This window comes from Aminobacter sp. MET-1 (assembly GCF_026521175.1).
Lineage (GTDB): Bacteria > Pseudomonadota > Alphaproteobacteria > Rhizobiales > Rhizobiaceae > Aminobacter.
The window spans coordinates 55,622-112,103 of sequence record NZ_JAMSHL010000015.1 but is presented as its reverse complement, the minus strand read 5'-3'; the positions used below and the strand labels follow the sequence as shown (position 1 = coordinate 112,103).

Annotated in this window: 53 protein-coding genes and 1 other RNA gene (2 of these 54 cut by a window edge); 20 read left to right on the top strand and 34 right to left on the bottom strand. The window is 64.6% G+C overall.

The features are described from left to right. Positions 1-2,555 carry the 3' portion of an ABC transporter permease gene (locus tag NDO48_RS20195; RefSeq protein WP_267322232.1) on the top strand. It extends 94 nt beyond the left edge of the window, so only the last 2,555 of its 2,649 coding nucleotides appear in the window; its start codon lies beyond the left edge, outside the window; its stop codon occupies positions 2,553-2,555. A 469-nt stretch (positions 2,556-3,024) separates the two neighbouring features. On the opposite strand, the gene NDO48_RS20190 is transcribed toward NDO48_RS20195, so the two are convergent. Then, positions 3,025-3,819, bottom strand: coding sequence for a thymidylate synthase (locus tag NDO48_RS20190; protein ID WP_267322231.1), 795 nt, complete (start codon positions 3,817-3,819; stop codon positions 3,025-3,027). A gap of 238 nt (positions 3,820-4,057) precedes the next feature. Continuing rightward, positions 4,058-4,369 carry a DUF2853 family protein gene (locus tag NDO48_RS20185; RefSeq protein ID WP_018428542.1) on the bottom strand — a complete coding sequence of 104 codons (312 nt, stop codon included), beginning with the start codon at positions 4,367-4,369 and terminating at the stop codon, positions 4,058-4,060. 184 nt (positions 4,370-4,553) lie between these two features. On the opposite strand from NDO48_RS20185, the gene ssrA reads away from it, so the two are divergent. Next, positions 4,554-4,915: a transfer-messenger RNA gene (gene ssrA, locus NDO48_RS20180) on the top strand. A gap of 149 nt (positions 4,916-5,064) precedes the next feature. Next, complete coding sequence (locus NDO48_RS20175; protein WP_267322230.1) at positions 5,065-5,613, top strand: AAA family ATPase; 549 nt, start codon at positions 5,065-5,067, stop codon at positions 5,611-5,613. An 82-nt stretch (positions 5,614-5,695) separates the two neighbouring features. On the opposite strand, the gene NDO48_RS20170 is transcribed toward NDO48_RS20175, so the two are convergent. Both NDO48_RS20170 and NDO48_RS20165 read right to left on the bottom strand, forming a co-directional pair. After that, on the bottom strand, positions 5,696-6,841 hold the full coding sequence (locus NDO48_RS20170; protein WP_267322229.1) for a sensor domain-containing diguanylate cyclase: 1,146 nt from the start codon (positions 6,839-6,841) through the stop codon (positions 5,696-5,698). 185 nt (positions 6,842-7,026) lie between these two features. Beyond that, entirely contained in the window at positions 7,027-8,232 is a 1,206-nt protein-coding gene (locus NDO48_RS20165; RefSeq protein ID WP_018428546.1) for a multidrug effflux MFS transporter, read from the bottom strand. A 158-nt stretch (positions 8,233-8,390) separates the two neighbouring features. On the opposite strand from NDO48_RS20165, the gene NDO48_RS20160 reads away from it, so the two are divergent. The 4 genes from NDO48_RS20160 to NDO48_RS20145 all read left to right on the top strand — a co-directional run bounded on the left by NDO48_RS20160 (position 8,391) and on the right by NDO48_RS20145 (position 10,163). Next, complete coding sequence (locus tag NDO48_RS20160; RefSeq protein WP_026227306.1) at positions 8,391-9,050, top strand: TetR/AcrR family transcriptional regulator; 660 nt, start codon at positions 8,391-8,393, stop codon at positions 9,048-9,050. Positions 9,051-9,141: 91 nt separating this feature from the next. Continuing rightward, positions 9,142-9,675, top strand: coding sequence for an SspB family protein (locus NDO48_RS20155; RefSeq protein WP_018428548.1), 534 nt, complete (start codon positions 9,142-9,144; stop codon positions 9,673-9,675). Positions 9,676-9,690: 15 nt separating this feature from the next. Continuing rightward, a complete protein-coding gene (locus tag NDO48_RS20150) occupies positions 9,691-9,918 on the top strand; it encodes a DUF4169 family protein (protein ID WP_018428549.1) in 228 nt (75 codons plus the stop codon). Then, positions 9,915-10,163 carry a ribbon-helix-helix domain-containing protein gene (locus tag NDO48_RS20145; protein ID WP_018428550.1) on the top strand — a complete coding sequence of 83 codons (249 nt, stop codon included), beginning with the start codon at positions 9,915-9,917 and terminating at the stop codon, positions 10,161-10,163. The genes NDO48_RS20150 and NDO48_RS20145 overlap by 4 nt, the downstream gene beginning before the upstream one ends. A 68-nt stretch (positions 10,164-10,231) precedes the next feature. Here NDO48_RS20145 and NDO48_RS20140 read toward each other — a convergent pair whose 3' ends face one another. From NDO48_RS20140 to NDO48_RS20125, 4 genes are all read right to left on the bottom strand, one after another. Continuing rightward, a complete protein-coding gene (locus tag NDO48_RS20140) occupies positions 10,232-14,227 on the bottom strand; it encodes an AsmA family protein (protein WP_018428551.1) in 3,996 nt (1,331 codons plus the stop codon). 282 nt (positions 14,228-14,509) lie between these two features. Continuing rightward, complete coding sequence (locus NDO48_RS20135) at positions 14,510-15,031, bottom strand: hypothetical protein (RefSeq protein ID WP_018428552.1); 522 nt, start codon at positions 15,029-15,031, stop codon at positions 14,510-14,512. A gap of 90 nt (positions 15,032-15,121) precedes the next feature. Continuing rightward, positions 15,122-15,574: a GNAT family N-acetyltransferase gene (locus NDO48_RS20130; protein WP_018428553.1), complete on the bottom strand. Its 453-nt coding sequence runs from the start codon at positions 15,572-15,574 to the stop codon at positions 15,122-15,124. Between the two features lie 165 nt (positions 15,575-15,739). Further along, positions 15,740-17,155 (bottom strand): FAD-binding oxidoreductase, encoded by a 1,416-nt coding sequence (locus NDO48_RS20125; protein ID WP_026227307.1) that lies wholly within the window; start codon positions 17,153-17,155, stop codon positions 15,740-15,742. A 116-nt stretch (positions 17,156-17,271) separates the two neighbouring features. On the opposite strand from NDO48_RS20125, the gene NDO48_RS20120 reads away from it, so the two are divergent. The 4 genes from NDO48_RS20120 (at position 17,272) to NDO48_RS20105 (ending at position 19,488) form a co-directional block, all read left to right on the top strand. After that, on the top strand, positions 17,272-17,751 hold the full coding sequence (locus NDO48_RS20120) for a thioesterase family protein (protein WP_026227308.1): 480 nt from the start codon (positions 17,272-17,274) through the stop codon (positions 17,749-17,751). Positions 17,752-17,908: 157 nt separating this feature from the next. Continuing rightward, complete coding sequence (locus NDO48_RS20115) at positions 17,909-18,106, top strand: hypothetical protein (protein ID WP_018428556.1); 198 nt, start codon at positions 17,909-17,911, stop codon at positions 18,104-18,106. A 243-nt stretch (positions 18,107-18,349) separates the two neighbouring features. Then, complete coding sequence (locus tag NDO48_RS20110; RefSeq protein WP_157632745.1) at positions 18,350-19,048, top strand: hypothetical protein; 699 nt, start codon at positions 18,350-18,352, stop codon at positions 19,046-19,048. An 11-nt stretch (positions 19,049-19,059) separates the two neighbouring features. Continuing rightward, complete coding sequence (locus NDO48_RS20105; RefSeq protein ID WP_018428558.1) at positions 19,060-19,488, top strand: DUF2780 domain-containing protein; 429 nt, start codon at positions 19,060-19,062, stop codon at positions 19,486-19,488. An 80-nt stretch (positions 19,489-19,568) separates the two neighbouring features. On the opposite strand, the gene NDO48_RS20100 is transcribed toward NDO48_RS20105, so the two are convergent. Together NDO48_RS20100 and NDO48_RS20095 are read right to left on the bottom strand one after the other, a co-directional pair. Further along, positions 19,569-20,447 (bottom strand): dienelactone hydrolase family protein, encoded by an 879-nt coding sequence (locus tag NDO48_RS20100; RefSeq protein WP_267322228.1) that lies wholly within the window; start codon positions 20,445-20,447, stop codon positions 19,569-19,571. Between the two features lie 138 nt (positions 20,448-20,585). Continuing rightward, positions 20,586-21,128, bottom strand: coding sequence for a glyoxalase superfamily protein (locus tag NDO48_RS20095; RefSeq protein WP_267322227.1), 543 nt, complete (start codon positions 21,126-21,128; stop codon positions 20,586-20,588). A 265-nt stretch (positions 21,129-21,393) separates the two neighbouring features. Here NDO48_RS20095 and NDO48_RS20090 point away from each other — a divergent pair, with 265 nt between their 5' ends. The 5 genes from NDO48_RS20090 (at position 21,394) to NDO48_RS20070 (ending at position 27,723) form a co-directional block, all read left to right on the top strand. After that, positions 21,394-23,892: an ATP-dependent helicase gene (locus tag NDO48_RS20090; protein ID WP_267322226.1), complete on the top strand. Its 2,499-nt coding sequence runs from the start codon at positions 21,394-21,396 to the stop codon at positions 23,890-23,892. Positions 23,893-24,177: 285 nt separating this feature from the next. Then, a complete protein-coding gene (locus NDO48_RS20085) occupies positions 24,178-25,686 on the top strand; it encodes a DUF4173 domain-containing protein (RefSeq protein ID WP_267322225.1) in 1,509 nt (502 codons plus the stop codon). Between the two features lie 5 nt (positions 25,687-25,691). After that, positions 25,692-26,384 (top strand): response regulator transcription factor, encoded by a 693-nt coding sequence (locus NDO48_RS20080; RefSeq protein WP_267322224.1) that lies wholly within the window; start codon positions 25,692-25,694, stop codon positions 26,382-26,384. Then, positions 26,381-27,385, top strand: a complete 1,005-nt coding sequence (locus tag NDO48_RS20075) for a HAMP domain-containing sensor histidine kinase (RefSeq protein WP_267322223.1) — start codon at positions 26,381-26,383, stop codon at positions 27,383-27,385. Before NDO48_RS20080 ends, NDO48_RS20075 begins: the two co-directional genes overlap by 4 nt. A 140-nt stretch (positions 27,386-27,525) precedes the next feature. After that, the gene (locus tag NDO48_RS20070; protein WP_018428566.1) at positions 27,526-27,723 is read left to right on the top strand and encodes a DUF1059 domain-containing protein; all 198 of its coding nucleotides are present in this window, start codon (positions 27,526-27,528) and stop codon (positions 27,721-27,723) included. Positions 27,724-27,870: 147 nt separating this feature from the next. Here the strand turns inward: NDO48_RS20070 and NDO48_RS20065 are convergent, their stop codons facing one another. The 5 genes from NDO48_RS20065 to NDO48_RS20045 all read right to left on the bottom strand — a co-directional run bounded on the left by NDO48_RS20065 (position 27,871) and on the right by NDO48_RS20045 (position 30,246). Next, positions 27,871-28,176 carry a hypothetical protein gene (locus NDO48_RS20065; RefSeq protein WP_267322266.1) on the bottom strand — a complete coding sequence of 102 codons (306 nt, stop codon included), beginning with the start codon at positions 28,174-28,176 and terminating at the stop codon, positions 27,871-27,873. A gap of 82 nt (positions 28,177-28,258) precedes the next feature. After that, positions 28,259-28,630 (bottom strand): low affinity iron permease family protein, encoded by a 372-nt coding sequence (locus tag NDO48_RS20060; RefSeq protein ID WP_267322222.1) that lies wholly within the window; start codon positions 28,628-28,630, stop codon positions 28,259-28,261. A gap of 67 nt (positions 28,631-28,697) precedes the next feature. Next, positions 28,698-29,048 carry a DUF488 domain-containing protein gene (locus tag NDO48_RS20055; RefSeq protein ID WP_267322221.1) on the bottom strand — a complete coding sequence of 117 codons (351 nt, stop codon included), beginning with the start codon at positions 29,046-29,048 and terminating at the stop codon, positions 28,698-28,700. A gap of 43 nt (positions 29,049-29,091) precedes the next feature. Beyond that, the gene (locus tag NDO48_RS20050; RefSeq protein ID WP_267322220.1) at positions 29,092-29,721 is read right to left on the bottom strand and encodes a DapH/DapD/GlmU-related protein; all 630 of its coding nucleotides are present in this window, start codon (positions 29,719-29,721) and stop codon (positions 29,092-29,094) included. Positions 29,722-29,757: 36 nt separating this feature from the next. Next, complete coding sequence (locus NDO48_RS20045) at positions 29,758-30,246, bottom strand: CreA family protein (protein ID WP_267322219.1); 489 nt, start codon at positions 30,244-30,246, stop codon at positions 29,758-29,760. 160 nt (positions 30,247-30,406) lie between these two features. Between NDO48_RS20045 and NDO48_RS20040 the strand changes: the two genes are divergently transcribed. The 4 genes from NDO48_RS20040 (at position 30,407) to NDO48_RS20025 (ending at position 34,018) form a co-directional block, all read left to right on the top strand. Continuing rightward, positions 30,407-30,568: a hypothetical protein gene (locus NDO48_RS20040; protein ID WP_018428572.1), complete on the top strand. Its 162-nt coding sequence runs from the start codon at positions 30,407-30,409 to the stop codon at positions 30,566-30,568. A 37-nt stretch (positions 30,569-30,605) separates the two neighbouring features. After that, positions 30,606-31,184, top strand: coding sequence for an SCO family protein (locus NDO48_RS20035; RefSeq protein ID WP_267322218.1), 579 nt, complete (start codon positions 30,606-30,608; stop codon positions 31,182-31,184). Positions 31,185-31,201: 17 nt separating this feature from the next. Continuing rightward, positions 31,202-32,074, top strand: coding sequence for a 50S ribosomal protein L11 methyltransferase (locus NDO48_RS20030; protein WP_267322217.1), 873 nt, complete (start codon positions 31,202-31,204; stop codon positions 32,072-32,074). Between the two features lie 114 nt (positions 32,075-32,188). Beyond that, entirely contained in the window at positions 32,189-34,018 is a 1,830-nt protein-coding gene (locus tag NDO48_RS20025) for an aminopeptidase P family protein (RefSeq protein ID WP_267322216.1), read from the top strand. 80 nt (positions 34,019-34,098) lie between these two features. On the opposite strand, the gene NDO48_RS20020 is transcribed toward NDO48_RS20025, so the two are convergent. The 19 genes from NDO48_RS20020 to NDO48_RS19930 all read right to left on the bottom strand — a co-directional run. Beyond that, the gene (locus NDO48_RS20020; RefSeq protein ID WP_018428576.1) at positions 34,099-34,395 is read right to left on the bottom strand and encodes an AzlD family protein; all 297 of its coding nucleotides are present in this window, start codon (positions 34,393-34,395) and stop codon (positions 34,099-34,101) included. Further along, entirely contained in the window at positions 34,392-35,054 is a 663-nt protein-coding gene (locus NDO48_RS20015; RefSeq protein ID WP_018428577.1) for an AzlC family ABC transporter permease, read from the bottom strand. The genes NDO48_RS20020 and NDO48_RS20015 overlap by 4 nt, the downstream gene beginning before the upstream one ends. A gap of 127 nt (positions 35,055-35,181) precedes the next feature. Continuing rightward, positions 35,182-35,793, bottom strand: coding sequence for a 3'-5' exonuclease (locus NDO48_RS20010; RefSeq protein ID WP_267322265.1), 612 nt, complete (start codon positions 35,791-35,793; stop codon positions 35,182-35,184). Between the two features lie 8 nt (positions 35,794-35,801). Next, on the bottom strand, positions 35,802-37,955 hold the full coding sequence (ligA, locus tag NDO48_RS20005) for an NAD-dependent DNA ligase LigA (RefSeq protein ID WP_267322215.1): 2,154 nt from the start codon (positions 37,953-37,955) through the stop codon (positions 35,802-35,804). 239 nt (positions 37,956-38,194) lie between these two features. Next, the gene (recN, locus tag NDO48_RS20000; RefSeq protein ID WP_267322214.1) at positions 38,195-39,871 is read right to left on the bottom strand and encodes a DNA repair protein RecN; all 1,677 of its coding nucleotides are present in this window, start codon (positions 39,869-39,871) and stop codon (positions 38,195-38,197) included. Positions 39,872-39,881: 10 nt separating this feature from the next. Further along, a complete protein-coding gene (locus tag NDO48_RS19995; protein WP_026227314.1) occupies positions 39,882-40,751 on the bottom strand; it encodes an outer membrane protein assembly factor BamD in 870 nt (289 codons plus the stop codon). A gap of 182 nt (positions 40,752-40,933) precedes the next feature. After that, positions 40,934-41,869 (bottom strand): UDP-3-O-acyl-N-acetylglucosamine deacetylase, encoded by a 936-nt coding sequence (gene lpxC, locus NDO48_RS19990; RefSeq protein WP_018428582.1) that lies wholly within the window; start codon positions 41,867-41,869, stop codon positions 40,934-40,936. Positions 41,870-42,253: 384 nt separating this feature from the next. Next, complete coding sequence (gene ftsZ, locus NDO48_RS19985; RefSeq protein ID WP_267322213.1) at positions 42,254-43,948, bottom strand: cell division protein FtsZ; 1,695 nt, start codon at positions 43,946-43,948, stop codon at positions 42,254-42,256. A 70-nt stretch (positions 43,949-44,018) separates the two neighbouring features. After that, entirely contained in the window at positions 44,019-45,329 is a 1,311-nt protein-coding gene (gene ftsA / locus NDO48_RS19980) for a cell division protein FtsA (protein WP_018428584.1), read from the bottom strand. After that, the gene (locus NDO48_RS19975; RefSeq protein ID WP_018428585.1) at positions 45,326-46,267 is read right to left on the bottom strand and encodes a cell division protein FtsQ/DivIB; all 942 of its coding nucleotides are present in this window, start codon (positions 46,265-46,267) and stop codon (positions 45,326-45,328) included. The genes ftsA and NDO48_RS19975 overlap by 4 nt, the downstream gene beginning before the upstream one ends. Then, positions 46,255-47,181, bottom strand: a complete 927-nt coding sequence (locus tag NDO48_RS19970; protein WP_267322212.1) for a D-alanine--D-alanine ligase — start codon at positions 47,179-47,181, stop codon at positions 46,255-46,257. Before NDO48_RS19970 ends, NDO48_RS19975 begins: the two co-directional genes overlap by 13 nt. 321 nt (positions 47,182-47,502) lie before the next feature. Continuing rightward, positions 47,503-48,471, bottom strand: a complete 969-nt coding sequence (murB, locus tag NDO48_RS19965) for a UDP-N-acetylmuramate dehydrogenase (RefSeq protein ID WP_267322211.1) — start codon at positions 48,469-48,471, stop codon at positions 47,503-47,505. Further along, positions 48,468-49,874, bottom strand: coding sequence for a UDP-N-acetylmuramate--L-alanine ligase (gene murC / locus NDO48_RS19960; protein WP_267322210.1), 1,407 nt, complete (start codon positions 49,872-49,874; stop codon positions 48,468-48,470). Before murC ends, murB begins: the two co-directional genes overlap by 4 nt. Continuing rightward, positions 49,871-50,998 (bottom strand): undecaprenyldiphospho-muramoylpentapeptide beta-N-acetylglucosaminyltransferase, encoded by a 1,128-nt coding sequence (gene murG / locus NDO48_RS19955; RefSeq protein WP_018428589.1) that lies wholly within the window; start codon positions 50,996-50,998, stop codon positions 49,871-49,873. Before murG ends, murC begins: the two co-directional genes overlap by 4 nt. 3 nt (positions 50,999-51,001) lie before the next feature. Further along, positions 51,002-52,156: a putative lipid II flippase FtsW gene (gene ftsW, locus NDO48_RS19950; protein WP_018428590.1), complete on the bottom strand. Its 1,155-nt coding sequence runs from the start codon at positions 52,154-52,156 to the stop codon at positions 51,002-51,004. Further along, positions 52,156-53,556 carry a UDP-N-acetylmuramoyl-L-alanine--D-glutamate ligase gene (murD, locus tag NDO48_RS19945; protein ID WP_018428591.1) on the bottom strand — a complete coding sequence of 467 codons (1,401 nt, stop codon included), beginning with the start codon at positions 53,554-53,556 and terminating at the stop codon, positions 52,156-52,158. Before murD ends, ftsW begins: the two co-directional genes overlap by 1 nt. A gap of 8 nt (positions 53,557-53,564) precedes the next feature. Then, positions 53,565-54,647 (bottom strand): phospho-N-acetylmuramoyl-pentapeptide-transferase, encoded by a 1,083-nt coding sequence (gene mraY / locus NDO48_RS19940; protein WP_026227315.1) that lies wholly within the window; start codon positions 54,645-54,647, stop codon positions 53,565-53,567. Between the two features lie 24 nt (positions 54,648-54,671). Beyond that, positions 54,672-56,105, bottom strand: coding sequence for a UDP-N-acetylmuramoylalanyl-D-glutamyl-2,6-diaminopimelate--D-alanyl-D-alanine ligase (locus NDO48_RS19935; RefSeq protein ID WP_018428593.1), 1,434 nt, complete (start codon positions 56,103-56,105; stop codon positions 54,672-54,674). After that, positions 56,102-56,482, bottom strand: the end of a protein-coding gene (locus tag NDO48_RS19930) for a UDP-N-acetylmuramoyl-L-alanyl-D-glutamate--2,6-diaminopimelate ligase (protein WP_018428594.1). 1,071 nt of this gene lie beyond the right edge of the window; the window shows 381 of its 1,452 coding nt (coding positions 1,072-1,452); its start codon lies beyond the right edge, outside the window; its stop codon occupies positions 56,102-56,104. Before NDO48_RS19930 ends, NDO48_RS19935 begins: the two co-directional genes overlap by 4 nt.

The window sequence follows — 56,482 nt, the reverse complement described above, 5'->3', positions numbered from 1 at the left end:
CATCGCTTGCGGCCTTCCTTGCCGACAGCAGCAGTTCGATGACGCGTCGCGCTGTCTCCGCCGTGCCTGTCGACTGGCAGGTCCAGATGGCGCCGGACGCAGATTCCGCAGTCGTTCGCAACGCGATCACCGCGTCGGCCGGCACCACTGCCGTCCGGCAGGTGTCCTTTGCGAATGTCGACGGGTTGGAGGCCAGCGCCGGCGGCACGGTACAGACCACCGGCCCCGGCAAGGCGATCGCCTTCGACGAAAATTATCTCAAAGACTTTCCTGAAGAAGTGCGGCTGCTGGCCGGCCGCCTCGACGGCGTGCTGGCCGCGCAGCAGACCGCAGCCAACCTGCATGTTACGCCGGGCGACATCGTCACCATCAAGCGCGTGGCCCTGCCCCCTGTCGACGTGAAGATCGATGGCATCATCGAGCTGCCGGACGCCGATGCCCTGTTCCAAAGCGTCGGCCTGCCGCCCCAGGCCGCCCCGCAGGCGCCACCCGACAACGTGCTCGTCCTGCCATCAGATCAGTGGCAGCGGGTGTTCGGTCCGCAGCAGACCGCTCGACCGGACACGACGCGCACCCAGTTGCATGTGCGGCTCGACCGGACGACGCTGCCGGCGCGACCGAGCGACGCCTGGACGATCGTCACGGGTGCGGCACGCAATCTCGAAGCCCGGGTCGCGGGACAGGCGCTGGTCGCCAACAATCTTGGCGCCCGGCTCGACGCCGTCAGGGGCGATTCGCTCTATGCCGCGGTGCTGTTCCTGTTCCTCGGCATTCCCGGCATCGCCCTGGCCTGCCTGCTCACGATAGCAGTCAGTTCAGCCGGTGCGGACCGGCGCCGGGCCGAGCAGGCACTGCTTAGGGTTCGCGGCGCGAGCCTGCGCCGCATCCTCGTGCTCGCCTCGGCCGAAGCGTTGCTCGTCGGCGGTATCGGCATTGCACTCGGGCTCGGGATGGCGTTGCTTTTCGCGAAGTTGCGGCTCGGCGGCGATGCCGGGTTCGGCATGGTGGCGATGGGCCTGTCCATCCTCACGGGCATGCTGCTTGCGCTGGCAACCTTCCTCTACCCTGCCTGGCGCGACAGCCGCACGCAGAGCATAAGCGCATCGCGCCGCGTTATCGGCCGCACCACCCGGCCCCTGTGGGCACGGCTCTGGCTCGACGTGCTGCTGCTGTGCGCGGCACTTGTGCTGTTCTGGCAGTCGGCGAGCACCGGATACCAGGTGGTGCTCGCGCCCGAGGGCGTCGCCGCCACCGCGGTCGACTACAAAGCTTTCATCGCGCCGGCTTTGTTCTGGATCGGCTCGGCGCTGCTCGCCATCCGCGTCTCGGCCCGTATCATCGCCGCCAATGGCATGCTGCTGAAGACCCTGGTCAGGCCAGCGGCCGGCAAGCTCTCGACCATCGTGGCCGCGGCCCTGTCGCATCAGGCGGCGCGCATCACCGCGGGCATTGCCATGACCGCGCTCGCTGTCTCCTTCGCCGTCTCGACGGCTGTTTTCAACACCACCTACAATGCTCAATCGCGGGTCGATGCGGAGCTCACCAACGGCGCCGACGTCACCGTGTTCGGGACCGAGGCGCATCCGGCAGGAGCCAGGCTGGACCAGCTCGCCGCCCTGCCCTCGGCCGACGCGGTCCAGCCGATGCAGCACCGCTTTGCCTATGTCGGCAACGACCTGCAGGATCTCTATGGCATCGACCCGGTGTCGATCGACGACGCCACCGATTTTCCAGACGCCTATTTTGCCGGCGGCAAGGCCGCCAACATCCTCGCGCGCCTCGCCGAGACGCCGAATGGCGTGCTGGTGTCGGAAGAAACCGTGCAGGACTTCCAGCTTTCGGTCGGCGACACCATCAATCTCCGCCTCCTTAACGCTTCCGACCATCAGTACCATCAGGTGCCGTTCACCTTCATCGGCGTGGTTCGCGAATTCCCGACCGCGCCGAGGGACTCATTCCTGGTCGCCAACGCTGCCTATGTCGCGGAACTGACCGGTTCGGACGCCAGCGAATATGTGCTGATGCGCGCCAGGGGCGACCCGGCGGAGCTGGCCAGCGAAGCTGCGGCAGCGCTGGCTGGCGACCCCGCCCTCAAGGTCAAGGATGTGGGCTCCGCCGCCCATCTCATCAGCTCCAGCCTGACGGCCGTGGACCTTTCGAGCCTGACGACGATCGAACTCAGCTTCGCGCTTGCCCTGGCAGTCGCTGCCGCTGGCCTTATGCTCGGCCTCGGCTTCCTCGACAGGCGGCGCAGCTTCGCCATTCTTTCGGCGATCGGCGCCAAGCCCCACCAGCTCGCGGCGTTCCTGTGGGGCGAAGGGTTGCTGGTGGCCCTCGGCGGGCTGGTCTTCGGACTGGCGTCGGGACTGACCATCGCCTGGATGCTGGTCAAGCTCCTGACCGGCGTGTTCGATCCTCCGCCGGAGGCGCTTTCAATCCCCTTCGCCTATCTGGCCCTGGTCCTGCTGCTGCTGGTGGCGTCCATTGTGCTGGCGATTCAACTGACGCGCGCGATAGGCAACGCCGACGCGCCGCAACGGCTGAGGGAGCTTTAGAGCGCCGTGCGCCGGAAAAGCGGCAGCGTATTGCCACGTTCTCGCCGGGACGTGAACGGGCGTTGTGTCCGCTCCCCTGATGGTACTTGTCGGCGATGCCAAGACACCATCCGTAAGATACCAAAGGCTTTCCACGAGTTGATCATCTGGTTGGACGACGCCTTGTTCGGGGCTTCTCCAGCCCCACGGTTACGACGAGGGGCATGCTCGCAGATACCGAACGTTCGGCGTATATTTTCGGCCAATTGGCAACGTCATTTGCGCAAATTGCTGCATCAACTTTGCCAATCAGCTTGAACAGGCCCGCAAGGTCGTCGAGCCATAGCGGCTGCTGACCCGATCCCGCAAGGCATGCGCCTGACGGTTCAGGCCGATCACATCCTTCGCGGTGAGGCCCGATCGGCGCCTGCGCCTGCCGGCCAGCCCCCGGTGCTGGAAGGAAGGCAGACGGCGTACAGTCCGCTCTTGTCTAAACCGCGATCGGCGCGCGGATGGAGGCGTCGGCGACGTAGTTTTCCAGCCTGAAATCCTCGAAGCGGAAGGCGAACAGGTCAGTGACCTCGGGATTGATCCACATCGTCGGCAGCGCCTTTGGCGTGCGCCCAAGCTGCTCACGGGCCTGCTCGAAGTGATTGTGGTAGATGTGGGCGTCGCCGAGCGTATGGACGAAATCGCCCGGCTTCAGCCCCGTCACCTGCGCCACCATCATCGTCAGCAGCGCGTAGGACGCGATGTTGAACGGCACGCCAAGGAAGATATCGGCCGAACGCTGATAGAGCTGGCACGAAAGCCTGCCGTCGGAGACGTAGAACTGGAACAGGCAGTGGCATGGCGGCAGCGCCATCGCGTCCACTTCTTCCGGGTTCCAGGCCGAGACGATCAGCCGACGCGAGTTCGGGTTCTTCCTGATCTGCACCAGCAGGTTGGCGATCTGGTCGATCTCGCCGCCGTCGCGCGTCGGCCACGAGCGCCACTGCTTGCCATAGACCGGGCCGAGGTCGCCGTTCTCGTCGGCCCACTCGTCCCAGATCGAAACGCCGTTGTCCTTGAGATACTTGATGTTGGTGTCGCCGGCCAGAAACCACAGCAATTCGTGGATAATCGACTTCAGGTGCAGCTTCTTGGTGGTGAGGACGGGAAAGCCTTTTCCCAGATCGAAACGCATCTGGTAGCCGAACACCGAGCGCGTACCGGTACCGGTCCGATCACCGCGGTCGGAACCGTTTTCCATGACATGGCTGAGTAGGTCGAGATACTGGCGCATCGGTCGGGCTCGATTCGTCGTTTGCCAGATCATAGCGGAGTGGGCCCGCTCTGGAAACGAATGCGCTTCCTGTCCCCAGGCGCATTGACGCGGGCGTCCATGCGTCAAAGCTACGCTCGGACGGCCCAGCGTTCGACAATGCCACAGGCAATTCAGGCAGCGCACGCGCCGCCCGGCCTGAACCACCCGAAACCGGACCGAAATCCGGCCCGGTTTTCAGGATTCGATCGGTAAGGGATCAGATCGCGCCGAGTTTGCCGAGTTCCTTGGCGACCAGGTAGTAGAAAGTGACGCGGTTCTTGGTGTGGTCGGCCGACATGGCCTTGCAGACCTTCTCCAGCGCGCCATCGGCCTTCTTGGCGTCCTCGACGCCGAGCTTCTTGGCAATCCAGCCGGCTTTCACCCGGTCGAGCTCCTTGGGGTCGGTGCAGGAGACCAGCGAGGAATCGCGGTTGCGCAGTGCGATGCCGAGATGCTTGACGATCTTGCTGACCGCCTCTTCCTTGGCGCCGGCATCGTACTTCTTCACGTCTGCAAGATAGTCGCTCATGAGTATTCCCCTCGTCGACAGATTGACGTCATCTCCCGCGGGGACTGCCGGCCTTGACCGGTTCATGCGCAATGCAAGCTTTCCCCAGCGTGGCGAGCTTCTGTTCGCGCAAGGCGCGAGTCAACCCTCGGAGTTCGCGTGGCATCATAAATCTGTTGCGGATGGAGAGGTTAGGCGGCTTTCCGCCCTTCCCTTTTGAGCGCCGCATCCTTATATTCGCACCGTCAGCTTGACTGACTATGGCGATAAACTGCCGATGAAATAAGCCATTCGGACCCGGGGGCGGTACCCGGCGCCTCCACCAAAAGTCGTCGTGCAATAGAGCGACGGTTTTTGCTGGGGGCGAAATAGGATCGACGAGGGTGTAAAGATCGGACTTTTGCTCGGCATTGTACCACCGTTATCGGGCTAAACTTATAGTTGCCAACGACAACTATGCGGAAGCACGTCTCGCTGCTTAATGCGGTGCGATAGCTTCAAATTAAGTCCTAGCGGTTCGCACTTCTAGGCGGGGTTCGGAGGTACCTGGCAACAGAAACCTCCACTTCTCCCCCCTCACTACCTCTGGGCTTCGACCCCGCCGGACCTTCCGGTCATTTTGCCTGCCGCGCGCGTGCGATTGCCGCGCAGGCCGGTTCACGTCCGTGCACGCGCACCGCAGTCGACGCCCCCTCACCTCATCTCTGGAGACAAAAATGCATCGCGACTGCGACCGCTTCTTCGTGCTTTCAGGTGGCCCCGGCTCGGGCAAGACCACGCTGATCGAGGCCCTCGGCCGCCGGGGCTTCGCCACGACGGCCGAGGCCGGCCGGGCCATTATCCGGGACCAGACAGCGATTGGCGGGCCAGCCACCCACCAGAACGACCCTGCCCTGTTCGCCGAAATAATGCTCGCCTTCGACATGCAGTCCTACCGCCTGGCGCTGGACAAGGAGGGGCCGGTTTTCTTTGACCGCGGCGTGACGGAACTTGCCGGATACCACCGGATGATGGGCATGCCGGCGCCGGCACATTTCAGGACCGCAGCAGAACGCTTCCGCTACAACCCCAAGGTCTTCATCGCGCCGCCATGGCCGGAGATCTTTGCCAATGACGGCGAAAGGAAGCAGTCATTCGGGGAAGCGGTCACCACCCATGATGCGTCGGTGCGGATCTACGCCGAGTTCGGCTATGAGATCGTAGCGCTGCCCAAGGCATCGGTCGAAGAACGGCTGCGCTTTGTCCTTGCCGAAGCGGGCCTGTGAAGGCACCGCCGGAAAACAGCACATGGACGGGCCCAGGCCGTAGCGGATGCCTGCGCTTCCTGCTGGAACGCCCGCCGCCTGGCTAGGCTGCGCTCGGCAGTTGCACGCCCTCGGCAAAGGTGCGGTTGCGGCCGGCGCGCTTGGCCGCATAGAGGATCTTGTCGGCACGGGCGATGGCGTCCCAAAGGTCTTCGCCCGGATGGAATTGCGCGATGCCGAAGCTGCAGGTGACGCGGAAATCGTCGGGCAATTCGGAAAAGCTCAAGCTGGCGATCTCGCGCCGCAACCGCTCGGTCAAGGCGAATGCGTCGTCGACGGTTCTGTCCTTCAGCACCATGACGAACTCCTCGCCACCGGTGCGCGCCGCCACGTCGCCCTTGCCCAGGCTGCGCCTGATGATGCCGCCAAAGCCTGTCAGCACCACATCGCCGGCAGCGTGGCCGAAGCGGTCGTTGATGCCCTTGAAGCGATCGATGTCGCAGGCAACGACGCTGAGCGGCTTGTGGCCACCGACAGGGTGCAGGCGCGCCTCCCGCCCCTGCAGGCCGCGGCGGTTCAGCAGCCCGGTCAGCGGGTCGGTGTCGCGCTCGGCCTTCAGCGCCAGCACGATGTCGGCGCAGACCACCACCAGCAGGCCGAGCCCGCTGGCCGCACCGAGCACGGACATGCTGAACTGCGCCCAGATCCAGAACTCGGATTCGAAGAACGCGCCGATGTCGTCGGAAGGGATCGAGCTCTTGTCGAGCAGCACGCGCACGAAGAAGGTGACCCCGAGCCCAAACAGCAGCCAGACCATGGCCTGGTCGATCACATTGCCGCGCACTAGGTCACGCAACTTCCAGGCGCCGCTCAGGACAATGCAGCCCATGCCGATATTGAGGGCATAGACGCGGATCTGGAGATTGTTGTCGACATAGTAGAAATAGCACAGCACGCCGACGATCGCGGCAAACCAGGCCGCGTGCAGGGCCAGCGGCATCGACCTGCCGGAGCGCGCAAGCACGCCCTCCACCAGAAGCAGCGGGCCTGCGGCATAAAGCATGGCGGAGACGATGGTGTTGTAGCCGATATCGGGCGGCCACAGGGCGAACTGCACGATGGTGCCGCCCCCGACCGCCGCGAATGCAAGCGCGAAAAACAGCAGGTGCCGCCGGCGGCGCTCCAGCAGCCATACGCAGAAGAACGTCGCTGCAAACAGCAGCAGCAGGGCCGAAGGGATGAATTTCAAGATTTTCCGCAGGCCTCTGGCGTCGTCGCTACTTCCGGTGGTCTTGCGGAGACTTACCGGCCCATAGGTAAACAAGACGATATCGAGGCTGGGTGAAGTCGGCCAAGAATGGTTGGGCCAGCAGCGCATGTAACGAGCCTGCTGTCCGGTGACTTGGGGCCGGGCATGCGCCCGGCCCCAAAAGCTCATTCGGCCGGCATCTCGGCGACGTTGCGGCCACGGCCGAGCGTCACCTGGGCGAGCGCAAACGCGATGACGGCGGAGATCGTGATTCCTGCGACCATCGGCAGCGGCGTGCCGTCGAAGAACAGCCCGGCCACCGCCATGGCGGCCGCGCCGATGGCGAAATGCAGCGTGCCCATCAGGGCCGAGGCCGTTCCGGCGATCTCGCCATGCTCTTCCATTGCCAGCACCGACGTCGTCGGAATGACGAGGCCGAGGAAGCCGTAGCCGACGAATAGAAGCGCGGCGAGAACGTCGAGGCGATCGACGCCCGAGGCGAAGACGGCAAGCAGCACCACCATCATCGTGGCGTAGCCGACGACAGCCACCCGCACCACGCGCTTCAACCCGAACCGCTCGGTCAGCCAGCCCGTCAGCTGCGACATGCCGATGAAGGCGACCGCATTGATCGAGAAGAACACGCTGTAGATCGACGGCGACAGCCCGTAGTGATCGATCAGGATAAAGGACGAGTTGGCGAGATAGACGAAGAAGCTGGCGATGCCGAAACCGCCGATCGCGGTCAGCCCGAGGAAATTGCGGTCGCCGAGCAGGAAGCGGTAGCCGACGAGCGCGCTGCGGATCGAGCTTTCGGCACGATGATCGGCCGGACGCGTTTCCTTGAGCGACGTTGCCAGAAGGACGACCGCCAGCACCGCAGCACCCGTCACCGTCCAGAACACGGCACGCCAGCCGAGACTTTCGATGATCAGGCTGCCGGTCAGCGGCGCAAGAATAGGCGACACGCTGAAGACGAGCATGAGCAGCGACATCAGGCGCGCTGCCTCGGTTCCGGTGTGCAGGTCACGCACGATTGCGCGCGGCACCACCATGCCGGCCGAGGCACCGAGGCCCTGCAGGAAACGGAAGGCGATCAGCCACTCGATGTTGGGGGCCACCGCCGCGCCGACGGCGCCGATGGCGAACAGCACGAGACCTATATAGAGCGGCGCCTTGCGGCCGATCATGTCGGAGATCGGGCCGACGACGATCTGCGCCAACCCCATGGACAGGAAGAACACCAGGAGGCTCATCTGAACGGCCGCGGTGCCTGCGTTGAGGTCGGCGCCGATGGTCGGCAGCGCTGGGAGATACATGTCGATGGCGAATGGGCCGATGGCCGACAAAAGGCCGAGCACGACCGCTACGCGGAGGAATTGGGGTGTCATGGCGTGATTCTTTCAGTCTGGTTTCGGTCGCAGTCGCGACACGCAATCCAAGGACGTTCGGCAATGCGAGTTTGCGACTCCTCCCGACCCGAAACTCGATTACGTCCAGATTTTTAGACATGCTTGTCCAAATCGTCAATCAGCTGTATATAAAAATGATGACACAAGCGACTGCTCCTGACATTTCCATCCTGCGCAGCCATTCTGCCAAGCGGCTCTCGATCCTCGACGCCGCGGCCCGCGTCTTTTGTCGGGAAGGCTTTGCCGGCGCCAATATCGACCTGATCGCAGCCGAAGCCGGCGTGTCCCGGCAGACCGTCTACAATCACCACGGCGACAAGGAGAACCTGCTGGTTGCGGTGGTTCGCGAGATCACCGAGCGCATCAATGTCGGCGTCTTCGACACGCTTGCCACCTTCCCCGACAAGCCTGTCGACCTCGAAGCCGAGCTCGTCGCCTTTGCGGTCAGGCTCAACCAGAACTGCCTGTGCAACCGCGACGGCAAGTTCCTGCGCAAGCTGTTGCAGACCGAGGGCGAGCGTTATCCCGAACTGTTCGCCGGCTGGCGTGACCAGGGTCCGGCCAAGACCTGGGCAGCACTGGCCGCCCGTTTCGCACGCCTGACGCTTGCCGGCTGGCTCGATCTCGACGATCCCGACGTCGCCGCGCGCCAGTTCCTGGCACTCGTCAATGCCGATCTGCAGATGGCATTGATCTTCGGCGACACCGTCTCCGAGGAGCAGCTCGAGGCAGCCGCGACCAATGCCGTGCGCTGCTTCCTGCGCGCCTATGGCAAGCGTCGCCCGATCGCGACATGACCAAGCTTCAATACGGCGCTATATCCGGTTTACGCCGGCCTCAAGCTTGATTACAGGTAAGGGAACGATTCAATCGGACCCGTACTGTCCTATGGCCGAAGACCAGATCCGCTATGACATTCTTGCCCAGGAGGCACTGCGCGGCGTTATGCGCAAGGTCCTGGCGGAAGTCGCGCGAACAGGATTGCCGGGCAACCATCATTTCTTCATCACCTTCATGACCGGCGCGCCGGGCGTGCGCATCTCCAGCCGCCTGCGCGAGCGCTATCCGGAGCAGATGACCATCGTCATCCAGTTCCAGTACTGGGACCTCAAGGTCACCGACACCGGCTTCGAAGTGGGCCTCTCCTTCTCCGATATCCCCGAGAAGCTCGAAATCCCCTTCTCGGCGGTGCGCGGCTTCTACGATCCTTCGGTCAATTTCGAGCTCGAGTTCGAGGTCAAGACCGACACTGCCGAAGTCGAGCCGACCCCAGTCGAGCCGGTGGCCGTCGTCAAGCCGGCCGAGCGCAAGGAATCGAAGAAAAAGGCCGCGGCCGCAGAGGAAAGCAAGGAAGCCCAGGACGAAGCTGCACCCGGCAAGGGCGCCGAAGTCGTCTCGCTCGACGCCTTCCGCAAGAAGTAACCCCGGACGGTCGCCATGGCCGATATCGTCAATCTCCGCCAGTTCAAGAAGCAGAAGGCGCGCGGCGATCGCGAGGCCCAGGCCGAACAGAATCGCGCGCTCCACGGCCGCACCAAGGCCGAAAAGCAGCGTGACAGGCTCACCATCGAGCAGGCCGAGAAATTCGTCGAGGCCCATCGCCGCGACCGCAGGTCCAAAGACGGCGAGCCCCGGGACGACAACCCTCAAGACCGCAAACCATGAGCCTTGTCGCCAAGCGTTCGGTGAGCATCCATGGCCACCGCACCAGCTACTCGCTTGAAAAACCGTTCTACGACGATCTTTTGGCCATCGCGGCGATGCGTAAGATGACGCTCGCCGGCCTCGTCGCCGAAGTCGACGCCAACCGCCCGCGCGACGCCAATCTGTCCTCCGCCCTTCGGCTCTTTGTGCTCCAACAGGCGAAATTGGGGACGTTGGGCGGGATCGATGAGGTCGAGACCGCCTAGACGTCGACGCCGACAGCCATGGCATCAACAGGTGCTGCCCTGGCGCTCAGATGACGCCACAGCCTGCCCTACTGTGGCTCCAGCGACTTCAGGAATTCGTCGAGACTGAGCGGTTCGATCTTCTTTTTCACTGGTGCCGGATCCGGTGCTGTTATCGGCTCGGCAGGCGCAACCGGCATGTCCAGCGGCCGAGCCTCGGGCAGTGGCGCGCGTTCAATCTCCGACGCGGGCTCGGGCTTGGCAGGCTCGGGCTTGGCAGCCTCGGCATCGCGCCTCGCCTTCTCCTCTTCGGCCTGCCTGGCCTTCCGTTCGGCCTCCAGCTTGGCCTCGGCGTCTCGCTTGGCCGCTGCCTCGGCTTCCTGCTTCGCCCGGGCCTCGGCCTCGTGGCGCGCCGCCTCCTCTGCGGCAAGCCGCGCCTTCTCGGCTGCGGCGTCCGCCTCGGCCTTGGCCTTGGCCGCCGCTTCGGCCGCACGGGCTTCTTCTTCGGCCTGCAGGCGGGCCGCTTCGGCCGCGGCCTTCGCCTCCTGCTCCGCCTTGATGCGCGCCTCCTCGGCGAGACGCGCCTCTTCGGCAATGCGCTCGCGCTCGGCCTGCTGGGCTGCGAAATAGCGAGCCTCGCGCCGCAGCCGTTGCTTTTCCAGCAGAACCGCCTGCATCGCCTCGACGCGGGCCTGCTCCTTCTCCAGCGCCCGCTGGGTCAGGAATTGCGCCAGCGGCGCGCTGTCGAAGGTAAGGTTCGTCGCACCGGGGCTGCCTTCGAGCTGGAAGTTGAGCGTGGGTTCCGAGCCGGTGACCTCTTCCTCGCCGGATGCGTAGGCGATGCCGCCAGTGCCCGCCACGGTGCCGGAATTGAGATCGGCACGCAGGTCCGCTGTCAGCGTGGCCGAAGGATTCTTGAGTGTGAGAGGCGGCGCCCGCAGGATGCCGGCGGCCACGGTAAAGGCGACATCGGCCCGATCTGCGCTGAAACTGCCATCGCCCGCTATCGCCGGGGCGAATCCCACCACCCGCGCCGCATTGACATCCCGTCCCAACGCATCGGCCTTGGCAATCAGCGACCCGAAGGCGTCAGGGTTGAAGCCCGGCACGACAAGACCGTCGACGACAGCCGTTCCCGAACCTGACAGCGACGCCACCAGCCCCTCGACCGACTTGCCGCTGCCGGACAGGCTGGCCGAAAAACCGCCCTTGCCGCCAAGGCCGGCCGCAACAGGAATGGCCGAGACGTCGGCGCCGTCGAGCTTGAGCTGGCCGGTCAGAAGTCCCGTGCCGTCATTGTTCTTGAGTTCGGCCAGCCCCTCGAGGCTGCCGCCGAAGATCTTGCCCCTGATGTTGGACAGCCGGAGCGACTGCCCGTCGATCTTGAGGCCCAGCGACGCGTCGTTCACCACCGCCAGCGGCTCGGCTGCCAGCGTGTCGGCAACGATGTCCAGTTCGGCATTGAACGGCACCGCCGACTTCGAGGCAAAGGCTGTTTTTGGCCAGCCGCGCCCCTCGACCGCAAGCGCGTTGGCGCCAAGCAGCATCTCGGCGAATGGCCTCAGGTCGAGTTCGTCGACCTTGAGCGAACCGGCAAGAGACGGCACGCCCTCGACCAGCGTCGCCTTGAGATCGCCCGCAAACGCGCGTTCGTTGAGGGTGCCCGTAAGCTTGCCGAGCGCCAGCTGCCCTTGGGACAGATCGGCGTCGGCGACAAGCTCCACCGCGGTGCCCGTGCCCATGCCGGGAACCGAAACGCCCGTCGTCATCAGCCAGGGTTCGATATCGGCTGCCTGCAGCGTCACCCTGCCGCGCAGGCTCGCCACATCGTCGCGCAGGGTCGTCGTTCCGGTAAAACCGGCCGATGCGTCCTCGCCGGCCATGCTGGCGGTGACGTCAAGGCCGTTCCGCGCCGCGCCAGTCGCTGCGATTTCGAGTTCGCCCTGCCCCGTCATGCCCAGCGGCAGGACAGGCAGGCCAGCCAGGGCGAGAAGCGCCGTGGCGTCATTGTTGCGCGCCGAGAGGTTGAGCTTGATATCGGTTGCTTCCGGCACACCGGAATAGGCGGGTGCCGACAACGTCGCCAGAAGATCGGAACCGCCCGCCTCGCCCTTGGCGCTGAGTGCCAGGCCGGCCGATCCGTCACTGTTTTCGGCAGCACTGGCAACGAAGTCGATGCGGGCATCGGTCAGAAGATCGGGATATGCGGCGGAACGCGCGGCGAGCCCGCTCAGCACGCGATTGTCGGGCCATTGCCGGGCGGCAAGCGACACCAGCGGTGCAAGGTCCACGGCAACGATGGATGCGTCGAGATTGCCGGTCGGCGCTTTGGGAAAGTCCTTGATCCTGCCGGTTGCACTCAGCGACGCCCCGGCAAGCCCACCCACAGACAGCCTGTCGATCTCCAGCACGCCTTCCCGCAGCCTGAGCGCGGTATCGAGCGTGTCGGCGCTCAGCCCGGCAAAGTTCACCGGTCCCGCCTTCACCGCGAGGTCGAGGTCCGTGTCGGCGAAGCGGTTGGCGCCTTGGTCGGTGACGAAAAGCGAAGCAAAGGCGCGCATGCCTTCCAGGTCGAGCTCGCTGCCATCGAGCTTCATCGTCACCGAAGCACGGGCATCACCGGGCTGCAAACTATCGAGTTCGCCGGTAAACCTGGCCTTGCCGAGGATCAGCTCGATGTCGTCGAGGCGCTGCTGCTCGCGCGTCAGCGCAACCTTGGCCTTGAAGCCCGCTGCCGGCAGCCGGCGCACCGCCTCGTCGATGTCCTTCGCCACCCAGGCGGCAAAACCGGACGGCTGTCCCACCGCCAGAAGCAGCTGCCCGTCAAAGCCGAGCGCATCCTTGGTATGCAGGAAGCCCTCCGCCTCCAGCCGCGCCCGGCCCGGCAAGGTTGCTGCCAGCGACTTGAGCTCCCAGCCATCATCCGACGGCTCGGCCTTGAGCCTGACGTCGCGAACCGTCGTGTCGCCGGCAACGATCGCCGGCAGGTCGACGTCGACGGTGCCGGGTATCGTCGGCCGGGGAAGTGCCACCAGCGTCTTTTCCAGCGCCGTCAGACGCTCGGAAACCGACAACCCCGCTCCACCGGTCTCGCCCCCCACGGCCTCGTCAAAACGCACCTGCGCGCCCTTGGTCGAGACGGAAAAACGCGGCGAGGCGCCGAGGTCGATCTCGGCTGTGCCATCGGCGGTGTAGGGATCCTCGAGCGGGCCTGTCTCGAAACGGAATTCCTCGATGCCGAGCCTTGCATTGTCGAGCGCGAACCTGCCCTTCACGCGGAAGCCGGGGTCGACGGGTTTTGCCGGCGCCTTCGTGGCATCGGCGGCAGGCTGTCCCTGCGGCGCCGCACGGTTTTCCAGCAGCGTGAAGCTGCCGGAATAGAGCCCTCGCCCCTTGTCCATGCTGACATTGCCGTCGCTGTCGAGCACGACGCCGAAACGCTCCGGCGTTGCGCGCACCCTCAGCCGCATCTGGCCGGTCGGCTCAAGCGCGCCCGTCGACGCCGACAGCTGCGTTGGCATGCCGTCGACCTTCACCGTGCCGTCGATCCGCCACGGCCCCGTCAGCGCCTTGGCGGAGACGGCCATGTCGATGCCGGAAAGCACATGCTCGCGCCCGCTCACTTCGTGGCGCAGCGTGACCTGGCCGTCGCTGATCGTCAGCTTCTCGATCGATATCTGCCGTGCATCGAAGGGCGTCGAGGGGCGTATCGCCCAGTCGACGGTGCCGTCGGCGGCGACATCGATGGTGGCGACCGGCCGGACCAGCCGCATGTCGAAGATCAGGAACTCGCCGCGCAGGAACGGCGCCAGTTCGGAATCCATGGAGAAGGTCTCCACGGTCATCGCCGGCTCGCCGTTCGTGCCGCCGCCCACGGCGACGTCGGAGAAGGTCACCGACGGAAACGGCAGGATTCGCGCCGTCACATCGCCCTGCACCGTCACCTTGCGGCCGAGGATGACGCTGGCCTCGCGTTCGAAGTCGGCCTTGTAGCCCGACCAGTCGATAAAATACGGCCCCACCAGCGCCGCACAAAGCGCCAGCACGAACAGGCCACCAAAAATCACGAACAGGCGAGCGAGCATTGCCTCGGGGCAAACAGGTTAGTGTCCCAGGCTTTTAACCGCAGGAGCGTGGTCATTTGGTGACATGTTGGGCTGTGCGCTCCGGCACGTCAACGCCGCGCGACACCTGTACAGAGAAATGCGACCCCGTTCAGCACGTCAGCCTGCGAGATGCGCGAGATTCAGGTCAGGCCGAGCTGAAAATGCTGGCTTCCGAGAACCGGAACGGAGCGTACATTTAGGTACGTGAGTACCGGAAGCGGAGGAAGCCTGCATTTGCAAGCCGGCCTCACCTGAATATCTCTAGCGCGCGTCGCGCTTGGCCTGTGCCACCGCCGCCGCCTTGCGCAGGCGCCCGCGCTCCATCGGCCTGACGAGGCTCTTTGCCTTGGTGTTCTCCACCGCCCGCATGCCCTCATGCGCGTGCCGGGTGTTGAAATCGTCGGCCTTCGCCGTCTTTTTCTCCTTCAGCGCCAGCGCGTGGCGGGCATTCTCGACCAGCGCGATGCGCGCGCCCAGCTGGCGCCTGCGCTCCTGCTCGCCGTTCAGGCGCCGCATGCCCATGGCCAGCACGCTGAGCTTGGCCTTGGTGCCGTGATCCTTGGTCACCGGCTGCGCGCCCTTGGGAGCCGCCTTGCCGCGCATCTCGCGGCGCATGCGATGCGCGTCCGACTGGACCTTGTCGCGCCGCTCGCGCAACAGCTTGGTCACGTCGCGCAGTTCCTTGTCCGAAAGCTCCTGCACCCCTGGGTGGCGCGACTTCTGCACCAGTTCCAGTTCGTCCTTCGTCAGCAGCCGTTGTTCCTGCTTTTGCGAAACCGCCATGTCGATGTCCTCGCCTTGATCATCCGGGCCTTGACCATCCGGTTGCCTCGCAGGGAGGCAACCGGACTGTCCGCCCGAACTATGGCGCGGTCAAGCCGGCCGGTGCATGCGGACCACTTCGAGCGCCCGCCCCTCATCATCCTGGGCATGCCTCAACGTCTCGGCAAAACCGAGGCGCCGGTAAAAGCCGAGCGCCGCATCATTGTCGGCATAGACCTCGACGTCGAGCGCGCCCTTGAGTCCCGCCACCTGCAGCACCAGCGCCTTGCCCAGCCCGAGACCATGCGCCGAAGGGTCGATGAACAGGCCGCCGATGAAGTCGTCGATCAGGCCGATGAAGCCCGCCGGCTTGCCGTCCAGTTCGACCACCCAGTTCTCGGCCTGCGGCAGGTAGATGTCCCTGACCTTGACCTGCTGGTCCAGCAAGTCAGCTTCCGACAGGAAAGGATGGCCGACGCGCGATGCCTCGAGCCAGATGTCGGCCAGGCGATCGCAATCGGTTGGGGAATAGGCGCGGATCGTCGCGCCGTGAGCGTGTTTCATGGATTTGTCCTTGGAATATGCAGTTCAGAGATGGGTGCGAGCACCCGTTCGGCTGTGAGGCCGTCATCGGCATGTGCCGACGCTTCAGCGATTGAAGTCTCTGCGCATAAGATTCCTTGTTGGACGCCGCCGCACTAGCAAGCCGGCGTCAACGGGTCAACGCCCCTACCGAGCCGCAGGCAGTATCTTGCCCGGGTTCATGATGTCGAGCGGGTCGAGCGCCCTCTTGATCGCCCGCATCACCTCGACGCCATGGCCGTGCTCACGCTCCATCAGCCCCATCTTGCCCTGGCCGATGCCATGCTCTCCGGTCGAGGTGCCGTCCATCGATATGGCCCGTTCGGCCAGCCGCTTCACGAACTCCTCGGCCTTGCCGATGTCGGCCGCGTCGTTGGGGTCCATCAGCACCAGCGTGTGGAAATTGCCGTCACCGACATGGCCGACGATGGGTGCGATAAGACCCAACCGCTCGATATCGGCCTCGGTCTCGGCAATGCATTCGGCCAGCCTGGAGATCGGCACGCAGGCATCTGTCGACAGCGCCCGCGCCCCGGGACGCAGCGTCTGCGACGCCCAGTAGGCGTCGTGCCGCGCCTTCCACAGCTTGGCGCGTTCCTCGGCGACCTTGGTCCACAGGAACGGCCCGCCGCCGAACTCTGCCGCGATCTCGCCGAACGTTTCCGCCTGCTCGGCCACCCCGGTATCCGAGCCATGGAATTCGAGGAAAAGGCAGGGGCTCTCGGGATAATCGAGCTTGGAGTAGGTCTTCATTGCCCGCATCTGAAGCGCATTGACCAGTTCGATGCGCGCCACAGGAATGCCCATCTGGATGGTCGCGATGACAGCCTGGCACGCCGCCTCGACAGACGGGAACGGGCAGACACCGCCCGAAATCGCCTGCGGAATGCCCTGCAGCTTGAGCGTCACCTCGGTGATGATGCCGAGCGTGCCTTCCGACCCCACCAAAAGCCGTGTCAGGTCGTAACCGGCCGAACTCTTCCGGGCACGATGCGAGGTCGTAACCTCGCTGCCGTCGGCCATGACGGCCCTGAGCGACAGCACGTTCTCGCGCATCGTGCCGTAGCGCACCGCGTTTGTGCCCGATGCCCGTGTCGCAGCCATGCCGCCGAGGCTGGCATTGGCACCAGGATCGATGGGGAAGAACAGGCCGGTGGCGCGCAGATGCGTGTTCAGCGCCTCGCGCGTCACCCCCGCCTCGACCGTACAGTCGAGGTCTTCGGCATTGACGGACAGGATCTTGTCCATTCGCGACGTATCAACCGAGATGCCGCCGGCCGGCGCGTTGACATGACCTTCCAGCGACGTGCCCGTGCCGAAGGCAATCACCGGCACACGATGTTGCGCGCAGACGCGCACCACGTCCTGCACATCTGCGGTGCTTTCGGCAAACATCACGCCATCGGGCATCTGGTTGGGCAGGTAGGTGGTGGTGTGGCCGTGCTGCTCGCGGATCGACTGGCCGGTCTGGAAGCGCTCGCCGAATTTCTGCTTGAGGATGCCGAGCGCCGTGGCAATGCCCTCCTCGTTCCGGACCATCGCCCTCAGGTCGCTCAGAGCCATGTTTTCCTCCGCGATTGGAACAGCCTGGCGCCTTGCCGGCATCTTATGCTCCGGTAATCTGCCAGCATCGGTGGTTTGTCCAGCGCCACCAAAGGCCAAGTCGAAGAGGATCGTCCATGCCAGTGCCATTCGTCTCAAGCGTCATGGAGATCGAGAAAGGCTGGATCGACTATAACGGCCATCTCAACATGGCCTACTACAACGTGCTGTTCGACCGCTGCAGCGACGAGGCGCTCGATGCGCTCGGCATGGGCGCAGCTTACGTCCGCGACAGGAAACTCACCATCTACACGGCGGAAGTCCATGTCTGCTACGTGCAGGAGCTGCATCTCGAGCATCTGGTCACCGCGACCTTCCAACTGCTCGACCATGACGACAAGCGCCTGCGCGTCTATCAGGAGCTGCGCCATGTCGATGGCTGGCTGGCGGCGACATCGGAATATCTCGCGCTGCATGTCGACATGACCGGCCCCAAGGTCGCCCCCTTCCCTGGGGATATCATGGCCAATCTCGATGCCATGCGCGCCGCCCATGCGGCCCTGCCCATGCCCGAACGGGCCGGCCGCTCGATCGGCATCAAGCGCAAGCCGGCATAGTGGCCTGACGGCCACATCAGGCTGCCAGGATTAACGTTACCTGTTCATAAACATGCTTTGCAGCCGTCGGTTCGTTGCCTGGACCGCGCCCCGCTCCGACACTTCCACACAGGCGAAGTTGAGTCGCGGCGGGCACCGGACGTCTCTGAGGCAAGGCATGCACACTGACATCGAAGCGACTGCCAGCAAGCTCGCCTGCGATCCGCGCATCAGCGACTACGACTTCTGGCGTTCGCTCCGCAACCTCAACAACGAGATCTTCGAGATCGCCAACAACAACGAGCCGATCCCGATCGAGATGCTGCGCTGGCGGGTCATCCTGCGCCAGGCGCGGTCCAAGCGCGGCGTCGCCTGAATTCGCGCCCGCGCAGGGCCTAACCTTTCCGAAATATTAAATTTTTGTCATGTGCCGCGGCCCCGAGAGTGCCGCCACAATCGAGGCGAAGCATGGCTGCGCTGGCTTCGCCATGCACGCAGCGTCTTCGCCCATTCTCCGGCGATCCACTGGCGCATTCCGATGCCTCCATGAGCTCGTTTCTGGTCGGGACGGATGGTTCGTCCCGGGGGGCGCAGCTTTGTCCGCAAGGAGGACGAGACAATGAGCTTTTCCAGGCTTGTAACTTCATGTGCGTTCGGCCTGACGGGGGTGGCCTTCGTGGCGCTCGCCACGCCAGGCTTCGCCGCCAACCCGTCGGCGGCGCAATCGACCACCAAGGCCTGCAGCCAGCAATACCAGGCCGCCAAGAAGGCCAACACCCTGAATGGCGAGAAATGGCCTGAGTTCCTGTCCAAGTGCAGCGCAGCGATGAACACAAACGCAGCGCCCGCAACCGCCCCCGCCAAGAAGCAGACCAATGCCATGGCGCCGGCAAACACCAACACCAGCACCACCAAGTCAGCAATCACCAAGTCCGCATCGGCCGCCTCAGGCAACACAGCCGGCCATCAGACCACCCAGCAGATCTGCAGCCAGCAATATCAGGCGGCCAAGACGGCCGGCACGCTCGGCAGCCAGAAGTGGCCCGACTTCCTGTCAAGCTGCAGCGCCAGCATCAAGAACGACAAATCCGATGCCACGATGCCGGCCGAACCCACCGTCGCTTCGGCCAAGCAGGCCATGCCCGCCACCTCGGCCAACGGCAAGCCGCTGTCGCCGGGTGAAGTCGCCTTCCGTCAGCGCATCCATGAATGCTCGACCGAATGGCAGAGCGAAAAGTCCGCGGGCACGCTGCCTGCAGGCGCCAAGTGGCCGCAATTCTGGAGCCAGTGCAACGCCAAGCTGAAGGCCCAGGGCTAAGGAGGCAAGGCATGAATGCTCAGGACATCGTCGATTCCGTAGCGACCCAGATCGGCGTCGATCCGGCGATAGCCGAGAAGGCTGTCGGCATGCTGCTTTCGGTGATCGAACATGAGTCCGGCGGGGTGGCCAGTGCCGGGATCTTCTCGAAGATACCCGGCGCCGACGACCTCGCCCACAACAACGACGTCATGGCTGCTTCCGGCGGCCAGGGCGGCCTGTTCGGCAGCTTGAGCTCGGCGCTTGGCGGCCTGCTCGGCGAAAAAGCCGGCGCCATGGTCAACGGCTTCTCGCAGCTGCAATCGCTCGGTCTCGACACGAGCCAGATCGAGCAGGCAGGCGAGACCCTGATCAGCCAGGCCAAGACTGCCGCCGGCCCCACCGCCGTCAACGGCCTCGTCGAGGCGGTGCCCGCACTCAAGGGGCATTTCGGGCTCTGACTTCAAGCCAGACGAAAAAGCCCGCGCCATGTGCGCGGGCTTTTCCGTGGACGGGATTCAGGATCGAAGCGGAAAACGCCCTATCCCAGCTTGTCCTTCAGGAACGCGACCGTCCGCCCCCAGGCGAGATCGGCCGCCGCCTTGTCGTAGCGTGCTTCCGACGTGTCGTTGTTGAAGGCATGCTGCGCGCCATCGTAGACGAAGACCTGAAACTCCTTGCCGGCTTTCTCCAGAGCCGCCTTGTAGGCATCGATGCCCGCGTTGATGCGCTCATCCTTGCCGGCATAATGCAGCATCAGCGCCGCCTTGATCCTGGCAATGTCAGCCTCGTCCTTGGGTTGGGCGCCGTAATAGGCGACGCCGGCCGAAAGCTCCGGCGCATTGACCGCCAGCGTGTTGACCAGGCCGCCGCCCCAGCAGAATCCGACCGCGCCGACCTTGCCGTTGGACAGCTCATTGGCCTTGAGGAAGGCCACCGTCGCCACGCCATTTGCGGTTGTCTGCGCCGCGTCCATCTTGCCGAACATCTCACGCGCCTTGTCCTCATCGGCAGGTGTTCCGCCCTGCGGCGACAGGAAGTCGGGAGCCAGCGCGACGAAGCCTTCGAGCGCAAAGCGCCGCGCCACGTCGCGAATATGCGGGTTCAGGCCGCGATTCTCGTGGATGACGATAACCGCCGGCAGCTTGCCCGACTGGTCGGCGGGATGGACCAGATAGCCCTTCATTTCGCCTGTGGCGCCCGGATAGGCGATATCCTCGGCCTTCAAGCGCTTGTCGTCGTCGGCGACGATTGCCGCGCGCGCCTGGTTGGCCGCAAGCATGGGCACGATGACGGCCGCTGCGGCCCCCGAACCGGCCAGCCTGGTCAGCTTCTCCATGAAGCCGCGCCGGTCGAGCGTCAGATGGGTGTATTCGTCATAGGCATCGATCATTGCCTGGGTGATGGCAGGTCCTGTCATGTCTCGCTCCCTGTCTTCGACTTCAGGCGGCGAGTGTAGCGTATGCAATTGTAGTTGGTGTCACGGTTGCGTGAAGTTCCGCGCGCCCGCGCCGAAGCAGCGCAGGCGCGTTTCGAAAGCTGCCCGGTCAAAAGCTGCCTAGTCCTGGCTTTCCATGAAGCGGATGCGATTGCCGAACGGGTCGATCACCTCGCACTCCAGCCCCCACTCCTGCTTCTCCAGGCCAGGCCGGTTGTATTTGTAGTTCTTGGCGATCAGCCCTTTCTGGAAGGCTTCGACGCCCTTCATGTAGCAGACGGCCGTCGCACCGGGGCTGGCGTCGCCGGAATGCTCCGACAGGTGCAGCCTCAAGCCTCCGCGCGACACCTGGCAGTAGAGCGGCGCGCCGGGATGGAAGCGATGCTCCCAGTCGATCGTGCAGTCGAGAAAGCCTTCATAAAAGCCCCTCGCTTTGTCCTCGTCGAAGATGCGGAAGATCGGCACCGGCTGGGTGAAACTCACAACGCCGGCCGTGGGCTCTTCCGCCTTGTCCAGCTTGCTCGACAGGATGTTCCAGGTGTCGACGCCGAATTGGCGGGCGACGATTTCCAGCGCCTCGCTGTGGCTGACATCGAGGTTCTTTTGGGCAAGCGCCTCGCGCATGGCTTTCGCCATCGCCTTTGCGTCACGATAGGTTCGCATGATCTTCCGATCCTCTGGATGTGGCGAGAAATCCCATCAGTGCCCGCATTGCCGATGCTCTCACCATCCCACGGGATCAGTGACGGAAGCGTCCGATGTGTTCGCCATACCCTTGTCGGGGCGCGGACTGCCGGCCACATCAAGCCTTGTGGCAAGCTAGCAAGGCGGCAGCGGCGGGGTCAATGCCGTCGCTTTTCCCGGCAAAACCAGAACAAAACAGAGACGCGGCTGGCCTTTCCGCCCCGAATCACTACATTCGGGGCAAATGTCAGACTTTCCGGACGACATGCCCTTTTTCGACGAGCCCGGCGGGATGCCGCCCCGGGCTGCCAGCACGCCTGCGCCCAGCGGTATCGCCGCGCGCGCCATGGCCGCACGGCAGGCCCCATCGGCGCCCGATTACCTCAAGGGCCTGAACCCCGAGCAGCGCCAGGCCGTCGAGACGACAGAGGGCCCGGTTCTTGTGCTCGCCGGCGCCGGCACCGGCAAGACGCGCGTGCTCACCACCCGCATCGCCCATATCCTCAGCCAGGGCCGCGCCTATCCCAGTCAGGTCCTCGCCGTCACCTTCACCAACAAGGCGGCGCGCGAGATGAAGCAGCGCATCGGCCATCTTGTCGGCGAAGCGGTCGAAGGCATGCCGTGGCTCGGCACCTTCCACTCCATCGGCGTCAAGATGCTGCGCCGCCATGCTGAACTGGCCGGCCTGCGTTCCGACTTCACCATCTTGGACACCGACGACGTCATCCGCCTGATCAAGCAGCTGATCCAGGCCGAAGGCCTCGACGACAAGCGCTGGCCGGCGCGCCAGTTCGCCATGATGATCGATGGCTGGAAGAACAAGGGCCTCGGCCCGTCGGAGATTCCCGAGGGCGATGCCCGCTCCTTTGCCAATGGCAAGGGCCGCGAGCTCTACAGGGCCTATCAGGACCGGTTGCAGACGCTGAACGCCTGCGATTTCGGCGACCTTCTGTGCCACCCGATCCGCATTTTCCGCGCCTATCCTGACGTGCTCAAGGAATACCACAAGCGCTTCAAATACATCCTGGTCGACGAGTACCAGGACACCAACACGGCCCAGTATATGTGGCTGCGCCTCCTGGCCCAGGAAACCGGCGCTCCGGGGCAAAAGAACGTCTGCTGCGTCGGCGACGACGACCAGTCCATCTATGGCTGGCGCGGCGCCGAGGTCGACAACATCCTGCGCTTCGACAAGGATTTTCCCGGCGCCGTCGTCATCCGGCTCGAGCGCAACTATCGCTCGACCGACCACATCCTGGGCGCTGCCGCCCATCTGATCGCCCACAATGAGGGTCGCCTCGGCAAGACCCTGTTCACCGAACAGGCCGATCCCGACGACGCCAAGGTCAATGTTCACGCTGCATGGGATTCCGAGGAGGAGGCCCGCGCCGTCGGTGAGACGATCGAGCAGTTGCAGCGCCAGAAGCACAATCTCAACGACATGGCGATCCTGGTGCGCGCCTCGTTCCAGATGCGCGAGTTCGAAGACCGCTTCGTCACGCTTGGCCTCAACTACCGCGTCATCGGCGGCCCGCGCTTCTACGAGCGTCAGGAGATCCGCGACGCCATGGCCTATTTCCGGGTCGTCGCCCAAGGGGCCGACGACCTCGCCTTCGAGCGCATTGTCAACGTGCCCAAGCGCGGCCTCGGCGAAGCCACCATTCGTCAGATCCACGACACCGCCCGCGCGCTCGGCATGCCGATGCTCCAGGCGGCCGCCCAGCTTGCCGAAAGCGATGAGCTCAAGCCCAAGCCGCGCGCCGCCCTTCGCGAGGTCGCGGCCAATTTCGAACGCTGGCAGAAGGCGCTCGACAACACCCCGCACACCGAACTCGCCGAGATCATTCTCGAAGAGAGCGGCTATACCGACATGTGGAAGAACGACCGCTCGGCCGAAGCGCCGGGCAGGCTCGAAAACCTCAAGGAGCTCATCCGCTCCATGGAGGAATACGAGTCGCTGCGTTCCTTCCTCGAGCATGTCGCGCTCGTCATGGACGCCGAGCAGGACGAGCAGCTCGACGCCGTCTCGATCATGACGCTGCACTCGGCCAAGGGCCTCGAATTCGAGACCGTGTTCCTGCCCGGCTGGGAGGAAGGCCTGTTCCCGCACCAGCGCGCGCTCGACGAAGGCGGCCGCTCGGGTCTCGAGGAAGAACGCCGCCTTGCTTATGTCGGCCTGACCCGCGCCAAGAAGAACCTGCATCTGTGGTTCGTCTCCAACCGCCGCATCCACGGCCTGTGGCAATCGACGATCCCCTCGCGCTTCCTCGACGAATTGCCCGAGGCGCATGTCGAGGTGGCGGATGCCGGCAATTCATATGGCGGCTATGGCGGCGGCAGCCGCAATCCCTATGGCGCCTCGCGTTTCGACGATGTCGGCCAGAAATCCTTCTCCAACACCTATGCCACGCCCGGCTGGCAGCGGGCGCAGCAGAACCGCACCGAGGCCACCGACCGCAATTGGGGCTCGCGCTCAGGCCACTCGGTCGAGCGCATCGGCTATGGCGAGACCGATTCCGGCTTCGGCGCCGGCCGCGGCTCGGTCAAGGGGCGCACCATCGACGGCGAACTGGTGGCAAAATCCGTCGCCACCGAACCGTCGCGCTTCAAGGTCGGCGACCGGGTGTTCCACCAGAAATTCGGCAACGGCAACATCTCGGCCATCGACGGCAACAAGCTGACCATCGACTTCGACAAGGCCGGCCAGAAAAAGGTGCTGGACGGGTTCGTGAACCCGGTGTGAGCATCCGGCGCGTTGCCATTCGACGACGCCCTGCACGAAACCTGCACGAAACTCCTGAACATCTCCTCGTTCCGGCCACCATGCGCGCCCGATGCGGCGGCACACATGCCGCATGCAAACGACATCAGACATCGCTGCCCGCACGCCCCTGCAACTGCCCGTAAGGCTCCTCTCGGAAGCCTGGTGGCTGGCTGATCAAGCCCGCCCCCAAGTTCCCGCTGTTGTCATCCCGCTTTCCAGGGTCAAATCGGCAGAACGCCGGGCCGGCGAGATGGAGCGCAGCGCATGAAGCTCTCCGCGTATCCGGCAGCTCTATCCACCAGGATCGGCATCGTTCTGCTGCTGACGCTGGCAGCAGATTTCCTGCTGTTCAGACAGCCCTTGGGCATCTCACTGTTCATCTTCGCGGGCCTTGTCGCCGCGGCCTTGATCGCCCTCCACCCGAGATCGCCCTACCCCGGTCCGCTCCTGGCCAAGCTGGCGATCGCCGCCGCGGCCGTATTGCCGCTTGCCGAGAATGTCAGCCCGCTTTCGGCAGCGGTTTCGACTGCTGGACTTTCTGTCTTTGCCCTGTCGATCTCGGCGCGCCTGCGATCAGGCTCGACAAACGTCCTCAAGCTCGTCGCCGGATTTCTCGTGGCCGTTCCCTTCAGCCTGATGCACGATGTCCCGCGCCTGCGGAAACTGACCAGGTCCAGCAAAGGCGTGCGCTTCGTAAGTCTCGCGGCATGGACGCTCACTGTTGCGCTGGGGGGCGTGTTCATCACGCTCTTCGGCATCGCAAACCCCGTCATCGGCCACTGGATATCGCTCATCGACCTGAGGGCCATCCTCGACCTTCTCGACATCTGGCGGCTGGCCTTCTGGCTCATCGTGATCGGGCTCGTCTGGGGCTTCCTCCGGCCGCGACTGCCTCGCTGGTGCCGCAGATACATCTCTTCCACGGTGAGAACTTCCACACCCGACCAGGACGGCAGCACGGTCTCCACCCTGCAACAGGCGATGTTCGGCACAGCCGCGATCCTGCGCGCCCTCGTCGTGTTCAACCTGCTGTTTGCCGTGCAGACCGTGCTCGACGGCGCCTATCTCTGGGGCGGCGTCGAGCCGCCCGCCGGGCTGACCTATGCAGCCTATGCGCATCGAGGCGCCTATGCCCTGATCGTCACGGCCCTGCTTGCCGCAGTCTTCGTGCTTGCCGCCCTCAGGCCCGGCAGTCCGACGTCGGCCGATCGTCGCATCCGCGCTCTTGTCTATCTCTGGTCCGCGCAGAACGTCGTGCTGGTGATATCGTCGATCCTGCGGCTCGATCTCTATGTCGACATCTATTCGCTGACCTACTGGCGCGTCGCTGCCTTCATCTGGATGGGGCTGGTGGCGACGGGCATCGTGCTGATTGTCGCCCGCATCGTGCTCGAGAAGTCGAACGAATGGTTGCTGGGCGCCAACATGCTGACGCTTTCTGCGGTTCTCTACACCTGTTGTTTCGTCAACTTCGCCGCAATCATCGCCCACTACAACGTTACCCATAGTCGTGAAATGTCCGGCAGGGGAACTGAATTGGACTGGTCATATCTGCATTCGCTCGGGCCTGCCGCGATTCCCGCGCTGGATCTGGCCTACAAACGCTCGAACGGCATGGGGGCAGACATGGAGCCAAGCTTCTGGGCGCGTTGGCGCGAAACGGACCGTTTCCGCATCGACCAGCAGAACTGGCGTGCCTGGAGCTTCCGCAACCACCGGCTCGCACGGTATCTCGGGCAGCCGCTTGTTCCCACCATGAATGCTCCGCGGTGACGGCGATGTCCCGCCACATACTCGTCGTCGACGACGATCCTCATATCCGAGACGTGATCTGCTTTGCCCTCGACAAGGCCGGCATGGAGACCGAGCCCGTTGCCGACGGCATGGCGGCCCTTGAGCGCATCGAACGCCGCATGCCCGACCTGATCGTGCTCGATGTCGGCATGCCCGAGATGGATGGGCTGGAACTGTGCCGCAGGCTCCGGCGCACCTCCGACGTGCCGGTGTTGTTCCTCTCGGCCCGCGACGAGGAAATCGACCGCATCCTCGGCCTCGAGATGGGCGGCGACGACTACGTCACCAAACCGTTCAGTCCGAGGGAGCTGGTGGCGCGCGTCAACGTCATCCTGCGCCGTGCACGCACCGCCCCCATGGATGCCGCGCCGCAGTGCCTGGCTCACGGCCGCCTTGCGCTCGATCCGGCGAGGCGGGCGGTCAGCTTCGACAATCGCGACCTCGATCTTACGGCCACCGAGTTCACCATCGTCAAGACGCTGATGGTCCGGCCGGCGCATGTGCTGAAGCGCAATCAGCTGATCGAGGCCAGCCATGCCGCCAACATCCACATTTCCGAGCGCACCGTGGACAGCCACGTCAGAAACATCCGCGCCAAGTTTGCCACATCAGGTTGCATCGACGTGATCGAGACCGTTCACGGCGTGGGCTTCCGGCTCGGGCGGTGCGGCGCGTGAACGAAAAATGGCGCCCACCGATCGGCCTCGTCGTGCTGGCGATCCTGATGACCGTGATGGCGCTGCCGCTGGTAGGGCTGTTCTGCTTCCAGATTTATGAAGAGCGCTTCGGCGCAGACGCCGGCGCGGCACTGGTGTCGCAAGGCGCAATCGCCGCGTCCGCCACGGTCGTCGGCGTCACCCTGCTGATCGCCTTCGTCTTCATCCGCACCATAACCCGCCCCATGCACAATCTGATGGAGCGGACCGCACGCATCGCCGAAGGCGAAGTCGACGCCGTTCGCCCGCTTGCCCATCATGGCACGCGCGAGATGGCGGAACTGTCGAAGGCATTCCTCGACATGGCGCGCAAGCTGCAGGCGCGATCCGACACGATCCGCACCTTCGCCACCCATGTCTCGCATGAGCTGAAATCGCCGCTGACGGCGATTCAGGGCGCCGCCGAGCTGCTGCGCGACGCCGGCGACGACATGGACCCGGCCACGCGGATACGCTTCCTCGACAACATCGTCGCCGACACCGACCGGTTGAACCGCCTGGTTCGCCGCCTGATCGAACTGGCCCGTGCCGACAATCCCGGCCTGTCCGGCCAGAGCACGTCACTTGCCGAAATCCTCTGCCACCTCGCCCCTGTCGAAGGTGTCGATGTTTCGATCGTTTCGGGCGCCGACACCCGCTTTGCCATCTCGCCGGAAAACGGAGCGGCAATCCTTTCCAATCTCGTCGACAACTCGTTGCGTCATGGCGCCAGCCGCTTTGTATTGGACGCAAGCAGTTCGGACGGCATCGTCGTCATCGCTGCCGCCGACGACGGCCATGGCGTGTCGGCAAACAATCGCGAACGCATCTTCGAGCCCTTCTTCACCACCAGGCGCGAAAGCGGTGGCACCGGCCTGGGCCTCGGCATCGTGACGACGCTGCTCAACGCCCATGAGGGAACGATCCGGCTTTCAAGCGCAGAAAAAGGCGCGCGCTTCGAAATCCGGCTGCCGGCGGCGTGAGGCGCTGGCGACGCTCGTTCGCCGGCAACCCCAGGCCAGGGCTCATACGCTTGCCCCAAGCCCCCTGCCACTAATCGGTTGCCGCCCCGCCTGCGCAGGAATAGTATTAGTATGCACTAAACTAATCACGCAGGGAGGCGATGACGATGCGCCAGTATATCGACTGCCGTGAATACCCCAGCGAAATGAAGTGCACGGTTGCCATTTCGGCCGACAGCGAGGACGAATTGATCAATGCTGCCGTCCAGCACGCAGTTTCCGTCCACAGTGCCCAGGACACGCCGGCCTTCCGCGCCGAAATCAGGAAAGTGATCCACAAGGGCGCCCCGCCCAATTAGAAACGTCCTGATAGGGCGCACGACGCGGCTGTCAGTGTCTCAGGGTCGCATCGGTCAAATGGCATGACTGGCCGCGGCCCGCTTGTCAGGCTGCGGCGGAGAGCGACGACATTCGTGACGACCGATTCGCTGCCGGTCGCGACAATCCTACTGGCTGGGCACTGGGCGTGTTCCGGCGCGCATGTCGCGCAACCGCTCGGCGGCGGAGGCTGCAAGCTCGGCATACTGGTCTTCCAGCGCCTCGGCTGCGACCAGCACCTCCGGTTCGAAATCGTTGGCCTCGAGCACCTGCCTGAGTTTTTCGACGAACTCGGCCTGCTGCTCAAGCGCGGCAAACAGCTTCTTCACCTGGTCGCGGCTGATGTCGGGGCTCGCGAGCGTGGCTGGCACCTCGAGCGCCATCTGCGCGCCGGTCTCGGCCTGTTCGCTGAGTATCTTCAACCAGTCAGTCACAACGCACCCAAACCCCACCATGATCTTGTCCCTCCAAGGCGGGATCGTCAACCTACAGGCGCAAAGCTGGATGCCGCATCGTCTACCCTCTCGTCTGCCGATTGCGCTTCGCTGCCTCCTCGCATTTCTTCCTGATGTCCTCGACCTCGCTTTCGGTCAGATGCTCGATGCCGATCAGGAGATTGCGCGCGTCGCCGACGCGGATCAGCTCGTCGAGCTTGGTCTGGATGGCCGCGCTGTCGCGGTTCTGGGTGTTCTGGATGAGAAACACCATCAGGAAGGTTACGATCGTCGTGCCGGTGTTGATGATCAGCTGCCACGTATCGGAAAAGTCGAACATCGGCCCCGTCACCGCCCAGACAAGGATAACCAGGCAGCACAGCAGGAACGACAGGGGCGTGCCGGAGGCATAGGCGACCTTGTTGGCAATGCGGGTGAACAGGCGCTCGAACATTGCGGCATTTCCTCGTGTCGCAGGAAAAACCACCTGATAGCGGCTCTGGTTCCACCCAGGCCATCGGTCACGATGCCGCCAGCGCCTCCCTGAGAACGACGGCCTGGTTATGCGTCTCGTCGCGGGCCGAATAGACCAGCGTCAACGGCCGCTTGCCGGTATGGGCCCGCAACGCTTCGAGTTGCGCGTGCTGGCCATCGAGTTCGGCGAGGTAGCGTGAGCGAAACTCATCCCAGCGCGCTGGCTCGTGGCCGAACCACTTTCGGAGTTCGGTCGAAGGCGCAATCTCCTTCATCCAGAGATCGACCGCAGCCGCCTGCTTGCTGACGCCGCGCGGCCAGACGCGGTCGACAAGTACGCGCAAGCCGTCATCGGGCGACGGCGCCTCATAGACACGCTTGATGCGAATATCAGCCATGCGCACCTTCCAAAGTCGATGGCTGGCCGCGACAGCGGACAGCCTAGCCCCAGCGGTCCAGAAACGCCTCGATCGGCAGCGTCTGCATGTCGGGAATGGCCTCGAACAGGCGTTCTGCCGGCCAGTCCCACCAGGCAAGCGCCTCTATGCGGACAATGATCTCCGCCGGAAAACGCATCTTCAGCCGCTTCGCCGGCACGCCCACAAAAACCTCGAACGGGGCGATGTCGCGGGTCACCACGGCGTTCGCGCCGATGACCGCGCCATTGCCGACGCTGACGCCGGGCATGACCACCGCCCCGTGCCCGATCCAGACATCGTGCCCGATGCTGACGGGCCTTGCCCTGCGACGCTCGCGAAATTCACCGTCGACGCCGAGATAGCGGAAATACTCGTTCGGCCGGTAGCTCACCTTGTGCGTCGTCAGCCGTTCCATCGGGTGATCGAGCGCGTTGATGCGCGTGTTGGCCGCGATCGAGCAGAACTTGCCGATGGTGGTGTAGATCGCCTCCGAATGGCGCTCGAAATAGGAATAGTCGCCGACAGCGACCTCGCGCAGCACCACGCGCTCGCCGATGGCGACATGGCGGCCGAGCCGGCAGCCTTTCAGCTCCGAGGTCGGGTGGATGCGCGGTTCGTCATTCTTGAAGCGAAGGTCGGCTTGATCGTTCATGAGGCGGGTTTACGCCCGCCCCACACGCGCTGCAAGCTACTGCGGCTTGCCCTTGGTCCAGGTGACGTTCTGGTTGTACAGCGGTACCGTCGTCATCGACATCTTGGCCGAGCCGTTCTGCACCTGGCGCGAATGGGCGAGATAGATCAGCGTCTGGTTCTGCTTGTCGTAGATGCGGTTCACCACCTGCTCTTTCCAGATCAGGCTGATGCCCTGCTTGAACACTTCCTCGCCGCCCTGCTTCAGACTGATGTCGCCGATGGTGATCGGTCCGGTCTGCTGGCACGAGATCGCCGTGTCCGACGGGTTCTCGAACCAGTTTCCCTTCTGCAGCCGGTCGATCACGCCGCGGTCGAAATAGGAGACATGGCACGTCACGCCCTCGACCTTGGGGTCCTTGATCGCCTCGACGAGGATGTCGTTGCCGAGCCAGTCGACGCCGACCTCGCCCACCTGTTCGGCCAGCGCCGGAGCTGTGGCGCCAAATGCAACTGCGGTGGCAAGGACAAAAAGGCTGAGCCGCATGGTAACCTCCTGGGGATCTGGTGCTGTCAGAACTTGGGTCCGCCAGTCGTCGGTTGCAAGGCGCAAGTCTTCGTCGCGCTCGCGAAATGGTGTTCCCAAGCACAGAGACGGCGTCAACATGTCACTTTTGGCAAAGCCCGCATCGCGCTATGAATGAGCGATGAAACAGGCTCAGCCAATATCGCTCTCGACGACCGCGTGGCTCGCGCTCGGCGCAGCAGCGTTTGCGGCCGCCTCGGGTCTTGCCTTCGCCTCCTGGCTGGACAAAGCGGGCGGAATCTTCATGTCGCTCGTCGACGCCGGCATGTCCTGGTGCTTCTGATCCCGCCGATACCCCAAACCGAAAGAACCCTCCCCCGATGATGCGCACGATCCTTGCCGGCATTCTGGTCCTCATGGCAGCCGGCGTCGGTTGGCTGACCTTCGACTGGTACCAGAAGCAGAACACCGCCCAGGCCTTCGGCGCGCCTTTCGTCCTCGTCGACCAGAAGGGCAAGGAAATCACCGAGGCGGCCTTCCGTGGCCAGCCGAGCGCCGTGTTCTTCGGCTTCACCCACTGCCCCGAAGTCTGCCCGACGACGCTGTTCGAACTCGACGGCTGGCTCAAGCAGCTCGGCGAAGAAGGCAAGAACATCCGCGCCTATTTCGTTTCGGTCGACCCCGAGCGCGACACGGCCGACGTGATGAACAGCTACGTCACCAACGTGTCCGACCGCATCATCGGCATCACCGGCACGCCGGAAAAGATCGCCGCGATGACCAAGGCTTTCGGCATCTACTCCAAGAAGGTGCCGACCGAAGGCGGCGACTACACGATGGACCACACGGCCTCGGTGCTTTTGCTCAACAGCAAGGGTGATTTCTTCGGCACCATCGCCTATGAGGAGAACCCAACCGCCGCGCTTGCCAAGCTCCAGCGGCTTGCCAAAGAAGGCTGACCCTTTCGGACCCCGACATGACCCAGACACGGCTGCACATCACCACCGGCCGCGAAGCCGCCAACCGCATCTTCGCCGCCCTCGAGACCGCCTTCGAGGAAGATGGCTGGCCGATCGCCGTGATCGAGGTTGACGAGGACCGCGACATCCACGAGGTGTCGCTCTATGCCGACGGCGAGGTCGAGGACATCGCGCGGCGCATGGCCGAGGTCGTTGCCGAGGCGGGCCATAAGGGTCCGCTCGGCCGCGAGGTGCTGCCCGATGTCGACTGGGTGGCGAAGTCGCTTGAAGGCCTCAAGCCGGTCGAGGCCGGGCGCTTCATCGTCCATGGCGGCCACGACCGCGAGGATGTGCGCCCCGGACAGATCGCCATAGAGATCGAGGCAGGCCTTGCCTTCGGCACCGGGCACCATGGCACCACGGCCGGCTGCCTGGAGATGATCGAAAAGGTCGTGACCTCAGAGAAGCCGGTCAACGCGCTCGACCTCGGCACCGGCAGTGCTGTGCTGGCAATCGCGGTCGCCAAGCTGGCGCCGATCCCGGTTCTCGCCACCGACATCGACCCGGTGGCGACCGATGTCGCCGCCGCCAATGTCCGCCTCAACGGCGTCGAGGCCCATGTCGAGACGGCGACGGCCGAAGGCTTCGACAACCCGATCTTCGCCGCGCGCGGCCCCTTCGCGCTGATCGTCGCCAACATCCTGGCACAGCCGCTGATCCTGCTCGCCCCCGAGATGGCCGCACATCTGGCCGCCAGCGGTTCGCTGGTGCTGTCGGGCATCCTCGACCGCCAGCATGACGCGGTGCTCGAAGCCTATGTCGCGGCAGGCTTCCGCCACATAGAGACCTTCCACAGGGAAGGCTGGGTCACGATCCACCTCAAGAACTGACGCCGTTTTTGCGTCATCGCCAGGACCGCCGCCGCTGGCCCAAGCCGGCGGCGTTGCCAGTCTTTGCACGCGACGATAACGTCGCCGACAATCAAGCTCTCCCGGGAAACAACCATGTTCCAGTCCTTTGAATCATCAGGCGACCCAAGCGTCGGCAAACCGCGCGTCGCCCTGCTTCGTCAGTGGATGAAGCAGAACGGCATCGACGGCTTCATCGTGCCCCGCGCCGACGAGCACCAGGGCGAGTATGTCGCCGCCCGTTCCGAGCGTCTGAAGTGGCTGACTGGCTTCTCGGGTTCGGCCGGTGTCGCCATCGTGCTTGCCAACAGCGCCTATGTCTTCGTCGACGGCCGCTACACGCTGCAGGTGCGCGACCAGGTCGATCTCGGCATCTTCACCATCGAGAGCCTGATCGAGACCCCGCCTGCCCTGTGGATCCGCGAAAACCTCGCCAAGGGCACCCGCCTGGGCTTCGACCCGTGGCTGCACACCATCGGCGACGTCAAGGCGCTGAAGGCCTCGGCTGAAAAGGTCGGCGCAACGCTCGTGCCGCTGACAGAGAACCCCATCGACGCCGTCTGGCAGGACCAGCCGGACGCACCGCATGCCAAGGTCGAGATACATCCGGAAACTTTTGCCGGCGAGCTGGCCAAGGACAAGCTCAAGCGCCTCGCCGCGGCCATCTCGGCCGAAGGCGCAACCCACGCCGTGCTCACCGACCCATCGTCGCTGGCCTGGACCTTCAACATCCGTGGCGGCGACGTGCCCCACACGCCGCTGGCGCTCGGCTTTGCCGTGCTTGCGGCCGACGGCTCGCATGCCGTCTATCTCGACAAGCGCAAGCTCGGCCGCACCGAAGAGGCCTATCTGACCCAGCTTGCCGACATCAAGGCGCCCGCCGACCTCGAAGCCGACATCGCCGCCCTCGCCCGCTCTGGTCGGCAGATTGCGCTCGACCCGGCCCTCGCGGCCGAAAAGCTGCGCGCCCTGATCGAGGACAATGGCGGCTCGCTCATCCTGGCGACGGACCCTGCCCGCCTGCCCCGCGCCACCAAGAACAGCGCCGAGATCGCAGGCTCCCGTGCCGCCCATCGTCGCGACGGTGCCGCCGTCGCCAAGCTTCTGTGCTGGCTGGATCGCCAGGCGCCTGGCAGCATCGACGAGATATCAGTCGTCACCAGGCTGGAGGAAGCCCGTCGCCTCACCGGCGAAGAAACCCAGATGCCGCTGCGCGACGTGTCCTTCGACACCATCTCGGGCGCCGGCCCCAATGGTGCGATCATGCACTACCGCGTCTCGCGCCAGACCAGCCGCGTGCTGGCTGACGGCGAACTGTTCCTGCTCGATTCGGGCGCCCAATATCAGGACGGCACCACCGACATCACCCGGACCGTCCCTGTCGGCAAGCCTTCGGAGGAGATGCGCGAACGCTTCACGCTCGTGCTCAAGGGCCTGATCGCCATCTCGACGGTGCGGTTTCCCGCCGGCACGCGCGGCGCCGATATCGACGCGCTCGCCCGCATGGCGCTATGGCGTCACGGGCTGGACTTCGCCCACGGCACCGGCCACGGAGTCGGCTCCTATCTCGCCGTGCACGAGGGTCCGCAGCGCATCGCCAAGACCGGCATGGAAAAGCTGCTGTCGGGCATGATCCTGTCCAACGAGCCCGGCTACTACAAGGAAGGTCACTATGGCATCCGCCTCGAGAACCTGATCCTGGTGACGCGCCCCGACGAGCTGCCGGGCGGCGACATCGCCATGCATGGTTTCGAGACGCTGACGCTGGCGCCCTTCGACCAGCGGCTGCTGCGCACCGACCTTCTCACCCGCGACGAACTCGACTGGCTCAACGCCTATCACGCCCGGGTGTTGATGGAGATCGGACCGATGCTGGACGGCGAAACGCTCGCCTGGCTGGAAAAGGCGACGACGCCCATTCACTAGCCGAATGATTTGCTGCCGGCCTCATCTGGGGCCGGCGGTTTGCCGGCCGCTTTAGGAAGGCGGCGGCACGGTCCCTGAACTCAGCCGATAAAGTGCCGCAGCGCGATCAGGGTCACAGCCCCGGCCAAAAACATCGCCATCAGGCCGCTGCGCAGCGAAACGACTGCCGCAACCGCAAGTGCCGCCAGTTCAGCCGGTCCGGCCGACAGGGTGGCCGGCGCCACAAGGGTGGTCAGCACCGCAGCCGGCACCGCATTGAGCCCGGCTTCGACGCGCGGATGCAGGCGTTCGAAGCGTGACAGCACCAGATGGCCGCCGACGCGCGTCAGGTAGGTCGCCACCGCGCTGGCAATGATGATCCAGAATGTCGTGCTCATGAGTTGGCCTTTGCCGTGCGGACAGGCATTGCCGCGGCAAACAGCACGCCGGCAAGCGCGCCGAGCGAGACATGCCAGGGCGAACCCACGGTCTTGTAGGCAACCATCGAGGCGATCGCACTGGCAATCACGATCGGCAGCCAGCGCGGCCGGTTGCGGAAGCTCATGACGATGCCGAGGAAATAGATCGGCAGCAGGAAGTCGAGGCCCAGCGCATGGGTGTCGGGGATCAACCGGCCAAACAGCGCGCCGATGCCGCTCTCCACCACCCAGCATGTGTAGAGCGTCAGCGCCATGCCCATGTACCAGACGAAGCTGACCTTGTTGCCCTGCTCGCGAATGCGCTCGGCCTCGGCATATTGCGGGTCGGTCAGGAAGAAATAGGCGATTGCCTGCTGGACCCAGGGCCAGTGGGCGATGTGCGGGCCAATGGCGGCCGAATAGAGCACATGGCGGAAGTTGACCGCGAAGATCGACAGCACGATCAGCCACGGCGCGACGTGCTGCCCGAACAGCTCGATGCCGACCAGCTGGCTGGCCCCGCCGAAGATCGTGGCGCTCATCAAGGTGGCCTCGGCCACCGTGAAGCCGTTGTCCACGGCCAGCGCGCCGAACAGCACGGCAAAGGGTCCCGAAGCGACCACCACCGGCACGCTCATCCGGGCACCGCGCGCAAACTGCGCCAGACGATCGCTCACGCTTCAAGCCTCCCTGAAAGAGGCCTTGAATAGGTCAGTCGTTCGTCGCTGTCACATCAATTCGCTTGAGCCAAGGCATCAGCGAAACTCAGCTCTTTTTCGGCTTCCTCGGCGCCGGCTTCACCGAACAAGGCGTGTTGCCGCCCGCATGGAGACGACCGGTCGTCATATCGAGCCTGATCGGCAGGTCGCGCAGCGACGACACGTTCAGCTTGCGCGCCGCAGCCAGAGCCACCTCGCCGCATGCATGCGCATCCTCGGCCGCATTGTGGTGCCTGAACGAGAAGTCGATATGGCGCGACACCTCGTTGAGCCGGTGCGAGGCAAGCTCACGCCACACCACCTTGGCCATCTTGAGCGTGCAGACATAGTCGATGTCGGGACAGCTGACGCCATAGAGCTGATAGCTCGCCCTGAGCACGCTCATGTCGAACGACGCGTTGTGGGCGATGACGAGCGTGTCGGAAAGATCGGCCTCGAACTCCTCCATAACCTCGGGGAATTCGGCAGCGTCCTCGACATCTTCAGGGCGTATGCCATGGACGGCGATGTTGAAGCGTGAAAAGCGCATGTCCCTGGGCCGGATGAGCCGCTCCTCGACGCGGATGACCGCGCCGTCCTCGATCCAGGCAAGGCCAACGGAACACGGGCTGCTGCGCTTTTCGTTGGCAGTTTCGAAATCAATGGCAAGTGCACGCATGAAGTCGGTCAGCCCACCTGCCCGACGCGTTCGAACCACTGGTCCTCTGATATGACCTCGATGCCAAGTTCGCTTGCCGTCTTCAGCTTCGAGCCGGCGCCTGGCCCCGCCACCACAAGATCGGTCTTCTTCGACACCGATCCGGCAACCTTGGCGCCCAGCTTCTCGGCCATGGCCTTGGCCTCGTCGCGCGACATCTTTTCAAGCGATCCGGTGAAGACCACGGTCTTGCCGGAGACCGGCGACGACACGTCGCCGATGCGCTCTTCGTCGAGCGGCACAACCTCGGCCAGCAACGCCTCCACCACCTGCCTGTTGTGCTCCTCGGCGAAGAACTCGACCACCGCCTCGGCGACGATGGTGCCGATGCCGTTGATCCCGGTCAGTTCCTGCCAGGCGGCATTGCCCTTGTCGCCCTTGCCCTCGGGCATCACCGCAACCATGCCCGCGGTTCGCAACGCGTCGAAGCTGATGTAGTGGCGCGCCAGCCGCTTGGCATTCGTCTCGCCGATATGGCGGATGCCGAGCGCAAACAGGAAGCGCGAAAACTCGACCTGGCGTCGGTCGTCGATCGCCGCATAGAGCTTGCGTGCCGAGGTCGCGCCAAAACCGTCGATGTTTTCGAGCTTGGTCAGCGAGCCTTCCTGGCGCCTCTTCAGCGTGAAGATGTCGGCAGGCGAGCCGATATGCAGCGACGGGTCCTGCGACTGGAAGAAGAACTCGATCTGCTTTTCGCCAAGGCCCTCGATGTCGAAAGCGTTGCGCGACACGAAATGGCGCAGGCGCTCCACAGCCTGGGCCGGGCAGATCAGGCCGCCGGTGCAGCGCCGCACCACCTCGCCCTCTTCGCGCACGGCATGGCTGTCGCAGGCCGGGCAGCGCGTTGGAAACTGGTAACGCTCAGCGGCCGCCGGACGCTTCTCCATGACCACGTCGAGAATCTGCGGGATGACGTCCCCTGCCCGCTGGACGATGACAGTGTCGCCGACGCGGATGTCGCGGCCGTCGCGGATCGGCTGGCCGCTGTTGCCGATGCCCTTGATGTAGTCTTCATTGTGCAGCGTGGCGTTGGTCACGACCACACCGCCGACGGTCACCGGCTGCAGCCTTGCCACCGGCGTCAGCGAGCCGGTGCGGCCGACCTGGATGTCGATGCCGAGCAAGGTCGTCGTTGCCTTCTCGGCCGGGAACTTGTGTGCAATCGCCCAGCGCGGGCTGCGCGACACGAAGCCAAGGCGCTGCTGCAGATCGAGCCGGTCGACCTTGTAGACGACGCCGTCGATGTCGTAGCCGAGCCCGGCGCGATTGGCCTCGATCATCCGGTATTGCGACAGGAGCCCGTCGACGCTGTCGAACACCTTCATCAGCGGATTGACCTTGAAGCCGTAGCGGCCAAAGGCCTGTACCATGCCCATCTGGGTATCGGCGGGCATGTCGCTCACCTCGCCCCAGGCATAGGCAAAGAAGCGCAGCGGTCGGCTTGCGGTGATCGAAGTGTCGAGCTGGCGGAGCGAACCGGCGGCGGCATTGCGCGGATTGGCAAAGATCTGCTTGCCCGCCTCCTCGTTGCGCCGGTTGAGCTCGGCGAAATCGAGATGGCTCATATAGACCTCGCCGCGCACCTCCAGCACCTCGGGAAAGTCGCCCGACAGCACATTGGGGATGTCGGCTATGGTGCGCGCATTGGCGGTGACGTTTTCGCCCACCTGCCCGTCGCCACGCGTCGCCGCCGTCACCAGCCTGCCGTTCTCGTAGCGGATCGACAGCGACAGGCCATCGATCTTGGGCTCGGCGGTGATCGCCACCGGCTCGCTCGCGCCGAGCCTGAGAAACCGCCTGATGCGGCCGACGAATTCGCTGACATCCTCATCGGCAAAGGCGTTGTCGAGCGACAACATCGGCACGACATGGGTAACCTTGCCGAACTTCTCGGAAACGGCCGCGCCTACCGACTTCGACGGCGAATCCTCGCGCACCAGATTGGGGAATCGCTGCTCGATCGCGAGGTTGCGGCGGCGCAGTGCGTCATAATCCGCATCCGAAATGGTCGGCGCATCCTCGGCATGGTAGCGCAGGTCATGACCGGCGATCTCCAGCGCCAGCCGTTCGAGCTCGGCTGCGGCCTCGGCTTCGCTCAGCGATTCGACCGGCTTTTCGGACATGGTGCACTCCATCTTAGCGCGTCGGCCCGAAAATCGGACCCGATTTTCGGGAAGCACGATGCGCAGACTCAATAAGTTAGAGCATCCTTTGAGCGTCCGTTCGGACGCACAAAGGATGCTCTAATGGCCGGCACCATAGATCAGGATGCGCCGGCGCGGGAGCCGCCCCCAGCGAATTCCACGTCAAATCGGCGGGGTCGCAAAGGCTCCTGACATCAGGAGCCTGGCCTTCGGGCAAGTCAGGAGATAGCGGCCGTGTTCTCGCGCAGCAGGCGCTCGGCGGCGGCGCGCGCCTCCTCGGTGATGGTCGCCCCAGAAAGCATGCGGGCGATCTCTTCCTGGCGCGCCGGACGGTCCATCTCGTGGATCCCGGTCGCGACCCGGTCGGTATTGCCCTTCTTGGAGATCAGGAAATGCGTCGCCGCCCGCGCCGCCACCTGGGGCGCGTGGGTCACCGACAGCACCTGCACACGGCTGGAGAGCCGCGCCAGCCGCTGGCCGATGGCGTCGGCCACCGCACCGCCAACGCCCGTATCGATTTCGTCGAACACCAGCGTCGGCGCCGAGCCGCGATCGGCAAGCGCCACCTTGAGCGCCAAAAGGAAGCGCGACAGCTCGCCGCCAGAAGCCACCTTCATCATCGGCCCGGCCCGCGTGCCGGGATTGGTGCGCACCCAGAACTCGACCTGGTCGATGCCTTCGAGCATGCGATTGTCGGTCTCGCTCGACATTTCGACGAGGAATTCGGCACGCTCGAGCTTCAGTTCCGGCAGTTCGGCCATGACGGTCTTGCGCAAGCTCTCGGCTGCCACCTTGCGCAATCCGGACAGGTTCGCCGCGATCCGGTCATAGGCCTCGCGGGTGGCCCGCGCCTGCTCCTCCAGGGTCTTCAGGCGCCCCTCGCCGGCGTCGAGATCGGCAAGGTCGGCGACCATCGTGTCGCGCAGCTTGGCCAGGTCGTCGACGGCGACATTGTGCTTGCGGGCGGCGGCACGCAGCGCAAACAGCCGCTCTTCGGCCTTTTCCAGCCGCTGTGGGTCGTATTCGGTGGCCCTGAGCGCTGCATCGACACCCGATTGTGCCGCATCCAGCGAGATCATCGCCTCGTCGAGCGACTTCACGACGTCGTCGAGCAGGCCCGGCACTTCGGCCGCCTTGCGCTGCAGGCGGCGCAACAGGCTCGCCAGCTGCGGCAGCGGCGACGACGAGCCTGACAGCACGTCCTGTGCATCCTGGATTTCCGAAGCGATCTTTTCGACCCGCATCATCGCGGCGCGCAGTTCCGCGAGTTCGCTCTCTTCACCCGGTTGCGGATCGAGCTTGGAGAGTTCGGTCACCGAAGCGCGCAGATATTCAGCCTCGCGGGCGGCAGCCTCCACGCGCGCACGGTGCCGCGAAAGCTCCTGCTCTGCGCCGCGCCACAACTTCCACGCCTCGGCCGTCGCCTTGGCCTCGCCGACATGGCCGCCGAACGAATCGAGCACGTCGCGATGCGCACCGGCATCGACAAGGGCGCGGTCGTCATGCTGGCCATGGATCTCGACCAGCGCGCGCCCGATGTCGCGCATCAGCGTCACGCTGGAGGGCTGGTCGTTGACGAACACACGGGTGCGCCCGTCGGCCGTCTGCACGCGCTTCAGGATGACGTCGCCGTCATCCTCGATGGCATTGTCGGCCAGAAGCGTGCGCACCGGGTGGTTGCGCGGCACGTCGAAGACGGCCGTCACCTGCCCCTGGTTGGTGCCGTGGCGGACAAGCGACGCATCGCCGCGCGCGCCGAGCGCGAGCGACAATGCGTCGAGAAGGATGGATTTGCCGGCGCCGGTCTCGCCGGTCAGCACGGAAAGGCCTGGCGTGAAATCGATATCCAGCCGTTCGATCAGGACGATATCGCGGATCGACAGTCTGGAGAGCATCGAATTGCGGTCAGGCGCCGGAGAACATTTTCCCGGCCTTGGAAATCCATGAGCCGGCATTCTCGCGCGGCTGCAGGCCGTTGGTCTGCAACAGCTTGTAGGAATCCTTGTACCACTGGCTGTCGGGATAGTTCTGGCCGAGCACGGCAGCTGCCGTCTGCGCTTCCGAGGTCAGGCCCATCGCGTAGTAAGTCTCGACGAGGCGAGCGAGCGCTTCTTCGATGTGGCGCGTGTTCGAATAGTTCTCGACCACGTTGCGGAAACGCTTGGCGGAAGCGATGAACTCGCGACGCTCGAGATAATAGCGGCCGATCTGCATCTCCTTGCCGGCGAGCTGGTCGCGGGCAAAGCGGATCTTGGCATTGGCGTCGTCGACATATTCCGATGCCGGCCAGCGCTGCACCACTTCCTGCATCGCCTCGATGGTCCGGCGCGCTTCCTTCTGATCCTGCGTGACGTCGCGAATCTGGCGGAAATAGCTCAGGCCGATGATGTACTGGGCGTAGGCGGCGTCGTCGGTGGAAGGATAGAGCGCGAGATAACGCTTCGCCGAATTGATGGCTTCTTCATAGGAGCCCTGGCGATAGCTGGCGAAAGCGCCCATCACCATCGACTTGCGGGCCCACTCGGAATAGGGGTGCTGACGGTCGACCGCCTCGAACTTGCGGCTTGCCTCTTTCAGGCGGCCGGCATTGAGGTTGGCAAGACCCTGATTGTAGAGCACGTCGGCCGGCTCGGTCTGCTCGACATAGGTCGCCAGATCGACATCGGCTTCGCCGGACATGCAACCGGAGAGCGCAAGCGTCGGAATGACGAGCGACAGCGCCACAGCAAGAGGCGTCACGCGCAATTTCGATCGATCGGCTCGTATCAATGACATCACTGAGTTCCGCCCCTTCGGCGCTGTTTCGCTTTTAGGCACTGGCCATAGATCACAACTGGCCGTGCCGGGCAACGCTATCAGCGGCCAATCGCGCAATTTTGTGGCACGTGAACGCACATGCCATTTCGCCGGTCGAGTGGTGCAACAAGGTCACACCACCCTTCCCCGCAAGGCTGCGATCAGAGCATCCAGGGCGCGTGGACAGCCGCGCTGACGGCGATGAGTTCGGCCGAACGACCGCGCTCGCGACGCGATGTTTCGACGATTTCGAAGGCCGAACGATCGGAAAGCAGGCGACGCAGGGCAGATGCGTTGAGCCTGTGGCCACCGCGATAGGAGCGGAAGCAGCCGATGAAGCGCGCGCCGGCAAGCGCGAGGTCACCCATCGCGTCCAGCGTCTTGTGACGCACGAACTCGTTGGAGAAGCGCAGGCCTTCCATATTGATGATGTGATCGTCATCGCCGATGACAACCGAATTCTCCAGCGACGAGCCGAGCGCATAGCCGGCTGCCCACAGGCGCTCGACGTCCTTCATGAAGCCGAAGGTGCGGGCCCGCGAAATCTCCTTGCGGAAGATATCGTCGTTGATGTCGGAGGCAAAGGACTGGCGGCCGATGGCCGGGCTCTCGAAATCGATCTCGACCTCGAAGCGCGTGCCGCCATAGGGGCGGAACTCGGCCCAGGAGGCCCCGCTTTCGATTCGCACCGGCTTCAGCACGCGGATATAGCGGCGCTTGACGTCGAGCGTCTCGATGCCGGCCTGGTCGATGGCTTCGACGAACTGCGCAGCACTGCCGTCGAGAATCGGAACTTCTGCGCCTTCGACTTCGATCACTAGATTGTCGATGCCGAGGCCGAACAGTGCGGCCATCAGGTGTTCGATCGTGGCGACATGGACGCCCGCGGGATCGCCGAGCAAGGTGCAAAGATCCGTTGCACCCACTTCTGACACAATTGCGCGGAACTCTCGGCCATCAACGTGAAAAACCACACCCGTGTCGGCATCCGCCGGCAGGAAATGGATGGACACGGGCTTACCGCTATGCACGCCGATCCCCGACAGGGTCGCGCGCGATTTGAGTGTTGTCTGAAAATCCTGCAAATCGATCCCCATATGCCCGTCCACATCAGGCCTGTTCTATCGCTCTACGGCGACAGGCCCTTCTCGGCTCTGATGGACGGGGCCTCATCCCCTTTGCACCCGTCCGGCCGAATTTGAGGCGCCATGCGTTCGTCAGAACTGGCGAAAGGCGCCTCGAAATTTCAAATCTGGCTGCTGCTTCTTCCGAAAGCCAAGACCGACTCCCGGTCAAATGCACCAGACGGCGCGAAGATAGTCTTCCGGATGAGAGACTCCAAATCACGGTTTCTTACTCCGTGTAACTGCGAGGCCACTTCGACTCGCTCTGACAAGCTCATGTTTTAAATGACCTTTTCAGAGCAAAAGGCGGACGTCGAGACGCCCGCCTTTCAAACCATGTTACCGGCCGTTCACAGATCAGTTTGCTTGCCGGCGCAGGAACGCCGGAATCTCAAGCTGATCGTCTTCCTGAGTCCGTGCCTGCGGCGCAAGGCGACCCTGGTCGTCGAGCTGGCCACGGCGCGGCGCGTAAAGCTGCGATTCCTGGCTGACGGCGCGGCGCTGTTCCGGGGCCGGCTGGCGCAGCTTCGGCTCACGCGGCTGCGCAGGCTGCAGGCGAGCAGGCTCTTCCTCGCGGCGGGTCAGGCCGCTCGTCAGGCGCTTCAGCAGGCCCATCGGGCCGCGCTCTTCATGGTCGACCGGCTGCGCCTTGGCGGCAACCTCTGCCTTCACCATCGGCGGGAAGTCTTCGACGCGCGGCATGCGCGGGGCGACCGGAGCCGGCTGCACCGCCTGCTGCGGAGCGGGCTGGTGGAACTGCTGCGGAGCCGGCTGCTGGAACGGCTGCGGCGCGGGCTGGTAGGCCTGCGGCTGAGGCTGCGGCTGGGCCGGCGGAGCCGCAAACAGCTTGCTCTGCGGGCGGAAATCCTCAGTCGGCGCGGCTGGGCGCGGCTGGGCCATGCCAGCTGCATTGGCCTCGGCCAGACGGATGGCCTCGGCGATCGGATCGTTGGTGCGCACTTCCATGCGCGGCTGCTCGACCGGAGCGGCCTGCTGCGGTGCCGGGCGCACTTCGGCCGGACGCTGCTGCTGAGTGGGCTTCGGCGTCTGGCGGATGGAGATCGGCGCTGCTGCCATGTCGGCGGCGGTCTTGTCGATGCCGGTGGCAACCACCGACACGCGGATGACGCCCTCGAGGTCTTCGTCGAAGGTGGCGCCCAGGATGATGTTGGCGTCCTGGTCGACCTCCTCGCGGATGCGGGTTGCAGCTTCGTCGACTTCGAACAGGGTCAGATCGCGACCGCCGGTGATCGAGATCAGCAGGCCCCGCGCACCCTTCATCGAGGTTTCGTCGAGCAGCGGGTTGGCGATCGCAGCCTCGGCAGCGGCCATTGCGCGGCCCTCGCCCGAAGCTTCGCCGGTGCCCATCATGGCCTTGCCCATCTCGCGCATCACCGAACGGACGTCGGCGAAGTCGAGGTTGATCAGGCCTTCCTTGACCATCAGGTCGGTGATGCAGGCGACACCCGAATAGAGCACCTGGTCTGCCATGGCGAAAGCGTCCGCGAAGGTCGTCTTGTCATTGGCGAGGCGGAAGAGGTTCTGGTTCGGGATGACGATCAGCGTGTCGACGCACTTCTGCAGCTCTTCGATGCCATAGTCGGCCGTCTTCATGCGGCGCTGGCCTTCGAAGTGGAACGGCTTGGTAACGACGCCGACGGTCAGGATGCCTTTTTCGCGCGCGGCGCGGGCCACGACCGGAGCAGCACCCGTGCCGGTGCCGCCGCCCATGCCGGCGGTGACGAAGCACATGTGGGTGTTGGACAGGTGATCGATGATCTCGTCGATGCACTCCTCGGCAGCCGCCCGGCCGACCTCGGGCTGCGAACCGGCACCCAGGCCCTCGGTGACATGCGCGCCGAGCTGGATGAGGCGCTCGGCCTTCGACATCGTCAGCGCCTGGGCGTCGGTGTTCGCCACCACGAACTCGACGCCGCGCAGGCCGGCAGTGATCATGTTGTTGACCGCGTTGCCGCCGCCGCCGCCGACACCGAACACGGTGATGCGTGGCTTGAGCTCGGTGATGTCCGGCTTCTTGAGATTGATCGTCATAGTCCTCGTCCTTTTTGCCTTTGAAGCCGCTTCGCCGTGCGGCCTTCTATGGGGCTGACCCCGTCAATTCCTAAAAACTGTCTTTCAACCACTGACTCATGCGATGCAGTCTTCCGCCCGTCCCGGTCGCCCTGTAACCGGACATCCCCTTCGCCGACTGGCTCTCGATGCCCACCATCTGCGGGTAGATCAGAAGCCCGACCGCGGTTGCGAAGGCTGGCCCCTTGGCCGCCTCCGGCAGGCCTGCCACGCCGAGCGGGCGGCCGATGCGAACGTTGCGGCCGAGAATGCGACGCGCGGCCTCGGGCAACCCCACCAGCTGGCTTGCACCGCCGGTGAGCACCACGCGCTTGCCGATGGCATTGCCGTAGCCGGACTTGTTGAGACGGTCGCGCAAAAGCTCCAGCGTCTCGTCGATGCGGGCGCGGATGATGCGGGTCATCACCGAACGCGGGATCTGCAGCGGCACTTCATTGTCATCGACGCCGATCGGCTGAATGCTGATCAGGTCGCGATCGTCGGTGCTGCCGGGCAGAGCCGAGCCATGCATGACCTTGAGTCGCTCGGCATCGTCGAGGCGGGTCGACAGCCCCTTGGCCAGATCCATGGTCACGTGGTTGCCGCCGACGGGAACCCCATCGGCGTGAACGAAGCGGCCTTCGGAGAAGACCGACAGCGTCGTGGTGCCGCCGCCCATGTCGATGCAGGCAGCACCCATTTCCAGCTCGTCGTCGACGAGCGCGGCAAGGCCGCTGGCATAGGGCGTCGCCACCATCTGCTCGACGGAAAGGTGCGAGCGGTTGATGCAGAGTTCGAGATTGCGCAGCGGCGCGGAATCACCCGTCAGCACATGCATGTCGACGCCAAGCGTATCGCCGACCATGCCGCGCGGATCGCGCACGCCGCGCTCGGCATCGAGCGAGAAGGCGATAGGCAGCGAATGGATGACCTCGCGCTCGGCGCGAAGCGCCTGCTTGGCGCCGGCCGACAGCACGCGCTTGACGTCGGCTTCCTCGACCTCATGCCCGCCGAGATTGATCGTGGCGGTAAAGGACTCGCTCTTGATGCGGCCGGCGGAGAGATTGACAATCAGGGAATCCGCGGTCAGCCCGGCCATGCGCTCGGCGGCATCGACAGCCAGGCGGATGGCATGCTCGGCGCGGTCGAGATCGACGACGACGCCCGACTTCACGCCCTGCGACTTCTGGTGGCCGATGCCGATGACCTGGGCCTGGTGCGTACGCCCCTTGAGCAGCTGGCTGCCCTCGGCAGGCTTCAGCTTGGCCACCACGCAGCAGACCTTGTTCGAACCGACATCGAGCACCGTCAGGATGCCCGAGCGGCGCGAAGCCGGATCTTTCTGACCGCCCAACCAGCTCATATTCTCTTCCCCGTCGCCGCCTTGACGACCTTCGGCTTGGCTTTCAGCTCGTCCTGGCGACGCTCCATCGCCTCGGGCGTCAGCTGCACGACGAGCCTGTCCGTAAAACGCATGTCGACCGCGGCGATATCACGGGTCAGAAGCGCATCGCTTTTGTCGAGCGCCACGAGATCGGCAAGGGCTGCCTCGACCTGGGTCTCGGGCAGCTTGACGGTGATGCCGTTGTCGAGACGCATGTCCCAGCGGCGCTCGCCGACGCGGATATAGCCGCGCACCCGCGACGCCAGCTCGGGATAAGCCTGAACCTTGGCGACGAAAGCCGCAGCACCTTCCGCGGCGCCCAGGCCGACGACCAGCGGCAGCATCGCCTGACGACCGCCGACATAGGGCGCGATCACCGCGCCATCCTTCTCGATGACGCTGAGCTGGCTGCCATGCTGCCAGATGGCAAAGGCATCGCGCTCGTCGACGCGGACCTCGATCGTGTTCGGATAGACCTTGCGGACGGCTGCTTCGCGCACCCACGGCAGCGAAACGATGCGCTCGCGCGCACTCTCGGGATTGAAGCCGACCAGCGACGTCCAGCCATCGAGCTCCAGCTTGTCGAGGATGTCGATCTCGGAGGTTTCGCGATTCCCGGAAACCTTGATCTGATCGACGGCAAAACCGCTGCGGGCCGTCACACCCTGCACCATTGCAGGCATGTGACCGCCCAGATAGGCGCCATAAAGCGAGCTTGCGGCCAGGAACGACGCCGTCAGCATCGTTGCGGCATAAGGCGGAGGCGTGAACTCGCCGCGCCCGAAGCGCGCCAGGATGCGGACAGGCTTGCGCAGCAGCCGCGGCAGCACGAAGTGCTCCGCAGACAGGGACAGCCCGAAGACGCCGGACTTCGCGCCGCGCACCTCCCTGCCGTATCCCGACCTCACCGCAAACACGAAGCGTCCTCCACCATCCAACTCAACAAATCACCAAACGAATGCCCAGCCTGGGCAGCGATTTCCGGCACCAGCGACGTGGGCGTCATCCCGGGTTGCGTATTGATTTCCAGCCAGACGACCTCTCCATTTTCGGAATGGCGGTCGTCGTACCGGAAGTCAGACCGGGAAACGCCCCGGCACCCGATCGCTTGGTGAGCCTTGAGCGCCAGTGTTTGTATTTTTTGGTAAATATTCGGTGAAACTTTCGCGGGGCATTCGTGCTTTGAGCCGCCGGGAACATATTTTGAATCGTAGTCGTAGAAGGAATGCCCTGTCGGCACGATCTCGCACACGCCCAGGGCCACATCACCCATCACCGCACAGGTCAACTCCCGCCCATGGATGTAGCGCTCGACCATGACAGTCTCGCCATAGCGCCACTCGGGCGACGAGATGATCTGGGGCGGATGCGACTGATCCTCCTTCACGATCACCACGCCGAAACTCGACCCCTCGGCGACCGGCTTGACCACATAGGGCGGCTTCATCGGATGCTCGTTGCAGATGGTGAAACGGTCGAGAATCCTGGATTCGGCCACCGGAATGCCGGCCGCCCTGGCGACCTTCTTGGCCTGATCCTTGTGCATGGCGAGCGCCGAGGCCAGAACGCCGGAATGCGTATAGGGAATGGCAAGGAATTCGAGGACACCCTGGATCGTGCCATCCTCGCCGAACGGCCCATGCAAGGCATTGAAGGCGACATCGGGCTTGAGCGCCGCGAGCACTTCGCCGACATCGCGACCGACATCGACCCGCGTGACCTTGTAGCCCACGCTTTCCAGCTCGTTCGCACAGGCATTCCCTGATGAAAGGGACACGGGCCGCTCGGACGAGAATCCACCCATCAAGACAGCAACGTGCTTCGACTTCATCCCCGGAAATCCCCTCTCAATGCCAAGCACAACATCCTGATTCCAAAGACTGAATCTTAGCCCTCCGGAAGTTGACCTTCCGGATGAAAACGCGGGTTACGCGTTACGCGACTCAAATCAGGAAACGCTTTAGGTCAGAGAATCAGAGACTTGATTCCGTGGCAAGCACCGATTGAAAATCGCTGCGATTTGATGACCGCGAAGCGAATCTACTGAGACTCCAAAGCAACGGCAGGCAACAAGGATCAGGCAGCAAAAAGCCCCCGGCGCAGGCGCGCCGAGGGCTTGAAATGGCAATCGCGATGCAGCCAAGCGAGGCGCCTAAAGCATTTGCCCCAAAAACTCCTGCACTTCGTGGCCCGGCTTGAACTGACCGATGCGCTTGATTTCCCACTGCAGGCGAATGCCCGAATTCTCGAGCACGCGGCTGCGCACCGTCTCGCCGAGATATTCGAGATCGTAGCCGGTGGCCGTGCCCGTATTGATCATGAAGTTGCAGTGCATCGGCGACATCTGCGCGCCGCCGATCATCAGCCCGCGGCAGCCGGCCTTGTCGATTTCCTTCCAGGCAGAAGTGCCCTCGGGATTCTTGAAGGTCGAGCCGCCGGTCTTTTCGCGGATCGGCTGCACCGTCTCGCGATGATGCTGGACCGCATCCATCGCCGCCTTGATGGCGTCCTTGTCCTCGGCATATCCCTCGAAGGTCGCCGAGGTGAAGATCAGGTCGGCAGCGGCCGACGAATGGCGATAGCTGTAGCCCATATCGGCATTCGACAGCACATGCAGGTTGCCCTTGCGGTCGAGCGCACGGACTTCGACGACACGCTCGCGCGTCTCGACGCCGTTGGCGCCCGCATTCATGCGCAGCGCCCCACCGATGGCGCCGGGGATGCCGTGATAGAAATGGAAGCCGCCGATGCCGCTGTCATGCGCAAGCGCGGCCACGCGCTTGTCGGGCGTCGCAGCACCCGCCGCGATTCCCGTCGGCGAGATTGCGGTCGCTTCGCCGAACCCCTTGGCCGAAAGGCGCACCACGAAGCCGGGAATACCGCCTTCGCGCACCAACAGGTTGGAGCCGATGCCGACGACCAGAACCGGGATCTCCTCGGGCACCGCCCTGAGGAAATCGGCGAGGTCTTCCTCGTCGGCCGGCTGGAACAGCGCGTCGGCGATGCCGCCGGCGCGGAACCAGGTGATCTTTTCCATCTCGGCATTGGGCGTCAGCCGCCCGCGCAGGCTCGATAGACGACCCCCGAGCTTTGCGATCAGCGCCTCGCCTCCACCGGTCACGCCCCGCCCCCTGACAGTTCGCCCGGCAACGCATAGGCCCACTGGGTGATGTTGCCGGCGCCGAGGAAGACGACGAAATCGCCAGGCTTGGCCAGATCGCGCACCACGGGCGCGATCGAGGCCGGACCCTCGATGTGGCGGGCGTCACGATGGCCGCCCGCACGGATGCGCGACACGAGCGACTCGGAGTTGATGCCGTCGATGGCATCCTCCCCGGCTGCATAGACGGGTGCGACCATGACCGTGTCCGCGTCGTTGAAGCAGGCCGAGAAGTCGTCGAACAGATCGCGCAAGCGGGTGAAGCGGTGCGGCTGGGCAATGGCGATGACGCGGCCCTTGGTCGCCTCGCGCGCGGCGCGCAGCACGGCCTTGATCTCGACCGGATGGTGGCCGTAGTCGTCGAACACCTCGACGCCGTTCCAGGCGCCCGTGTGCGTGAAGCGGCGCTTGACGCCGCCGAAGGACGACAGCCCGCGCTTCACCGCCTCGGCCGAAATGCCGAGTTCGGTGGCGACAGCGATGGCAGCCGTGGCATTGGAGACGTTATGGCGGCCCGGCATCGGCAGGCGCAGGCCCTCGATGACACTCGACGACGCCGACTTGCGGTTGCGGATCACCACGTCGAAGACCGAAACTGCGCCGTCCATGCGGTGGTTGGTGAAACGCACGTCGGCCTGGGTGTTTTCGCCATAGGTGATGACGCGGCGGTCCTCGATGTGGCTGACCAGCGCCTGCACTTCGGGGTGGTCGGTGCACATGACGCCGAAGCCGTAGAACGGTACGTTCTCGACGAACTGGCGGAACGCCTCACGCACCTTGTCGAAGGTGCCGTAATGGTCGAGATGCTCGGGGTCGATATTGGTGACCACGGCAATGTCGGCCGGCAGCTTGAGGAAGGTGCCGTCGCTCTCGTCGGCCTCGACCACCATCCACTCGCCCTCGCCCATGCGGGCATTGGTGCCGTAGGCGTTGATGATGCCACCATTGATGACGGTCGGATCGAGCCCGCCGGCGTCGAGCAGCGTCGCCACCATCGAGGTCGTCGTCGTCTTGCCGTGGGTGCCGCCGATGGCGACCGCATTGCGGAAGCGCATCAGTTCGGCCAGCATCTCGGCGCGGCGCACGACGGGCAGCAGCTTCTCGCGCGCCGCCATGAGCTCGGGATTGGTCTTCTTGATCGCGGTCGAAACCACGATCACCTCGGCGTCGCCAAGGTTCTCGGCCTTGTGACCGACAAAGCACTCGATGCCCTTGGCACGCAGGCGCTGGACATTGGCGCTGTCGGACTGGTCGGAGCCCTGCACCTTGTAGCCGAGATTGTGCAGCACCTCGGCGATGCCGCTCATGCCGATGCCGCCAATGCCGATGAAATGCACGAGGCCGATGGTCTGCGGCATCTTCATGACCGCACTCCCTTCTTGAATTCCGAAACGGGCGTTTTGGACGCAATAGCCTCTGCGAGGTCGGCGAGCAACCTGGTGGCATCCGCTTTGCCGACTGACTTTGCGGCAGCGGCCATGGTCGAAAGCCGCGTCGGATCGCTCATCGCGTCGCCCAAAAGCTCGGCGATGCGCTGGGCCGAAAGCGTCGCCTGCGGATGCACTTCGCCGCCGCCAGCCGCCGCCAGCCGCGCGGCATTCGCCGCCTGATCATGGTCGAGCGCATAAGGGTAAGGCACCAGCAGCGCCGGGCGACCGATGACCGAAATCTCGGAAACGGTCGACGCGCCCGAGCGCGAGATCACAAGCTGGGCTGCGGCCATACGCTCAGCCATGTCGGTGAAGAAGGGCGACACGTCGGCGGCGATGCCGAGATCGGCATAGGCTGCCTTGACCTTGTCGGCATCTTCCTTGCGCGCCTGCTGGGTGACGTGCAGCCGCTTGCGCTGCTCCTCCGGCAGCAGCGCGATCGCCGCCGGCATAGCCTCGGAGAAGAACTGGGCGCCCTGGCTGCCGCCGAAGACCAAGAGGTTGAACTGGTCCATGCCGCCGGAAGCCACGTAGGGCATCTTCGCAGCCTCGATCACCGCCGGTCGCACCGGATTGCCCGTCACCACGATCTTGGCGCTGTTGGCGCCCGCATTCTCGGGCAGGAAGCCGCCGGCAATGGCGTCGACCTTGCTGGCCAGCGCCTTGTTGGCGCGGCCCATCACCGCGTTCTGCTCATGCACCATGGCAGGCACGCCGCGCCGGGTCGCGGCATAGAGCGGCGGCAGGGTCGGATAACCGCCGAAGCCGATGACGACCGAAGGCTTGATCCTGGCGATCACCTGGGATGCCTGGCGCACGCCGCTCCAGATGCTCCAGAACGCGCGCGCCAGCGCAATCGGGTTCTTGGAACCGATGGTCGAGGACTTGATCGGATGGATCGCCGTCGCCGGAAACTTGCCGGCGAAACGCTCGGCCCGGTCGTCCGTGGCGAGATGCACTTGCCAGCCGCGCGACGCAAGCTCATGCGCCAGCGCTTCGGCCGGAAACAGATGGCCGCCGGTCCCGCCGGCGGCAAGCATGATGGTACCTTTGGTCATATCTTACTCGGCTGGCAGCGGGTTTCGCTGCATGGACGCGTAGCCGGTCGGGCGGAACTTCTCCGGCTTCTTGCGGGTCAGCGCCAGCACCATGCCCATCGATATGGCGATGGCGATCAGCGACGAGCCGCCATAGGAGATGAAGGGCAGCGTCATGCCCTTGGCCGGCATCAGCTGCAGGTTCACGCCCATATTGATGACCGACTGCAGGCCGAAGACGACAACGAGGCCGGCAACCGCATAGCGGGTGAAGTCGTCATGCTCGCGCAGTGCCGTGCGCAGGCCGCGCAGCACGATGAAGGCGAAGATCGCCATGATGATCAGGCACAGGATGATGCCGAACTCCTCGCCGGCCACCGAGAACACGAAGTCGGCATGGCTGTCGGGGATGACCCGCTTGACCGTGCCCTCGCCCGGTCCGACGCCGAACCAGCCGCCATTGATGATGGCATCGCGGCCCATGTCGACCTGGAAGGTGTCGCCCTCGCCGGTGACGAAACGGTCGATGCGGCCGGCGACATGCGGGAAGATGGTGTAGGCCGCAGCCAGGCCGCCGACGCCGGTCATGCCGAGCGCGATGATCCAGAACCACGACATGCCGGCCATGAAGAACATCACGCCCCAGGTGCCGAGCACCAGCATGGTCTGGCCAAGATCGGGCTGCGCCACCAGCAGCGCAACGACGAGGCCGAGCAGGATCATGGCAAACAGGTTGCCGGGAATGTCGGGCTGGCGGTCATGTTCGGCAAACAGCCAGGCGCAGATGACGACGAAGGCCGGCTTCAGGAACTCCGACGGCTGGATCGAGACGCCGGCGAGCGACACCCAGCGCCGCGCGCCCTTGACCTCGACGCCGATGAACAGCACCGCCACCATCATCACCAGCATGATGCCGAGCATGACCAGCGCCATGCGCCTGATCTGCCGGGAATCGAGGAACGACACTGCGATCATCACCGCCGCCGCCGGCAGCGTGAAGATGATCTGGCGCGTGGCGAAGTGGAAGCTGCCGAGGCCGATGCGCTCGGCGACCGCAGGGCTTGCGGCGAATGAAAGCACGATGCCCAGCCCCATCAGCGACAGGAACGCCGCCAGGAACCAGCGATCGACCGTCCACCACCACAGTGCGACGGGACTTCTGTCGAGACGGCTAGCCATTACCTTGCCCCTCCGATAGCGCTGACGCCATCAATAGCATTCACAGCTTGCCTGAAGGCTTCGCCGCGAATTTCGAAGTTCTTGAACTGGTCAAAGCTGGCGCAGGCCGGCGAGAGCAGAACCACCGCCTCGCCGCTGTCGTCCTTGGCCGCATCCTCGGCGGCATGCTCGACCGCCGCCGCCAGCGTGCCCGATATCTCGTAAGGTGCCGCCTCGCCCAGCGTCGCCGCAAAGGCCGGTGCCGCCTCGCCGATCAGATAGGCCCGCGCGATGCGCGGGAAGAAGCTGCGCAGCGGCTCGATGCCGCCCTCCTTGGGCAGCCCGCCGGCGATCCAGTAGACGCGCGGGAAGCTCGACAGCGCGGGTGCCGCCGCATCCGCATTGGTCGCCTTGGAATCGTTGACGAACAGCACGTGCCCCTTGCGCCCGACCTGCTCCATGCGATGGGCAAGGCCTGGAAAGCCTTCCAGCCCGGCCTGGATCTCGCCGAGGTCGAGACCGACCTTCAGGCAGGCGACCACGGCTGCGAGCGCGTTCTGGGCGTTGTGCTGACCGCGCAGCGAGCCGATGCCTTCGAGGAAGGCGATGCGGCTGTAGCGGCCGTCGATCGCTTCCATGATGTCGGTGCCGTCGGCGAAATAACCGTCGGTCAGCGGCAGTCGCTTAGAAATGCGGACGACATCCTTGCCCACCCGCTCCAGCCTGTCGGCGATCTGGGCGCAATAGACGTCGTCGACGCCGATGATGGCGGTGTCGCTGCCCGCCACCAGCCGCTCCTTGATCGAAGCATAGTGCTGCATGGTGCCATGCCGGTCGAGATGGTCGGGCGTCAGGTTGAGCAGGATACCCGCCGTCGGATTGATCGATGGCGCAAGGTCGATCTGGTAGGACGAGCACTCGACGACATAGTGGCGGTCGGCCCGAGGCGGATCGAGCGTCATGACTGCGCGGCCGATATTGCCGCCCATCTGCGTGTCGCGGCCGGCCGACTGCAGGATGTGCGCCGTCAGTGCCGTAGTCGTCGACTTGCCGTTGGTGCCGGTGATGGCAATGAACGGCGCTGTCGGGGCAGTGGCGATGCGTTCGCGCGCAAACAGTTCGATGTCGCCGATGACCTCGACGCCGGCCCCGCGCGCAAGCTCGACGGTCCAGTGCGGCTTGGGGTGGGTCAGCGGTACGCCGGGCGACAGCACGAAGGAGGCGATGCCGGCCCATTCGATGCCGCGCAGGTCGGCGGTGGCGATGCCTTCGCTCGCTGCCTTGGCTACGCTTTCGGGATTGTCGTCCCACGCCACGATGTCGGCGCCGCCGGCCGCGAGCGCACGCGCTGTCGCAATCCCCGAACCGCCCAGCCCGAAGAGCGCTACTCGCTTGCCCTGAAATGAGGTGGCGGGGATCATGGCGGGCCTCAGCGCAGCTTGAGGGTGGAAAGACCGATCAGCGCCAGGATGACGGCGATGATCCAGAAGCGGATGACGACCTGGCTTTCGGTCCACCCCAGTTTCTCGAAATGGTGGTGGATCGGCGCCATCAGGAAGACGCGCCGGCCCGTCATCTTGAAGAAGCCGACCTGGATGATGACCGACAGCGCCTCCATCACGAACAGGCCGCCGACGATAGCCATGACGATCTCGTGCTTGGTGGCGACCGCAACCGTGCCGATGAGACCGCCAAGTGCGAGCGAGCCGGTGTCGCCCATGAAGATGGCGGCGGGCGGCGCGTTGAACCACAGGAAGCCGAGGCCCGCACCGATGACCGCGCCAAGGATGACGGCAAGCTCACCGGTGCCGGGCACGAAGTGGATCTGCAGATATTCGGCGAAGACGGCGTTACCCGAGAGGTAGGCGATCACGCCGAAGGATGCTGCCGCGATCATGATCGGCACGATAGCGAGACCGTCGAGGCCGTCGGTCAGGTTCACCGCGTTGCCGGCGCCGACGATGACGAAGCAGGAGAACGGAATGAAGAACCAGCCGAGATTGAGCAGCAGGTCCTTGATGAACGGGAAGGTCAGCGACGACGAGAACGGCGCCTGGCCGTTGTGCATGATGATCCAGGCGGCGATGCCGGCGATCACGAATTCGATGCCCAGGCGCGCCTTGCCGGACAGGCCGAGATGCGATTGCTTGGTGACCTTGAGATAGTCGTCATAAAAGCCGATGGCGCCGAAGCCGAGCGTGACGAACAGCACCACCCATACATAGACAGAGGCGATGTTGGCCCACAAAAGCGTCGAGCCGATGATGCCACAAAGGATCATCAGGCCGCCCATGGTCGGCGTGCCGGCTTTCTTGAAATGGGTCTGCGGGCCGTCGGCGCGGATCGGCTGGCCCTTGCCCTGCCTCAGGCGCAGCGCGTTGATGATCGCCGGCCCGAAGATGAAGACGATCAGCGCCGAGGTGATCAGCGCGCCGCCGGTTCGAAAGGTGATGTAGCGGAAGACGTTGAAGAACGACACCTTGTCCGCGAAATCGACAAGCAAAGTTAGCATACGTATCCGTCCCCCGAGACCCGGTCAGGTCTGTGTGGTGTTGCCGGCATGAGCCGGGAAAGTCTTGATCATCGCCTCGACCAGGCGCGAAAAGCCGATGCCTTTCGACGACTTGATCATGACGGCATCGCCGGGCCGAAGCGTTTCAAGCAGAAGCGGCTTCAGGTCCTCGACACCGCTGCGATACTCGGCCCTGATCCCCTCGGGCAGCGTATCGGCGAGCGCCTTCATTTCAGGCCCGGCCATGAGCACAAGGTCGGTGCGCGTTGAGCTGATAAGGTCGGCGAGGCCGGAATGCAACTTGGCCGAATGGTCGCCCAGCTCCAGCATGTCGCCAAGCACCGCGATGCGGCGGCCGTTTCCGGACACCGGCGTGGCGTCCAGAAGCTCGATCGCAGCCTTCATCGATGCCGGATTGGCGTTGTAGCTTTCGTCGATCAGCGTCACCGGACCGTCAGGCAGTTGCAGCAGGTGGCGCTTGCCGCGCCCGCTTTCGGCCGACATCGAAGCGAGTGCGGTCGCCACCGTCGGCACGTCGGCGCCGCACAGATGCGCCGCACCAAGCACGGCCAGCGCATTCTGGACGATATGGCGGCCGGGCGCGCCGATGCGGGCCTGGATATCGCGGCCACCGATACGGGCGACGATCATCGAGTGATCGGCCTCGAGCGTGCATTTCAGCAGGCGATACTCGGCCTTCGCATCCTCGCCGAAGCCGAGAATATCCTCGACGCCGGCAGTCTGGGCCAGCTTTTCGAGCAATTTGAAGCGGCCGTCGTCGCGGTTGAGCAGCACAGCACCGCCAGGTTCGACGCCTTCGAAGATCTCGGCCTTGGCCTTGGCGATCTCGTCGAGACTGCGGAAGAAGCCAAGATGCGCTGCGGCAATCAAGGTGACGATCGCGACATGCGGGCGGACCATGCGCACCAGCGGGCTGATCTCGCCCGGATGGTTCATGCCGATCTCGAACACGGCGTAGTCGCTGTCGGCGGGCATGCGCGCCAGCGTCAGCGGCACGCCCCAATGGTTGTTGAACGACGCAACCGAGGCATGCACCTTGCCGACCGAGGACAGCCCGTGGCGCAGGGCTTCCTTGGTGCTGGTCTTGCCGACCGAACCTGTGACGGCGACGATCCGGGCCCGCGAGCGCGCCCGCGCGGCGATGCCGAGCTTTTCGAGCGCGACCAGCACGTCGGGCACCACGATCATCGGCGCGGTCAGCCGTCCCAGTGCCGGCAGCTTGCCTTCGGCGACGATCAGCAGCCCTGCCCCGGCCTTGACGGCTGCGGTGGCAAAGTCGTGGCCGTCCATCGCCTCGCCCTTGATGGCGAAGAACGCTTCGCCCGGCTTCAGAGTGCGGCTGTCGATGGAAATGCCCGATATGCCCTCGGGCATCTGGCCCAGCGGCCTGCCGCCCGTCGCCTCGACGAGAGCCTCGGAGGTCCAGAGCAGGCTCATGCAGCCTCTCCGAGCGCCTTGCGCACTTCTTCATGGTCGGAGAAATGCAGCGTCTCGGAGCCGACGGTCTGGCCCTCTTCATGGCCCTTGCCGGCCACGATCAGCGTGTCGCCCTCGCGCAGCAGCGCCACCGCCTCATGGATCGCCTTGCGGCGGTCGCCGATCTCGATGGCGCCGGGTGCTGCAGCCATGATGGCGGCGCGGATGGTCTCGGGCACCTCGGAGCGCGGATTGTCGTCGGTGACGATCGTGATGTCGGCCAGTCGGGTCGCGATCTCGCCCATGATCGGCCGCTTGCCGCGGTCGCGGTCGCCGCCGCAGCCGAACACCACGACGACGCGGCCGGTCGTGAACGGCCGCACCGAGGCGAGCACATT

Coding starts and splice junctions, on each gene's coding strand:
- NDO48_RS20190 (WP_267322231.1), bottom strand. CDS start 3,819: ATGCGCCAGTATCTCGACCTACTCAGCCATGTCATGGAAAACGGTTCC.
- NDO48_RS20185 (WP_018428542.1), bottom strand. CDS start 4,369: ATGAGCGACTATCTTGCAGACGTGAAGAAGTACGATGCCGGCGCCAAG.
- NDO48_RS20175 (WP_267322230.1), top strand. CDS start 5,065: ATGCATCGCGACTGCGACCGCTTCTTCGTGCTTTCAGGTGGCCCCGGC.
- NDO48_RS20165 (WP_018428546.1), bottom strand. CDS start 8,232: ATGACACCCCAATTCCTCCGCGTAGCGGTCGTGCTCGGCCTTTTGTCG.
- NDO48_RS20160 (WP_026227306.1), top strand. CDS start 8,391: ATGACACAAGCGACTGCTCCTGACATTTCCATCCTGCGCAGCCATTCT.
- NDO48_RS20155 (WP_018428548.1), top strand. CDS start 9,142: ATGGCCGAAGACCAGATCCGCTATGACATTCTTGCCCAGGAGGCACTG.
- NDO48_RS20150 (WP_018428549.1), top strand. CDS start 9,691: ATGGCCGATATCGTCAATCTCCGCCAGTTCAAGAAGCAGAAGGCGCGC.
- NDO48_RS20145 (WP_018428550.1), top strand. CDS start 9,915: ATGAGCCTTGTCGCCAAGCGTTCGGTGAGCATCCATGGCCACCGCACC.
- NDO48_RS20140 (WP_018428551.1), bottom strand. CDS start 14,227: ATGCTCGCTCGCCTGTTCGTGATTTTTGGTGGCCTGTTCGTGCTGGCG.
- NDO48_RS20135 (WP_018428552.1), bottom strand. CDS start 15,031: ATGGCGGTTTCGCAAAAGCAGGAACAACGGCTGCTGACGAAGGACGAA.
- NDO48_RS20130 (WP_018428553.1), bottom strand. CDS start 15,574: ATGAAACACGCTCACGGCGCGACGATCCGCGCCTATTCCCCAACCGAT.
- NDO48_RS20125 (WP_026227307.1), bottom strand. CDS start 17,155: ATGGCTCTGAGCGACCTGAGGGCGATGGTCCGGAACGAGGAGGGCATT.
- NDO48_RS20120 (WP_026227308.1), top strand. CDS start 17,272: ATGCCAGTGCCATTCGTCTCAAGCGTCATGGAGATCGAGAAAGGCTGG.
- NDO48_RS20115 (WP_018428556.1), top strand. CDS start 17,909: ATGCACACTGACATCGAAGCGACTGCCAGCAAGCTCGCCTGCGATCCG.
- NDO48_RS20110 (WP_157632745.1), top strand. CDS start 18,350: ATGAGCTTTTCCAGGCTTGTAACTTCATGTGCGTTCGGCCTGACGGGG.
- NDO48_RS20105 (WP_018428558.1), top strand. CDS start 19,060: ATGAATGCTCAGGACATCGTCGATTCCGTAGCGACCCAGATCGGCGTC.
- NDO48_RS20100 (WP_267322228.1), bottom strand. CDS start 20,447: ATGACAGGACCTGCCATCACCCAGGCAATGATCGATGCCTATGACGAA.
- NDO48_RS20095 (WP_267322227.1), bottom strand. CDS start 21,128: ATGCGAACCTATCGTGACGCAAAGGCGATGGCGAAAGCCATGCGCGAG.
- NDO48_RS20090 (WP_267322226.1), top strand. CDS start 21,394: ATGTCAGACTTTCCGGACGACATGCCCTTTTTCGACGAGCCCGGCGGG.
- NDO48_RS20085 (WP_267322225.1), top strand. CDS start 24,178: ATGAAGCTCTCCGCGTATCCGGCAGCTCTATCCACCAGGATCGGCATC.
- NDO48_RS20080 (WP_267322224.1), top strand. CDS start 25,692: ATGTCCCGCCACATACTCGTCGTCGACGACGATCCTCATATCCGAGAC.
- NDO48_RS20070 (WP_018428566.1), top strand. CDS start 27,526: ATGACGATGCGCCAGTATATCGACTGCCGTGAATACCCCAGCGAAATG.
- NDO48_RS20060 (WP_267322222.1), bottom strand. CDS start 28,630: ATGTTCGAGCGCCTGTTCACCCGCATTGCCAACAAGGTCGCCTATGCC.
- NDO48_RS20055 (WP_267322221.1), bottom strand. CDS start 29,048: ATGGCTGATATTCGCATCAAGCGTGTCTATGAGGCGCCGTCGCCCGAT.
- NDO48_RS20050 (WP_267322220.1), bottom strand. CDS start 29,721: ATGAACGATCAAGCCGACCTTCGCTTCAAGAATGACGAACCGCGCATC.
- NDO48_RS20045 (WP_267322219.1), bottom strand. CDS start 30,246: ATGCGGCTCAGCCTTTTTGTCCTTGCCACCGCAGTTGCATTTGGCGCC.
- NDO48_RS20040 (WP_018428572.1), top strand. CDS start 30,407: ATGAAACAGGCTCAGCCAATATCGCTCTCGACGACCGCGTGGCTCGCG.
- NDO48_RS20035 (WP_267322218.1), top strand. CDS start 30,606: ATGATGCGCACGATCCTTGCCGGCATTCTGGTCCTCATGGCAGCCGGC.
- NDO48_RS20030 (WP_267322217.1), top strand. CDS start 31,202: ATGACCCAGACACGGCTGCACATCACCACCGGCCGCGAAGCCGCCAAC.
- NDO48_RS20025 (WP_267322216.1), top strand. CDS start 32,189: ATGTTCCAGTCCTTTGAATCATCAGGCGACCCAAGCGTCGGCAAACCG.
- NDO48_RS20020 (WP_018428576.1), bottom strand. CDS start 34,395: ATGAGCACGACATTCTGGATCATCATTGCCAGCGCGGTGGCGACCTAC.
- NDO48_RS20015 (WP_018428577.1), bottom strand. CDS start 35,054: ATGAGCGTGCCGGTGGTGGTCGCTTCGGGACCCTTTGCCGTGCTGTTC.
- NDO48_RS20010 (WP_267322265.1), bottom strand. CDS start 35,793: ATGCGTGCACTTGCCATTGATTTCGAAACTGCCAACGAAAAGCGCAGC.
- ligA (WP_267322215.1), bottom strand. CDS start 37,955: ATGTCCGAAAAGCCGGTCGAATCGCTGAGCGAAGCCGAGGCCGCAGCC.
- recN (WP_267322214.1), bottom strand. CDS start 39,871: ATGCTCTCCAGACTGTCGATCCGCGATATCGTCCTGATCGAACGGCTG.
- NDO48_RS19995 (WP_026227314.1), bottom strand. CDS start 40,751: ATGTCATTGATACGAGCCGATCGATCGAAATTGCGCGTGACGCCTCTT.
- lpxC (WP_018428582.1), bottom strand. CDS start 41,869: ATGGGGATCGATTTGCAGGATTTTCAGACAACACTCAAATCGCGCGCG.
- ftsZ (WP_267322213.1), bottom strand. CDS start 43,948: ATGACGATCAATCTCAAGAAGCCGGACATCACCGAGCTCAAGCCACGC.
- ftsA (WP_018428584.1), bottom strand. CDS start 45,329: ATGAGCTGGTTGGGCGGTCAGAAAGATCCGGCTTCGCGCCGCTCGGGC.
- NDO48_RS19970 (WP_267322212.1), bottom strand. CDS start 47,181: ATGAAGTCGAAGCACGTTGCTGTCTTGATGGGTGGATTCTCGTCCGAG.
- murC (WP_267322210.1), bottom strand. CDS start 49,874: ATGAAGATGCCGCAGACCATCGGCCTCGTGCATTTCATCGGCATTGGC.
- murG (WP_018428589.1), bottom strand. CDS start 50,998: ATGACCAAAGGTACCATCATGCTTGCCGCCGGCGGGACCGGCGGCCAT.
- ftsW (WP_018428590.1), bottom strand. CDS start 52,156: ATGGCTAGCCGTCTCGACAGAAGTCCCGTCGCACTGTGGTGGTGGACG.
- murD (WP_018428591.1), bottom strand. CDS start 53,556: ATGATCCCCGCCACCTCATTTCAGGGCAAGCGAGTAGCGCTCTTCGGG.
- mraY (WP_026227315.1), bottom strand. CDS start 54,647: ATGCTAACTTTGCTTGTCGATTTCGCGGACAAGGTGTCGTTCTTCAAC.
- NDO48_RS19935 (WP_018428593.1), bottom strand. CDS start 56,105: ATGAGCCTGCTCTGGACCTCCGAGGCTCTCGTCGAGGCGACGGGCGGC.